At 72.1% G+C, this 57,671-nt stretch carries 48 protein-coding genes (2 of these 48 running past the window's edge); 26 read left to right on the plus strand and 22 right to left on the minus strand.

Annotated elements, in window-relative coordinates; genetic code table 11:
- From ACGFZS_RS08130 to ACGFZS_RS08145, 4 genes are all read left to right on the plus strand, one after another.
- A protein-coding gene (locus ACGFZS_RS08130; protein WP_393794400.1) for a GMC oxidoreductase crosses the window boundary here: on the plus strand, positions 1-339 show its 3' end. Its footprint begins 1,242 nt before the window's first position; 339 of the gene's 1,581 nt are visible here — the last part of the coding sequence; its start codon lies beyond the left edge, outside the window; it ends in the stop codon at positions 337-339.
- Between the two features lie 211 nt (positions 340-550).
- Entirely contained in the window at positions 551-1,345 is a 795-nt protein-coding gene (locus ACGFZS_RS08135; protein WP_393794867.1) for an SDR family oxidoreductase, read from the plus strand.
- Positions 1,346-1,405: 60 nt separating this feature from the next.
- Positions 1,406-2,800: a cytochrome ubiquinol oxidase subunit I gene (locus ACGFZS_RS08140; RefSeq protein ID WP_393794868.1), complete on the plus strand. Its 1,395-nt coding sequence runs from the start codon at positions 1,406-1,408 to the stop codon at positions 2,798-2,800.
- The gene (locus ACGFZS_RS08145) at positions 2,797-3,846 is read left to right on the plus strand and encodes a cytochrome d ubiquinol oxidase subunit II (RefSeq protein ID WP_393794401.1); all 1,050 of its coding nucleotides are present in this window, start codon (positions 2,797-2,799) and stop codon (positions 3,844-3,846) included. Before ACGFZS_RS08140 ends, ACGFZS_RS08145 begins: the two co-directional genes overlap by 4 nt.
- Before the next feature lie 11 nt (positions 3,847-3,857).
- On the opposite strand, the gene ACGFZS_RS08150 is transcribed toward ACGFZS_RS08145, so the two are convergent.
- From ACGFZS_RS08150 to ACGFZS_RS08180, 7 genes are all read right to left on the minus strand, one after another.
- The gene (locus tag ACGFZS_RS08150; protein WP_393794402.1) at positions 3,858-5,696 is read right to left on the minus strand and encodes a glycoside hydrolase family 15 protein; all 1,839 of its coding nucleotides are present in this window, start codon (positions 5,694-5,696) and stop codon (positions 3,858-3,860) included.
- A 93-nt stretch (positions 5,697-5,789) separates the two neighbouring features.
- Complete coding sequence (locus ACGFZS_RS08155) at positions 5,790-6,278, minus strand: gluconokinase (RefSeq protein WP_393794403.1); 489 nt, start codon at positions 6,276-6,278, stop codon at positions 5,790-5,792.
- Between the two features lie 120 nt (positions 6,279-6,398).
- A complete protein-coding gene (locus ACGFZS_RS08160; protein ID WP_393794404.1) occupies positions 6,399-7,190 on the minus strand; it encodes a DUF4239 domain-containing protein in 792 nt (263 codons plus the stop codon).
- Between the two features lie 153 nt (positions 7,191-7,343).
- The gene (locus tag ACGFZS_RS08165) at positions 7,344-8,975 is read right to left on the minus strand and encodes a hypothetical protein (RefSeq protein WP_393794405.1); all 1,632 of its coding nucleotides are present in this window, start codon (positions 8,973-8,975) and stop codon (positions 7,344-7,346) included.
- Positions 8,976-9,192: 217 nt separating this feature from the next.
- Positions 9,193-10,044, minus strand: a complete 852-nt coding sequence (locus ACGFZS_RS08170; RefSeq protein WP_393794406.1) for a sugar phosphate isomerase/epimerase family protein — start codon at positions 10,042-10,044, stop codon at positions 9,193-9,195.
- 58 nt (positions 10,045-10,102) lie between these two features.
- Complete coding sequence (locus ACGFZS_RS08175; RefSeq protein WP_393794407.1) at positions 10,103-11,116, minus strand: sugar phosphate isomerase/epimerase family protein; 1,014 nt, start codon at positions 11,114-11,116, stop codon at positions 10,103-10,105.
- Between the two features lie 46 nt (positions 11,117-11,162).
- Positions 11,163-12,344 (minus strand): Gfo/Idh/MocA family protein, encoded by a 1,182-nt coding sequence (locus ACGFZS_RS08180; protein WP_393794408.1) that lies wholly within the window; start codon positions 12,342-12,344, stop codon positions 11,163-11,165.
- Positions 12,345-12,463: 119 nt separating this feature from the next.
- Here ACGFZS_RS08180 and ACGFZS_RS08185 point away from each other — a divergent pair, with 119 nt between their 5' ends.
- The 4 genes from ACGFZS_RS08185 to ACGFZS_RS08200 all read left to right on the plus strand — a co-directional run bounded on the left by ACGFZS_RS08185 (position 12,464) and on the right by ACGFZS_RS08200 (position 16,941).
- Positions 12,464-13,501: a LacI family DNA-binding transcriptional regulator gene (locus ACGFZS_RS08185; protein ID WP_393794409.1), complete on the plus strand. Its 1,038-nt coding sequence runs from the start codon at positions 12,464-12,466 to the stop codon at positions 13,499-13,501.
- 402 nt (positions 13,502-13,903) lie between these two features.
- The gene (locus tag ACGFZS_RS08190; protein WP_393794410.1) at positions 13,904-14,989 is read left to right on the plus strand and encodes a sugar ABC transporter substrate-binding protein; all 1,086 of its coding nucleotides are present in this window, start codon (positions 13,904-13,906) and stop codon (positions 14,987-14,989) included.
- Positions 14,990-15,084: 95 nt separating this feature from the next.
- The gene (locus ACGFZS_RS08195; protein WP_393794411.1) at positions 15,085-16,146 is read left to right on the plus strand and encodes an ABC transporter permease; all 1,062 of its coding nucleotides are present in this window, start codon (positions 15,085-15,087) and stop codon (positions 16,144-16,146) included.
- Positions 16,147-16,149: 3 nt separating this feature from the next.
- Positions 16,150-16,941 (plus strand): ATP-binding cassette domain-containing protein, encoded by a 792-nt coding sequence (locus tag ACGFZS_RS08200; protein ID WP_393794412.1) that lies wholly within the window; start codon positions 16,150-16,152, stop codon positions 16,939-16,941.
- 62 nt (positions 16,942-17,003) lie between these two features.
- On the opposite strand, the gene ACGFZS_RS08205 is transcribed toward ACGFZS_RS08200, so the two are convergent.
- Complete coding sequence (locus ACGFZS_RS08205) at positions 17,004-18,020, minus strand: Gfo/Idh/MocA family protein (RefSeq protein WP_393794413.1); 1,017 nt, start codon at positions 18,018-18,020, stop codon at positions 17,004-17,006.
- A 204-nt stretch (positions 18,021-18,224) separates the two neighbouring features.
- On the opposite strand from ACGFZS_RS08205, the gene ACGFZS_RS08210 reads away from it, so the two are divergent.
- Positions 18,225-19,319, plus strand: a complete 1,095-nt coding sequence (locus tag ACGFZS_RS08210; protein WP_393794414.1) for a zinc-dependent alcohol dehydrogenase family protein — start codon at positions 18,225-18,227, stop codon at positions 19,317-19,319.
- Positions 19,320-19,336: 17 nt separating this feature from the next.
- On the opposite strand, the gene ACGFZS_RS08215 is transcribed toward ACGFZS_RS08210, so the two are convergent.
- The 6 genes from ACGFZS_RS08215 to ACGFZS_RS08240 all read right to left on the minus strand — a co-directional run bounded on the left by ACGFZS_RS08215 (position 19,337) and on the right by ACGFZS_RS08240 (position 28,215).
- The gene (locus tag ACGFZS_RS08215) at positions 19,337-20,620 is read right to left on the minus strand and encodes an MFS transporter (protein ID WP_393794415.1); all 1,284 of its coding nucleotides are present in this window, start codon (positions 20,618-20,620) and stop codon (positions 19,337-19,339) included.
- Between the two features lie 165 nt (positions 20,621-20,785).
- On the minus strand, positions 20,786-21,769 hold the full coding sequence (locus ACGFZS_RS08220) for a GlxA family transcriptional regulator (protein WP_393794416.1): 984 nt from the start codon (positions 21,767-21,769) through the stop codon (positions 20,786-20,788).
- 646 nt (positions 21,770-22,415) lie between these two features.
- Complete coding sequence (locus ACGFZS_RS08225) at positions 22,416-22,778, minus strand: carboxymuconolactone decarboxylase (RefSeq protein ID WP_393794417.1); 363 nt, start codon at positions 22,776-22,778, stop codon at positions 22,416-22,418.
- Between the two features lie 172 nt (positions 22,779-22,950).
- Complete coding sequence (locus ACGFZS_RS08230; RefSeq protein ID WP_355710347.1) at positions 22,951-23,175, minus strand: cold shock domain-containing protein; 225 nt, start codon at positions 23,173-23,175, stop codon at positions 22,951-22,953.
- Between the two features lie 9 nt (positions 23,176-23,184).
- The gene (locus tag ACGFZS_RS08235) at positions 23,185-25,860 is read right to left on the minus strand and encodes a SpoIIE family protein phosphatase (protein ID WP_393794418.1); all 2,676 of its coding nucleotides are present in this window, start codon (positions 25,858-25,860) and stop codon (positions 23,185-23,187) included.
- Positions 25,861-26,043: 183 nt separating this feature from the next.
- On the minus strand, positions 26,044-28,215 hold the full coding sequence (locus tag ACGFZS_RS08240) for a PQQ-binding-like beta-propeller repeat protein (RefSeq protein WP_393794419.1): 2,172 nt from the start codon (positions 28,213-28,215) through the stop codon (positions 26,044-26,046).
- A 337-nt stretch (positions 28,216-28,552) separates the two neighbouring features.
- Here ACGFZS_RS08240 and ACGFZS_RS08245 point away from each other — a divergent pair, with 337 nt between their 5' ends.
- Entirely contained in the window at positions 28,553-29,101 is a 549-nt protein-coding gene (locus ACGFZS_RS08245; protein ID WP_393794420.1) for a DUF4232 domain-containing protein, read from the plus strand.
- A 223-nt stretch (positions 29,102-29,324) separates the two neighbouring features.
- On the plus strand, positions 29,325-32,006 hold the full coding sequence (locus ACGFZS_RS08250; protein WP_393794421.1) for an Ig-like domain-containing protein: 2,682 nt from the start codon (positions 29,325-29,327) through the stop codon (positions 32,004-32,006).
- Between the two features lie 73 nt (positions 32,007-32,079).
- Here the strand turns inward: ACGFZS_RS08250 and ACGFZS_RS08255 are convergent, their stop codons facing one another.
- From ACGFZS_RS08255 to ACGFZS_RS08265, 3 genes are all read right to left on the minus strand, one after another.
- Positions 32,080-35,187, minus strand: coding sequence for an FG-GAP-like repeat-containing protein (locus tag ACGFZS_RS08255; RefSeq protein WP_393794422.1), 3,108 nt, complete (start codon positions 35,185-35,187; stop codon positions 32,080-32,082).
- A 76-nt stretch (positions 35,188-35,263) separates the two neighbouring features.
- Complete coding sequence (locus ACGFZS_RS08260) at positions 35,264-36,022, minus strand: class II aldolase/adducin family protein (RefSeq protein ID WP_393794423.1); 759 nt, start codon at positions 36,020-36,022, stop codon at positions 35,264-35,266.
- Between the two features lie 56 nt (positions 36,023-36,078).
- On the minus strand, positions 36,079-37,536 hold the full coding sequence (locus ACGFZS_RS08265) for a sodium:solute symporter (protein ID WP_393794424.1): 1,458 nt from the start codon (positions 37,534-37,536) through the stop codon (positions 36,079-36,081).
- 111 nt (positions 37,537-37,647) lie between these two features.
- Between ACGFZS_RS08265 and ACGFZS_RS08270 the strand changes: the two genes are divergently transcribed.
- The 7 genes from ACGFZS_RS08270 (at position 37,648) to ACGFZS_RS08300 (ending at position 44,550) form a co-directional block, all read left to right on the plus strand.
- Positions 37,648-39,234: a PucR family transcriptional regulator ligand-binding domain-containing protein gene (locus tag ACGFZS_RS08270; protein ID WP_393794425.1), complete on the plus strand. Its 1,587-nt coding sequence runs from the start codon at positions 37,648-37,650 to the stop codon at positions 39,232-39,234.
- Positions 39,235-39,652: 418 nt separating this feature from the next.
- Positions 39,653-40,462: a snapalysin gene (gene snpA, locus ACGFZS_RS08275; protein WP_393794426.1), complete on the plus strand. Its 810-nt coding sequence runs from the start codon at positions 39,653-39,655 to the stop codon at positions 40,460-40,462.
- Between the two features lie 84 nt (positions 40,463-40,546).
- Entirely contained in the window at positions 40,547-41,293 is a 747-nt protein-coding gene (locus tag ACGFZS_RS08280) for a ferritin-like domain-containing protein (RefSeq protein WP_393794427.1), read from the plus strand.
- A gap of 68 nt (positions 41,294-41,361) precedes the next feature.
- Positions 41,362-42,087, plus strand: coding sequence for an RNA polymerase sigma factor (locus ACGFZS_RS08285; protein ID WP_393794428.1), 726 nt, complete (start codon positions 41,362-41,364; stop codon positions 42,085-42,087).
- The gene (locus tag ACGFZS_RS08290) at positions 42,084-43,037 is read left to right on the plus strand and encodes a CU044_5270 family protein (protein WP_393794429.1); all 954 of its coding nucleotides are present in this window, start codon (positions 42,084-42,086) and stop codon (positions 43,035-43,037) included. Before ACGFZS_RS08285 ends, ACGFZS_RS08290 begins: the two co-directional genes overlap by 4 nt.
- Before the next feature lie 119 nt (positions 43,038-43,156).
- A complete protein-coding gene (locus tag ACGFZS_RS08295; protein ID WP_393794430.1) occupies positions 43,157-43,936 on the plus strand; it encodes an inositol monophosphatase family protein in 780 nt (259 codons plus the stop codon).
- The gene (locus ACGFZS_RS08300) at positions 43,933-44,550 is read left to right on the plus strand and encodes an NAD(P)-dependent oxidoreductase (RefSeq protein WP_393794431.1); all 618 of its coding nucleotides are present in this window, start codon (positions 43,933-43,935) and stop codon (positions 44,548-44,550) included. Before ACGFZS_RS08295 ends, ACGFZS_RS08300 begins: the two co-directional genes overlap by 4 nt.
- Positions 44,551-44,569: 19 nt before the next feature.
- On the opposite strand, the gene ACGFZS_RS08305 is transcribed toward ACGFZS_RS08300, so the two are convergent.
- Complete coding sequence (locus ACGFZS_RS08305; protein ID WP_393794432.1) at positions 44,570-45,463, minus strand: LysR family transcriptional regulator; 894 nt, start codon at positions 45,461-45,463, stop codon at positions 44,570-44,572.
- Positions 45,464-45,601: 138 nt separating this feature from the next.
- Between ACGFZS_RS08305 and ACGFZS_RS08310 the strand changes: the two genes are divergently transcribed.
- Positions 45,602-46,879, plus strand: coding sequence for a glycosyltransferase family 4 protein (locus tag ACGFZS_RS08310; protein WP_393794433.1), 1,278 nt, complete (start codon positions 45,602-45,604; stop codon positions 46,877-46,879).
- Positions 46,876-47,703: a hypothetical protein gene (locus ACGFZS_RS08315; RefSeq protein ID WP_393794434.1), complete on the plus strand. Its 828-nt coding sequence runs from the start codon at positions 46,876-46,878 to the stop codon at positions 47,701-47,703. The genes ACGFZS_RS08310 and ACGFZS_RS08315 overlap by 4 nt, the downstream gene beginning before the upstream one ends.
- A gap of 192 nt (positions 47,704-47,895) precedes the next feature.
- On the opposite strand, the gene ACGFZS_RS08320 is transcribed toward ACGFZS_RS08315, so the two are convergent.
- The gene (locus tag ACGFZS_RS08320; protein ID WP_393794435.1) at positions 47,896-49,479 is read right to left on the minus strand and encodes a hypothetical protein; all 1,584 of its coding nucleotides are present in this window, start codon (positions 49,477-49,479) and stop codon (positions 47,896-47,898) included.
- 534 nt (positions 49,480-50,013) lie between these two features.
- Here ACGFZS_RS08320 and ACGFZS_RS08325 point away from each other — a divergent pair.
- The 4 genes from ACGFZS_RS08325 to ACGFZS_RS08340 all read left to right on the plus strand — a co-directional run bounded on the left by ACGFZS_RS08325 (position 50,014) and on the right by ACGFZS_RS08340 (position 52,796).
- On the plus strand, positions 50,014-50,598 hold the full coding sequence (locus ACGFZS_RS08325) for a TerD family protein (protein ID WP_393794436.1): 585 nt from the start codon (positions 50,014-50,016) through the stop codon (positions 50,596-50,598).
- Positions 50,599-50,786: 188 nt separating this feature from the next.
- Complete coding sequence (locus ACGFZS_RS08330; protein ID WP_393794437.1) at positions 50,787-51,509, plus strand: dienelactone hydrolase family protein; 723 nt, start codon at positions 50,787-50,789, stop codon at positions 51,507-51,509.
- A 54-nt stretch (positions 51,510-51,563) separates the two neighbouring features.
- A complete protein-coding gene (locus tag ACGFZS_RS08335) occupies positions 51,564-51,869 on the plus strand; it encodes a 3,4-dihydroxy-2-butanone-4-phosphate synthase (protein ID WP_393794438.1) in 306 nt (101 codons plus the stop codon).
- Between the two features lie 276 nt (positions 51,870-52,145).
- Positions 52,146-52,796 (plus strand): DUF3566 domain-containing protein, encoded by a 651-nt coding sequence (locus ACGFZS_RS08340; protein WP_393794439.1) that lies wholly within the window; start codon positions 52,146-52,148, stop codon positions 52,794-52,796.
- 29 nt (positions 52,797-52,825) lie between these two features.
- Here ACGFZS_RS08340 and ACGFZS_RS08345 read toward each other — a convergent pair whose 3' ends face one another.
- Positions 52,826-53,395 (minus strand): TetR/AcrR family transcriptional regulator, encoded by a 570-nt coding sequence (locus ACGFZS_RS08345; protein WP_393794440.1) that lies wholly within the window; start codon positions 53,393-53,395, stop codon positions 52,826-52,828.
- Positions 53,396-53,520: 125 nt separating this feature from the next.
- Between ACGFZS_RS08345 and ACGFZS_RS08350 the strand changes: the two genes are divergently transcribed.
- Positions 53,521-54,228 carry an alpha/beta fold hydrolase gene (locus ACGFZS_RS08350; RefSeq protein ID WP_393794441.1) on the plus strand — a complete coding sequence of 236 codons (708 nt, stop codon included), beginning with the start codon at positions 53,521-53,523 and terminating at the stop codon, positions 54,226-54,228.
- A gap of 30 nt (positions 54,229-54,258) precedes the next feature.
- Here ACGFZS_RS08350 and ACGFZS_RS08355 read toward each other — a convergent pair whose 3' ends face one another.
- A complete protein-coding gene (locus ACGFZS_RS08355) occupies positions 54,259-55,572 on the minus strand; it encodes an NAD(P)/FAD-dependent oxidoreductase (RefSeq protein WP_393794442.1) in 1,314 nt (437 codons plus the stop codon).
- A gap of 1,004 nt (positions 55,573-56,576) precedes the next feature.
- On the minus strand, positions 56,577-57,341 hold the full coding sequence (locus ACGFZS_RS08360; RefSeq protein ID WP_365679306.1) for an IclR family transcriptional regulator: 765 nt from the start codon (positions 57,339-57,341) through the stop codon (positions 56,577-56,579).
- Between the two features lie 217 nt (positions 57,342-57,558).
- On the opposite strand from ACGFZS_RS08360, the gene ACGFZS_RS08365 reads away from it, so the two are divergent.
- Positions 57,559-57,671, plus strand: the 5' portion of a protein-coding gene (locus ACGFZS_RS08365) for a hypothetical protein (RefSeq protein ID WP_393794443.1). The gene runs 349 nt beyond the window's last position; the window shows 113 of its 462 coding nt (coding positions 1-113); it begins with the start codon at positions 57,559-57,561; the stop codon falls past the right edge of the window.

Genomic DNA, 57,671 nt, shown 5'->3' on the forward strand with positions numbered 1-57,671 from the left:
GACGAGGGCAACAACATCGAGGGCCTGAACCGCCTGCGGCACAAGCTGCAGCACCTGCTCGGCCATCTGGGCATGCGCGAGCACCATCTGCTGTCCCACAGCATCTACCTGCACAAGGGCATGCCGATCGGCGCCACCGCGCACCAGGCCGGCACGGTGCGGTTCGGCACCGACCCGGCGGCCTCGGCCCTGGACGTGCACTGCAAGGCGCACGACCTGGACAACCTCTACGTCGTCGACACCAGCTTCTTCCCGAGCATCGGCGCGGTGAACCCGTCCCTGACGGCCATCGCGAACGCCCTGCGGGTCGGCGACCACCTGCTGGAGCGGCTCGGCTGAGCCGCCGTCACCGCCGGGACCCCGACCGGGCGAAGATCCTGCGCCGGGCAGCGCAACGCGGTCCGCCGCGGCGTGCCGACACCCCTCCCCGGTGTTTGTCTGACGACCGGACCTCCGGGCGTCGCGCCCGGCGGAGGCGGGCACGGCAGTGGAGGAGCGGGACAGCGTGAGTTCCACCGAGGGGACATCCCGGGGCGTCGTCCCGGCGCATCTGCTGAAGGGCCAGAAGGCCCTGGTCACCGGCGCGAACTCCGGGATCGGCAAGGCGACCGCCATCGCCCTGGGCCGGGCCGGGGCCGATGTCGTCGTCAACTACGTGGCCGGCGGCGAGGAGGCCGAGAAGGTGGTCGAGGAGATCACCGCCCTCGGCGTCCGGGCGGCCGCCTACGAGGCGGACGTCTCCGACGAGCAGCAGGTCGTCGCCATGACGGAGCGGATGGTCGAGGAGTTCGGCACCATCGACATCCTGGTCGCCAACGCCGGACTCCAGCGGGACGCCCCGTTCACCGACATGACCCTCGCCCAGTGGCAGAAGGTCCTGGACGTCAACCTCACCGGGCAGTTCCTGTGCGCCCGGGAGGCGACGAAGGAGTTCCTGCGCCGCGGTGTCGTGCCCGAGGTGTCCCGCGCGGCCGGGAAGATCATCTGCATGAGCTCGGTGCACCAGATCATCCCCTGGGCCGGGCACGTCAACTACGCCTCCTCCAAGGGCGGGGTGCAGATGATGATGGAGACGCTGGCCCAGGAACTCGCCCCGAAGAAGATCCGCGTCAACGCGATCGCCCCCGGCGCCATCAGGACCCCCATCAACCGCAGCGCCTGGGACACCCCCCAGGCCGAGCGGGACCTGCTGAAGCTGATCCCCTACGACCGGGTCGGCGACCCCGAGGACATCGGCTACGCGGCCGTCGGCCTCGCCTCCGACCTCATGGACTACGTCGTCGGCGCCACCCTCTACGTCGACGGCGGGATGACCCTCTTCCCGGGCTTCGCCACCGGCGGCTGACCCGTGCACACCGTTCTGTCGCTGACCGGCGTACCACCGCAGACGCTGCCGGCCCGGTCGATGATGGCCTTCACCCTGGCCTCCCACATCATCCTGGTGCCGCTGGGGGTGGCGCTGCCGCTGATCACGCTCGTCATGCACGGCTACGGCCTGCGCCGCGGCGACGCCACCGCCCTGCTCCTTGCCCGGCGGTGGTCGGCCGTCATGGCGGTGCAGTTCGCGATCGGCGTGGTCACCGGCACCGTGCTGTCCTTCGAGTTCGGGCTGCTGTGGCCGGGCATGATGGGCCGCTGGGGCGATGTCTTCGGCATCGGCTTCGGCGTCGAGGCGTGGGCGTTCTTCCTGGAGGCCGTCCTCATCGCCATCTACCTCTACGGCTGGCGCCGGCTCCCCTCCCGCACCCACTTCCTGCTGGGGCTGCCCCTGCCGCTGGTGGCGCTGCTCGGCGCCTTCGGCATCCTCGCCGCCAACTCGTGGATGAACACCCCGCGCGGCTTCACCCTCGACTCCGCCGGCAACCCGGTCGACGTGAAGATCTGGAAGGCGGTCTTCACCCCCATGTTCGGCCCGGAGTACTGGCACTTCGTCTTCGCCATGTTCCTGACGGCGGGCTATGTCGTCGCCGGTGTCTACGCCGTGGGGTGGCTGCGCGGCCGCCGGGACCGCTACCACCGGCTCGGCTTCACCATCCCCTTCACACTCGCCGCCGTCTGCACGCCCGTGCAGTTCGTGCTCGGCGACTCCATCGCCCGGCAGGTCTTCCAGAAGCAGCCGGTGAAGTTCGCCGCCATGGAGATCGTCTGGAAGACCGCCACCCACCAGCCGGAGTACCTGTACGGCCGGATCCACCCGGACGGCACCGTCTCCGGCGGCATCAGGATCCCCCAACTCGACTCCATTCTGGCCGGCTTCCGCCCGGACACCAAGGTCACCGGACTCACCTCGGTCCCCGCGGCCGACCGGCCCACGACCGCCCAGGCCACCATCGCCCACTTCGCCTTCGACACCATGGTCGGGATCGGCTCCCTGCTGCTCCTGCTCGCCCTCTGGTACGGCGTGCTGTGGCTGTGGCGCCGCCGGCTGCCCGCCTCCCCGTGGTTCTTCCGGGGCGCGGCCTGCGCGGGCGTGGCCTCCGTCGCCGCCGTCGAGTGCGGCTGGATCACCACCGAGGTGGGCCGCCAGCCCTGGATCGTGTACCAGAACATGCGGGTCGCCGAGGCGGTGACGGCGACCCGCTCCGCCGGCCTGTGGACCATGTTCGCGCTGGTCGTCGTCGTGTACGTGTTCGTCTTCGGGTCGTTCCTCGCGGTGCTGCTGAGGATGCGCACCCGCTGGCGGCTCACCGACGAGCAGGGCGGCCCGGACGGACCCCGGCCGCCCCGGGAGACACCGGAGCCCGACACCCCCGAGACGGACACCCCGTACGGCCCGCGCTCCGCCGGGAGCCGGCTGTGATCGCCGGGGTCATCGCCGTCGTCCTGCTGCTCGCGATCGCCGCCTACGCCTGCGGCGGGGGCACCGACTACGGCGCCGGGTTCTGGGACCTGACCGCGGGCGGCGCCGAGCGCGGCAAGCGCCCCCGATGGCTGATCGACCACGCGATGGAGCCGGTCTGGGAGGTCAACAACGTCTGGCTGATCTTCGTGCTGGTGATCATGTGGACGGGTTTCCCGGTCCTCTTCCAGCAGGTGTTCACCACGATGTGGCTGCCCCTGGCGCTGGCCGCCGTCGGCATCGTGCTGCGCGGCGCCGGCTTCGCCCTGCGCAAGCCCGCCCGGCGGCTGGCCGGGCGGCGCCTGTACGGGGCGGTCTTCGCCGTCTCCTCCCTGCTGACGCCGTTCTTCCTCGGCGCCGCGGCCGGCGGGGTGGCCTCCGGCCGGGTCACCGCCACGACGACGGCGTCCACGGACGCCTGGGCCAACCCCACCTCCCTGCTGTTCGGCCTGCTCGCCGTCGCGGCCACCGCCACCCTCGGCGCCGTCTTCCTCGCCGCCGACGCCCGCCGCTTCGACGCGCCCGACCTCGACCGCTACTTCCGGCGCCGGGCCCTCGCCGCCCTCGCCGCCGTCGCCGTACTCGCCGTCATCACCCTCTTCGTCACCCACGGCGACGCCCCCCACGTCTGGCACGGGCTCACCCACGGCGTCGGCCTCGTCTTCGTCGTCGTCGCGGTACTGGCCACCGCCGCCACCGCCTGGCTGCTGACCCGGCCCTCCGCGGCCTGGTCCCGGGTCACCGCCGTCGGCGTGGTCGCCTCGGCCGTCATCGCCTGGGGCATGGCCCAGCGCCCCTACCTCGTCCCCACCTCCCTGACCGTCGCCGACGGCGCGGGCGCCCCCACCTCGCTGCGCTGGCTGGGCCTCGTCACCCTGGTCGCCCTGGTCTTCGTCGTCCCCGCCGTCGCCTTCCTCTACTGGCTGGACACCCACGGCGAACTGGAGGGCCTCACGGACACCGACCTGCGGCGCCCCGAAGGAGGCGGCCCGACAGCGCCCGGTTAGGGGCAAAGCGCTCAGCGCTTGTCGAGAGCGTCGTTCAAGGTGATCGCCGAATCGATGAGCGCAAGATGCGTGAACGCCTGCGGGAAGTTCCCGAGTTGACGCCCCGTCGGGTCGATCTCCTCGGAGTACAGGCCCAGGTGGTTGGCGTACCCCATCATCTTCTCGAACACCAGCCGAGCCCGGTCGGTCCGGCCGGCGCGGGCCAGCGCGTCGACGTACATGAACGTGCACAGCGAGAACGTGCCCTCCGAGCCGCGCAGGCCGTCGGGCGAGGCGTCCGGGTTGTACCGGTAGACCAGGCTGTCGCTGACCAGCTCCTCCTCCATGGCGTCCAGGGTCGCCGACCACATCGGATCACCGGGGGTGATGAAGCCGACCGTCGCCATCCGCAGCAGCGAGGAGTCCAGGACCTCGCTGCCGTAGTGCTGGACGAAGGCCTGCCGCTTGTGGCTCCAGCCCTTCGCCATGACCTGCTCGTAGACGGCGTCCCGTTCGGCCTTCCAGCGCTCGGCCGCGGACGGCCACCCGTTCGCCTCGGCGAGCCGCAGCGCGCGGTCGAACGCCACCCACGACATGACCCGGCCGTAGGTGAAGTCCTGCCGGCCGCCCCGGGTCTCCCAGATGCCCTCCTCCGCCTGGTCCCAGTGGTCGGCCAGCCACTCCAGGTCCGTGCGCAGCGAGGTCCAGCCGCCGTGCCCGACGGAGAAGCCGTGCTGGTGCGCGAAGTAGATGCTGTCCAGCGCCTCGCCGTAGATGTCCAGCTGGAGCTGGGTGGCGGCGCCGTTGCCGATCCGGACCGGGGCGGAACCCGCGTAGCCCTCCCAGTGGTCGAGGATCTGCTCGTCCAGGTCGGCGGAGCCGTCGACCTTGTACATGATGTGCAACGGGCCCGAACCCCCGTCGTGGCCGGCCCGTTCCTTGACCCGCTCGCCCAGCCAGATGATGAACGCCCTGGCCTCCTCGGTGAAGCCCAGTCCCAGCAGGGCGTACACGGAGAAGGAGGCGTCCCGGATCCAGGTGAAGCGGTAGTCCCAGTTGCGTTCGCCGCCCAGCTGTTCCGGCAGGGCCGCCGTCGGGGCGGCCACCAGGGCGCCGCTGGGCGCGAAGGTCATCAGCTTCAGCGTGATCGCGGACCGCTCCACCACCTCCCGCCAGCGCCCGGTGTACGTGCACTGGGTGAGCCAGGAGCGCCAGAACCCCACGGTCTCCTCGAAGAGCTGTTCGTGCTCCGCGCGGCGGATCTCCCGGGGCGGGCCCTCGGCCCCCATCTCCAGGATCAGCCCGCGCTGCTGGCCGGCCTCCAGGGTGAGCGAGACCTGGAGGTCGGCGTCCCGGTGGGTCAGGACGTCCGAGAGGCGTTCGTCGTCCGGCTCCCGGATGGGATGCACGGTGAGTTCCGTGCCGTCCTCCGCGACGAAGACCGCGCCGTGCGGGGTGACGTGCACCTCGTGCTTCATCAGCCCGTAGTCGAACCGCGGGGCGACCTCCACGTCGAAGGTCATGGTGCCGCGGACACAGCGGACCAGCCGGACCAGCCGGTGCCGGCGGGTGACCGTCGTACCGGTCACCGGCATGAAGTCGATCACCTCGCCGGCGCCCGCCTCGGTCATGAACCGGGTCACCAGGATCGCCGTGTCGGGCAGGTACAACTGCTTGGTCGAATGCGTCGGGTGGGCCGGACGGACCGTGCAGTGGCCGCCGTTCTCCTTGTCCAGCAGCGCCCCGAACACACTCGGCGAGTCGAACCTCGGGGAGCAGAACCAGTCGATGGCCCCCTCGGTGGTCACCAGTGCCGCGGTCTGCAGGTCGCCGACCAGTCCGTGGTTCTCGATCAGCGGGTATTCGTCCATCGGGGCGTCCCTTCCGGTGTGCGATTCACCCGAATGACCCCCTCGATCAGCGTATGCCGGGGCCTCTGCTCCGGCTCGTCGGGCGAGGCCCGGTCACCGGTCCGGCACCGCCCGCACCGCGTCCGCGAGCACCTGCGCCGGGCTCTCCGCCTCGTTGACGTCGAGGGTGACGCCCGGTTCGTCGGGGTGCAGCGGGTCCAGGGTGGCGTACTGGGAGTCGAGCAGCGCCGGCGGCAGGAAGTGGCCGGTGCGCCGGGCCAGGCGCCGCGCGGCCACGTCGTGGTCGAGGGCCAGGTACAGAAACCACACGTCCGCGCCCGTGCCGCGGAACCGGTCGCGGTAGGCGTGCTTGAGCGCGGAACACGCGACGACGCCTCCGGAGCCACCCGCCGCGGTGGCCCGGATCCACTCCGTGACCGCCTCCAGCCAGGGCCGCCGGTCGGCGTCGTCCAGCGGGTGCCCCGACGCCATCTTGGCGCGGTTCGCCGCGGAGTGGAGGCTGTCACCCTCCAGGAACGGCACCCCGAGCAGCCGCGCGAGCCCGGCGCCCACGGTGGACTTGCCGGACCCGGACACCCCCATCACAATCACCACGCGCGGACCGGGGGCGGGCCGACCGGAGGCGGGTCGGCCGGGAGCGGGCTGGCCGGGAGCGGATCGCATGTCTCCACTATCACCCGGCACCCCGCTCCCGCCCGGGGCTCACCGCGGCCAGAACTGGGCGAGGGCCCCTTCCCGGTACGGGGCCGGGCTGACGCTGAGGTCGCCGGCGAAGGGGCGGTCCAGGACGAAGACCAGGAGCAGGCTGAAGCCGACCAGCCCGGCGACCGAGGCGACGAACAGCATCTGGACCCGCAGTTTGCGCATGCCGTAGAGGAACGTGAGCGGGACCAGCACGAGGGCGCCGCCGATGGCCAGCACCTGGAGCAGCACGGGAAGTTCCTGGCGCGCCATGGTGATGCGGGCGCGGCGCTGGGAGGCGACGTCGTCGAGATGGCCGACGGCCTGCTCGTAGAAGACCTGCTCCCGCTCGGTCTTCGGGTCGTACGTCTGGAGCACGTGGAAGGCGTCCTGGAGGTGGGACTCGGTGGTCCCGTAGCTGGGGTGGCCCGAGCGCATCCGGGGCCACTGGTCCTCGACGACGGCGTGGACGTAGCCGCTGAGGGTGGAGTCGAGCCGGGCCCGCACCGCCGCCGGGAACGCGGCGGCGTCCCGGGCGATGAGCGCCGTGTCGGTGGCCTCGGAGGAGACGATGGTCTGGGTGTCCTCCAGCTGCGTCCACAGGGTGACGATCACGAAGGCGAGGATGATGCCGTAGATCGCGCCGAACATCCCGAGCGTCACCCCGACCATGTCGTTGTGCTCGCCCCGGGCCAGCGACGGGTACCTGCGGCGCATCAGCACACTGCCGCCCACGGCCAGGACGACGGTCCCGCCGACGGTGAGGACGGCCAGTGTGAAGGTGCTGAAGTGGTTGAGCAGCCAGAGCGACATGTGCGCGGAGTCTAGGCCGGACGCACCCGGCCAAAACCCCCGCTCCACGGGCAACTGCGGTGCGGCCGAAAGCCGTTCACACCATCGAGTGAGCGCCCGACGGTGACGGCGGCTCGGCGGCGGACGCGGATACGGATACGGATACGGATACGGTCAGCGGACGTCGACGTAGTCGCCGGCCGAGGTCGAGTCGAGGTACGCGGCGGTCGCGGTGTAGGCGGCGCTCCAGGTGCCGTCCTTCTTGGCGGTGAAGGTGAGGGTGAACCTGCCGTCCTTGCCGGTGGTCACGGTCGCCATGCGGGTGACGGCCGTGGCGCCGGCGGCACGGAAGCGGATGGTCACCTTCTGCCCGGAGACGCCGGTCCAGGCGGTGCCCTTCTGGCGCTGCAGGGTCCCGGTCACGGTGAGGGTGCGGCCCTTGCGCACCGGCTCGGGCGAGGCGTTGAGGCCGGTGACGCGGGTGACCGCCCGGGTCAGGTGCAGGACGCCGTTGGTGGCCGTGGTGGCGTCCGCGCTGCCCGGGTAGTACAGGCGCAGGTAGCCGGTGGGCTTGCGCAGGGTGTGCCAGGTGTCGAAGGCGCCCGTGGCGTCGGTGGCCACCGTCGCGACCGTCGTCCAGCCGGTGCGGCCGTCGGACGACTGCTGGAGCTTGACGCTCCCGGTGGGCTGCGAGCCCGCCGAGGCGCTGAGGCGGCCCTTGACCCGGACGGCCCCGGCGCCGGTGAAGGTGTGGTCGCTCCAGGAGAGGACGGAGCGCGAGAGGGCGTGCAGGCTCGCCTGCGCGCTGCCCGCCTGGAGGAAGCCGAAGCCCCCGACGCTCCCCGTCCAGGCGGTGTCCCCGGTGACCGTGGCCAGCGTCTCGCCGAACCGGCCGCCGTCGGTGAGTTCGTAGGCGTGGTTGCCGTTCGGGCCCGACAGCAGCACCTCGGTGTCCGGGTCCCCGGCCGTCAGCGGTGTCCAGGTGTTCGTCGTGGGGCTCAGGTACTGGGCGGTGCCGGCGACCTTGTAGGAGGCGCCGTACGCGGCGGTGCCGGCGGCCTTGTCGAAGACGACCCGGGTCGGGCTGATCGTCCGGTCCACCGTCATATGGTCCGTACTGACCGTCTGGTAGTCCTGCTGCACCGCGTACACGTACACGGAGTTACGGACGGGGGCGGTGACCTGGTAGCTGCCGTCGGCCTGGACGGCGGCGCCGACCTCCCAGGTTCCCGATCCCGAGGACCGGGTCCCGGTGAGGAAGACCTCGCTGCCGGTCCAGCCGGGGGTGGTGGCCCCGGTGGCCGGGTCGAACGTCGACACCTTGCCCGTGGCGGTGACCGTCGGGTGCTCGAAGTCCACCGTGGTCCGGTCCAGGGCGGTGTCGCTGAAGACGGGCAGGTCCTCGTAGCGGACCTCGCCCTGGCCGAGGTAGGCCGGGTGGTCGCCGTCGGCGTCGGTGAGGTCGACGGTCGTGTCGTAGACGCCGTGGGTGCCCAGGGCCAGCCGGTCGGAGCTGCGCCAGGTGCCGTCCTCCGCCGTGCCGGAGACGAGGGTGAACCCGGTGACGGTCGTCACCGGCCGGTCCCCGGAGACGCGCAGGGTGAGCTGCGCGGTGACCGAGGACGCGTCGATCGCGGTGTCGGAGGTGGCGTGGAACTCCAGGTAGCCGGCGTCGTCCGGGTCGCCGCCGACCGCCGACACGACGGGCAGCACGGTGTCCGCGGTGTCGGCGAGCGCCGGGCTGACGGTCGCGACGCTCATCAGGCCGGCGATGAGCGTGAGCGGTGCGATGAGAGGCCGGCGCACGGGGGCTCCAGGGGAATCGGTGAGGCACGCGGGGGCGGGATGCGAACAGGTGCACGATCATCGCACGGGCCCCGCCCGCTCCCCCGGCGGGCCCCGGAGCCAACCCCGGAGTCAGCCCCGGAGCCAACCCCGGAGTCAGCCCCGGAGCCAACCCCGGAGTCAGCCCCGGAGCCAACCCCGGAGTCAGCCCCGGAGTCAGCCCCGGAGTCAGCCCCGGTCAGCGGGCCAGGTACTCGCCGATCTTCTCCCGCATGAACCGGGAGGACTCCTCCGCCTTCTCCTCCCACGCGAACACGCACGCGGTGAGGGTGCCGTCGAAGCCGTTCGCCCGCAGCGCCCGGAACAGCTCGTCGAAGTCGACCTCGCCCTCCCCCATGTTCAGGTGCTGGTGGATGCGGGCGGGGGTGCCGGGCGGGTTGAGGATGTAGCGGTTGCCGGAGGACGCGGTGTGGTCGTAGGCGTCGGCCAGGTGGACGTGGGTGAGGAGGTCGCCCGCGTACTCGATGATGCCGGGGGCGTCGTCGCCGATGTGGAAGGTGTGCGGGGCGCAGTAGAGGAAGGTGACGTTGGGGTGGTTGATGCCCCGGATGAGGTTGACCGCGTCGTAGCCCTTCTCGACGAAGTCGTCCGGGTGTGGTTCCAGGGCCAGTTGGATGCCCTCCCGTTCGAACAACGGCAGCAGTTCGTCCATCGACCTCCAGAACTGGGCCTCGCTGCGGTCGGCTTCCTCCGGCCGCCCGTTGAACTCGGAGATCATGCTGGTGACCCCGAGATCCGCGGCGATCCGGATCGACCGCTTCCAGTACCGCACGGCGGCCTGCCGGGCATCCTCGTCCGGCCCGGACCAGCGGAACAGCGGAAGGATCGACGAGACGCCCACCCCCGCCGCGTCCAGCGCCTTGCGGAACTTCGCCACGGTCGCGTCGTCGACGCGCGGATGCCGGAAGAAGGGGATGAAGTCCTCACGCGGCGACAACTCGATCCACTCATAGCCCAGTTCGGCCACCACACCGGGCAGTTCCAGCAGCGGGACATGGCGGATCATGTACGGGTCGAGGGCGATCTTCATGCTGGGTGCTCCTTGGTGTCACGGGGGGGGCGGGGTGTGCCGTCAAAGGCGCCCGGGCTCACGGCCGCAGGGACTCCCGCAGCGCCGCGTCGGCGGCCTTGAGGACCCCGGCGGCCGCCGCGACGCCCTCGACGCGGCCGAGTTCGGTGTCCTCGTGCTCGATGTTGACGAGCATGTCGGGGTCGACCTCGTGCAGGGCGCGCAGGAACTCGGTCCAGTAGGCGGTGTCGTGGCCCTTGCCGAGGGCGACGAAGTCCCAGGCGGAGTTCTTCGGCCACTCGTTGGCCCACTCGTCGCCGCCGAGGTTGGTGCGCGGCTCGTCGGGGGACAGGCGGCGGAAGCTGTTGTCGAGGACGCCGTTGAGGGCGGCGTGCTCGGGGTTGATCCGGACGTCCTTGGCGGCGGCGTGGAAGACCAGTTCACCGAGGTGGCGGACGACGGCGACCGGGTCCATCTGCTGCCAGAACAGGTGGGAGGCGTCCAGTTCGACGCCGACGTGGGTGGCGCCGGTGAGGTCGAGGAGCCTGTGGACGTCGGCGGAGTTGAAGACGAGGTTCTGCGGGTGGAGTTCGAGGGCGACCTTGACGTCGTGGTCGCGGGCGAGGCGGTCGGTCTCGCGCCAGAAGTCGGCGGCGATCCGCCACTGGTGGTCGAGGACGTCGAGGGCGGCGGAGTTCCAGGCGTTGACGACCCAGTTGGGGCGGGTGGCGCCGGGTTCGCCGCCGGGCAGGCCGGACATGGTGACCAGGCGGTGCTGGCCGAGGCGTGCGGCGAGGCGGATGGAGCGGCGGACGTCCTCGGCGTGCTTCTCGCCGATGACCGGGTTGGGGTGCAGCGGGTTGCCGTTGGCGTTGAGGCCGGCGATGGCCACGCCGGTGCCCTCGAAGAGGCCGAGGAAGTCGTCGCGAGCGGTGTCGCTGACGAGGATGTCGTCGAGGGTCGGCACGTGCACCGGCGGGAGGAAGCCGCCGGTGTTGATCTCCAGGCCGGTCAGGCCCAGGTCGGCGACGACCTTGATCGCCTCGGGCAGCGGCCGGTCGTGCAGGATGGCGTTGTAGAGGCCCAGCTTCATGGTGTGTGTCCTCGGTCCTTCTCAGGGGTGCGGGTGCGGGCGCGGGTCACTGGACTACGACGGCCGTGCCGCCGTCGGCGGCCGAGGCGACGACCGCGTCGATGACGCGCAGGTTGTGCAGGCCGTCGGCGAGCGTGGGACACGGCGGCAGCCGGTCCAGGCCCGCGATCTGCTCCAGGAAGGCGCGGGCCTGCCAGACGAAGAACTCGTGCTGGCCGTGCCCGACGCTCGGGAAGTCCATCGGCAGGCCGCCCGCGATGTAGGGGTGGCCGGGGCCGACCACCACGCGCCGGTAGCCGTCCACCGGGTCGGCGGCCGCCGAGTCGGCGAGGGTGAACTCCGCGGCGCGCGACAGCTCGAAGGTCGCCGCGCCGCCCCGCGTGAACACCTCGAAGCCCAGCGAGTTGGCGAGGCCCCGGGCGATCCGCGAGACGGAGAAGGTGCCGACCGCGCCGGAGGCGAAGGTCGCGGTGAAGGTGGCGATGTCGTCGTTCTCGACCCGCTCGCGCTCCTGGCCCACCGCCACGTCCGCCGAGTGCCCGACCGCGGTGCCCAGCGGGACGGGCCGCTCGTGCACCTGCGTGGAGAGCACCGCGCCCTGCACGGTCCGCACCGGCCCGCAGAAGTACTCGCCCAGGTCGATGAGGTGGCTGCCGATGTCGGACAGCGCGCCGGAGCCGGGGCCGCCCCGGTAGCGCCAGCTCATGGGGGCGTCCGGGTTGTGGCCGTAGTCGCACCAGTAGTGGCCGTTGAAGTGCTGGACCGGGCCGAGCGAGCCCTCCAGCACCTGCTGCCGTACGGCGTTGATCGCGGGCGCCCGGCGGAAGGTGAACCCGGTCGCGGCCACCAGGCCGGTGCCCTCGGCCGCCTTCACCATGGCCTCGGCGTCGGCCGCGGACGGGGCGAGCGGCTTCTCGCAGAGCACGTGCTTGCCGGCCGCGAGCAGCGCCTCGACGATCTCCCGGTGCAGGTGGTTGGCGACCACGACGCTGACCGCGTGGATGTCGTCGGCCTCGACGATCGCCCGCCAGTCGGTCTCGGCCCGCTCGTAGCCGTAGCGGCGGGCGGCGTCCCGGGCGAACGGCTCGTGCGCGTCCGCCACGGCGACCAGGCGCACCTCGGGCAGCCCGGCGCCGTACAGGGACATGGCCTGCCGGTAGCCGTTGAGGTGGGCGCGGCCCGCCATTCCGGCGCCGATGACCGCCACCCCGATCGGGCGTGTGCTCATGAGGTTCCTCTCCGGCGCGGCTCTGCGCCAGGGTCATTTAAAGCGCTTTAAGTGCTGGTACTATCAGCGTCGTCACAGGTAGATGTCAAGGGTGTCGCCGCACATCCACGGGAGGCCGTGTGGACGAGCTCGGCTCCGCCGCCCCGACGGGCGGCAACGGAGCGTCGGCGCGCCCGCGCCTGGAGGACGTCGCGGCACGGGTCGGACTGTCCACGGCGTCGGTGTCCCTGGTGCTGCGCGGAGTGCCCGGCCCCAGCGAGCGCACCCGGCAGCGGGTCCTGAAGGCGGCGGCCGACCTCGGCTACCGCCCGGACCGCACGGCTAGCGCCCTGGCCAGCAAGCGCAGCCGGCTGCTCGGCGTCATGATCGACGTGCACAGCCCGTTCCAGGCCGAGCTGGTCGAGCATCTGCACACGGCGGCCGAGGAGGTCGGCTACGACCTCGTCCTGAGCACCCAGACCCGCACCCGCGACGAGAACACGGCCATCGAGACCCTCCTCGCGTTCCGCTGCGAGGCCCTGATCCTGATCGGCCCGGTGGCCCCGGCCGCCACCCTCGCCGCGCTCGACCAGCAGGCACCGGTCATCTCGGTGGGCCGCCGGCTCACCGGAACCCGTCTCGACGCCGTGCGCAGCGCCGACGACGACGGCGTCGGCCAGGTCGTCGACCACCTGGTGGGCCTCGGCCACCACGACATCGTCTACGTCGACGGCGGCAAGGGCGTCATCGCCACCGACCGGCGCCGCGGCTACCGCACCGCCATGCGCAGGCACGGCCTCGACACGCACATCAGGATCCGGCCCGGGGACCTCACCGAGGAGGCCGGCGCCCGGGTCGGCCGGCAGCTCATCGACGCCGACGAGCTGCCGACCGCCGTGGTGACCTTCAACGACCGCAGCGCGATCGGCATGCTCACGACCCTGCGCGGGGCCGGGGTCGACGTCCCGGGCGAGGTCTCCGTCGCCGGCTACGACGACGACACCCTGTCCCGGCTGGCCTGCTTCGACCTGACCACGGTCAGCCAGGAGGCCGAGGAACAGGCCCGCCAGGCCGTCCTGGCCGCCGTCGAACGCCTCGACCAGGGCCGCACCGAACCCCGCGAGATCGTCCTCGCCCCCTCCCTCGTGGTCAGAGGAACAACGGGCCCACCGCGCTGAAACCGGGCACGGCGGCGGGAAATACGTGGCCGTTGCAACATTTCCCGGACGAACAACCGGGCGGACAACGGGACCGCGCACATTCGCGAACAGAGCCTTGACACATATCCGAAACACCAGCATGCTCTGGCCACCCCTTAAAGCGATTTAAAAGATCGCGGAACCCTCACTCACCACGCAGTCCGGCATCGCCGCGACCGGTGCCGGGACACCCCCGCGACGAGCCGTTCGACCGATCACCGACGCACCTCCTCGCCCGCCCCGCGACACACCGGCACCGCGCACCCGCCGGTTCTCCCCCGGGCCTTCGAGCGACCCGGTTCGACACCCCAGCACTCACCCCGCGCCCTGCCCGGCCCCGCGCACGCACCGCCCGGCACCACACGAAGGAGCACCCCGCACATGGAACGCACGCAGCCCCGGCGGACCAGCGACCGCCGTCTCTCCAGAAGGGGCCTGACCGCGGTGAGCCTGCTCGCCCTGACGGCCACCGCGCTCACCGGGTGCGCCAGCGGCAAGGCCACGGGCGACGACGCGGGCCGGGCGACGGCCACCTCCGGCGGCACGACCGCCACCGCGAAGTCCGGCAAGGCGTCCCTCGTCGTCATCGGCGGCAAGTCCGACGACCCGTTCTGGTCCACGGTCAAGCGCGGTGTCGACGACGCGGCGAAGCTGGTCAAGGCCGGTGGCGGCACCGTCACCTACCTCGGCCCGGCCAACTACGACAACCTCGGCCCGGACGTCGCCAAGCTCACCCGGACCGCGATCTCGCAGAACCCGACGGCGATCCTGGTGCCGGACTGGGTGCCCGAGAACCAGGACTCCGCGATCGAGGAGGCCGTCGCCAAGGGCATCACGGTCCTCATCTACAACTCGGGCGGCATCGCCGCGGCGAACAAGGTCGGCGCCGTGAAGTACGTCGGCTCGGACGACTACGAGGCCGGCAAGGCGGGCGGTGTGAAGTTCGCCGAGGAGGGCGCCAAGAACATCCTCTGCGTCAACACCGTGCCCGGCTCCGCCAACCAGGAGGCCCGCTGCAAGGGCATCAAGGACGGCGCGGCCGGCAAGGGCTCCTCCTCCAAGCAACTCCCGCTGCCCTCCTCCAACTTCGGCAACCCGTCCGCCGTCACCCAGGCCGTCAAGGCAGCGCTGCTGAAGGACAGCGGCATCGACGCCGTCGTGACGATCGGCGTCGGGGACGCCGACAGCGCCGCCGCCGCGATCAAGCAGGCGGGCGTCGGCAGCAAGGTCGCCCTCGGCACCTTCGACCTCTCGCAGAGCCAGCTCGACCGCATCAAGGCCGGCACCGAACTCTTCGCCATCGACCAGCAGCCCTACCTCCAGGGCTTCTACGTCGTCTCGATGGCCAACCAGTACCTCTCCTACGGCGTGCTGCCGCCCCAGAACCCGATCCTGACCGGCCCGCTGCTGGTCACCAAGGACAACGTCGACAAGGCGATCGCGGGCGCGAAGGCCGGCGTCCGCTGACCCACCCACCGGCGCCGGGCCCCTCCCCGGGCCCGGCGCCCCTCCCCCCGACCGGCCCCGCGCACCACCAGATTCACGAAGGTGACTCCACTCCGATGACAACCTCACTCCCCGACACCACGGCCGAGAAAGAAACGGCCACCACCCCGCCGAAGCAGTCCGAGAGCGTGCTGGGACAGCTGCGGCACCGCCCCGAGGCAGGCGCCCTCATCGGAACCCTCAGCGTCTTCGTCTTCTTCGCGATCTTCGGCGGCACCAAGTTCCTCGCCCCCGCCGGTGCGGCGAGCTGGCTGAACATCGCCGCGGAGCTGGGCATCATCGCGATACCGGTCGGCCTGCTGATGATCGCCGGTGAGCTGGACGTGTCGGTGGGTTCGGTCCTCGCGGCCAGCTCGATGACGCTGGCCATCGTCTCCGGCCACTGGGGCGCCCCGATGATCGTCGGCATCCTGCTCGCCCTCGCCCTGGGCCTGCTGGTCGGGCTCCTCAACGGCATCCTCGTCACCCGGACGAACGTGCCGTCACTGGTGATCACCCTGGCCACGCTGTCCGGCATGGCGGGCCTGACCCTGGGCCTGTCCCGGGTGACGACCGGCACCACCAGCGTCCCCGTCAACCCCGACCCCGTGTCCAAGGCCCTGTTCGGGCAGCTGATCGGCGGCCAGTTCGAAGTCGCGATCTTCTGGTGGCTGGGCATCGCCGCCGTCGTCACCGTGCTCCTGCAGATGATGAAGTACGGCAACTGGATCTTCGCGATCGGCGGCGACAAGGAGAGCGCCCGCGCCACCGGCATCCCCGTCGACCGCGTCAAGATCGCCCTCTACATGTCCAGCGGCTTCGGGGCGGCCCTCGTCGGAGTCATCCAGACGATCCTCTACAACGGGGCACAGGTCGCCAACGGCCAGTCCTTCGTCTTCAACTCCATCATCGCGGTGGTGGTCGGAGGTGTGCTGCTGACCGGCGGCTACGGCTCGGTCTTCGGCGTCGTCCTCGGCACGCTGACCTTCGCGATCGTCAACCAGGGCATCTACTACACCGGCTGGAACTCCGACTGGGCCAGCCTCATCCTCGGCATCCTCATCCTCGCCGCCGTGCTGATGAACAACACGTTCCGCCGCCTCGCCCTGTCCTACAAGCCCCGCACGAAGAAGGCCTGACCCATGAGCACTCCCCTGCTGCGCCTGACCGGCGTCAACAAGTCGTTCCTGGGTACCCACGCGCTCCAGGACATCTCCCTCGAAGTCGACGCCGGGAAGGTGCTGTGCCTCCTCGGCGACAACGGCGCCGGCAAGTCCACCCTCATCAAAATCCTCTCCGGATTCCACAAGCCGACCTCCGGCACCATCGAGGTCGACGGGGAGAAGGTCGAGCTCGACAGCCCGCGCGACGCGTCCGCGCGAGGCATCGCCACGGTCCACCAGTTCGGCGGCACGTTCCCCCTGATGGGGGTGGGCCGGTGCTTCTTCGTCGGCGCCGAACCCACCAAGGGCTTCGGCCCGTTCAAGCTCTTCGACAAGAAGCTCGCCGGGGAGATCGCGGTCCGCGAGATGCAGTCCCTGGGCATCACCCGCGTCACCGACGGCAACCGCCTCGTCGGCAGCCTCTCCGGCGGTGAACGCCAGGCCCTCGCCATCGCCCGCGCCGTCTACTTCGGCGCCAACGTCCTCATCCTCGACGAACCCACCGCCGCCCTCGGGGTGAAGGAGGCCGCACACGTCCTGCGGATCGTCATGCAGGCCCGCGCCAAGGGCGTCGCCGTCATCCTCGTCACCCACAACGTGCGTCACGCGATGATGGTCGGCGATCACTTCGCCGTCCTGATCCGCGGTCAGAAGGCCGACGACTTCCGCAAGGGCGAACGCACCCGCGAGGAGATCACCGACCTCATGGCGGGTGGCGAGGCCATGGCCGACCTGGAGGCGGAACTGGCGCAGTTGCAGGCGGAGGCCTGAGCGCGCGGGAAGCCGACGACAACGACTTGGGGCAGGGACAGCGGCGCTGTCCCTGCCCCTTGTCAGGCCTGTCCGCCGTAGAAGGCCGGGCGGGGCTTCATGTCCACGGTGGTGACGGCGGCCGACCTGCGGGCCTCGACGGTGGCGTTGGAGATGACGGTGGCGGCGTAGCCGTCCCAGGCGGAGGGGCCGGTGGGCTCGTTGCCGGCCGCGATACCCGCGATCCATTCGCGGAACTCGGTGTCGAAGGCGTCGCGGAAGCGGCCGACCCAGTCGGTGAGGACCTCGGTGCTGTGCCGGCCGGCGGTGCGGACGCCGACCGCGGCCGGGTCGGGGAGCCGGACCAGGCCTTCCTCGCCGACGGTCTCGCACTGGATGTCGTAGCCGTACTGGCAGTTGACGAAGACCTCCAGGTCGATGCGGACGCCCTTTGCGGTCTCGAAGAGCATGATCTGCGGGTCCCTGAGGTGCTCGGACCGGTTGCTCGTGGGGCGGGGCAGGACCACCTGGGCGGAGACGATCTCGTCGTCGAGGAGCCAGCGCAGTACGTCGATCTCGTGGACCGCGGAGTCGAGTGCGGCCATGTCGGTGCCGTAGGACTCGGGGACGGTGGGGTTGCGGTGGGCGCAGTGCACGATCAGCGGTTCGCCGATCGTCCCCGCCTCGATGACCTGCTTCATCTGGCGGTAGCCGGCGTCGTAGCGGCGCATGAAGCCGACCTGGACCAGGCGGCGGCCGTGGGCGCGTTCGGCCTCGACGATGCGCAGGCAGTCCTCGGCGGTGGTGGCGAGGGGCTTCTCGCAGAAGACCGGTTTGCCGGCGGCGATCGCGTTGAGGACGTGCTCGGCGTGGGTGGGGCCCCAGGAGGTGACGAGGACGGCGTCGACGTCGTCGGCGGCAACCACGGCGGCGCCGTCGGACAGGGCGCGGGCGCCGACCGGCTCGGCGGCCTCGGCGGCACGGCCCGGGTCGATGTCGGTGACGGCCGTGATCCGGGCGCCGGTCACGGTCTCGGTGAGTCTGCGGATGTGCTCCTGACCGATCCAGCCGGCCCCGATCACTCCTACACGTACGGTCATGGGGATTCCTCTGGCGACGGATGCGTTGATAAATTTAGAGCGCTTTAAAAGCGTCTCTGAATCGAGAACCATGCCGCCCGGAAAATGGCGTGTCAATAGGTTCGCCGACGCGGGATCCGGCCGCTCACGACAGGACAGTGCTCGCGAAGGAGCGCACGCTGGGAGGGGTGCGGGGGAGACGAGAGGTCACTCATGCCGCGATCGATGCGCGCGCTCGTAGCCGGCGAGGTCGGCGAGCCGAACGATGTCCTGCGGCTGGAGTCCCGGCCCGTTCCCGCGCCGGAAGCCGGGCAGGCGCTGATCCGGGTGCGGGCGACCCCGGTTCACGCCAGCGATCTGCATGTACTGCGTGGCCGCTACGGTTTCGCCCCCGAGTTTCCGGCCGTCGGCGGGCACATGGAGTGCGTGGGCCGTATCGAGGCCCTGGGTCCGGACACCGGGGGGCTGCGGATCGGCGAGCGGGTGGTGGCCGTCGCCGTGCCGGCCGTGCCCGGGCCGCGGGTGTCCGGCACCTGGCAGGAGTACCTGGTCGCCGACGCGCACCGGCTGCTGCCGGTCCCGGACCGGCTGAGCGACTCCAGCGCCTGCCAGCTCGCCGTCAACCCGTTGACCGCGCTGCTCCTGGTGGCCCGGGAACTCGACGTACAGCCGGGGGAATGGCTGTTGCAGACGGCAGCGGGCTCCACCGTCGGCCGGCTCGTCATCCAGCTGGCCAGGCATCTGGGCGTTCCCACGATCAACGTGGTGCGGCGGCGCGCCGCCGTCGAGGAGATCAAGGCGCTCGGCGGCGACGAGGTCGTCTGCACCGAGGACGAGGACCTGGTGCGGCGGGTGAGCGAGATCGCCGGACTGGCCGGGGTGCGCAAGGCCGTCGACTGCGTCGCGGGCGAGACCGGTGCCCAGGTGTCCCGGGCCCTGGCTCCGGGAGGAGAGGTCGTGGTCTACGGCGCGCTCTCCACCCATCGGCAGACCGACCCGGCGGCGCTGGCGATTCCGCTGTCGGCGCGCTCGCTCATCTACGAGACCAAGGTGGTCCGCGGCTTCTGGCTGAACCGCTGGTTCGGCACCGCCGCACCCGCGGACGCGCTGAACGCGCTGGCCGAGGTGCGCACCCTCGTCGCCGACGGCGTGCTGACCATCCCCGAGGGCCGGCCGTTCCCGCTCGAACGCTTCGCGGAGGCCCTCGCGTTCGCCGAGGCGCCCGCCCATGGCGCCAAGCCGCTCTTCGTCTTCGACGAGGGCCGGGGCGACGGCCGCGACGACGGCCGGGGCGACGGCCGGGGCGAGGACAACGGGTAGTCGCGGAAGGCTAGTGGTCACTGAACGGTCGTGGCTTCGGGCCGGGTCGCCGCGGTGTCGCGCTCGCCCTCGATGCCGATGGTGCCGTCGGGGAGGCGCCGGACCGAGCGCACGCCGGGCAGCAGGTTCAGCAGCAGGCAGGGGGTGCCGATGAGGGCCGCGGCAGCCAGCAGGGTCGTACGCGTCCCGAGTAACTGGGCGACCGGAGCGGCGGCGGCGTACCCGGCGGGCATGGCGATCAACGAGATCATCCAGTCCAGCGAGCTGACGCGGGCGAGTAGCTCCTCGGGGAACAGCTGCTGTTGGGTGGTCGCCAGCACCTCGCCGACCAGCGAGGTCATGATGAAGGTCACGGCCACGCCGAGGGCGATGACGGGAAGCGGGGCGGGCGGAGCGAGCAGCGCCGGCGGGAGGACGCCGAGCATCGCGGCGGCGTTGGTGACGACCAGGGGACGGCGCGGCCGGTAGCGCAGCGCGGCCAGGCCGCCGACGAGGGAGCCCACCGAACCGGTGATCATGACGACGCTCCAGGCGGTGGCGCCGCCGTGCCCGTCCTCCATCACGACCGGGCCCAGGACGAAGAAGAACGCGATCGCGAAGTTCCACACGCCCCAGGCGAGCAGGTTGGCCAGGTACCAGCGGCGTCGGGCCACCGCCTGCCAGCCGTCGCGCAGGTCGGCGAAGAAGTGCTGTCTCCCGGACGGCCGGACCTGTCTGTGCAGGTGCATGCGGGAGACGAGGACGAAGCTCAGCAGGAAGCTGACGGCGTTGACGAGCATCGCGGTGCCCGGCCCGGAGACCGCCAGCAGCAGCGCGGCGAGGGCCGGGCCGAGCACCTTGGTGGTGCTGTCGGTCAGACCCAGCAGGGCGTTCGCCGGCTGCAGCCGCTCGGCGGCGACGAGTTCGGGCAGGACGGCCCTGGACGCCGGGGTGAAGAAGGCCATGGCCATACCGGCGATCGTGTAGGTGACGGCGAACTGCCAGACCGCCGCCCGGTGCAGGAAGATCATGACGGCCAGCAGGCCGTAGCAGAACGCCTGGACGGCATCGGTGGCCATCAGCACCAGTTTGCGGGGCAGCCGGTCCGCCCAGACCCCGCCCACCGGCAGCATCGCCACCTGGCCGACCGCGTGGCAGGTCAGCACCGTGCCGACGTCCAGGGCTCCGCCGCCCGAACGCAGGACGGCGAAGACCACGGTCACCGGTATCAGGGCGTTGCCCAGGGCGGAGATGCCGCGCGCGGTCCACAGGAGTCGGTAGGGGCGCTCCCGCAGGATGCTCAACGAGGTCGGCGAGGGCATGGGCGGCCCACCCTTCTGAGTGAGGCTGAGTGAGGCTGAGTACGGCGGAGTACGGGGGTTCGCGGAACTGCCATGGGTTCGCGCGGTGTGCGGCGGCCCCGGGGCAGGGGGCATCGCCGTCCCGCGCGTGCGGCTCGGGAGCGGAGGGAAGGGGCGGTGCGGGGGTCAGGCGGTCGTGCGGAACCGGCGCCGGTAGGCCGCGGGGGTCGTGCCGGTCTGTTTGCGCAGCGCCCGGTGGAGGGTCTCCACCGAGCCGAGCCCGCACGCGGCGGCAATCCGGTCCAGGGGCTGGTCGGTCCCCTCCAGAAGGCGGCGGGCCGCCTCCACCCGCGCGGCCTCGACATAGGCGCCCGGAGTGGTCCCGGTCTCCTGGCGGAAGACGCGTGCGAAGTGGCGCTCGCTCAGGCACATCCGGGCCGCGAGGGCGGCGGCGGACAGGTCGCCGTCCAGGTGGTCGACGATGAACATCCGCAGCTCGTCGATGGCGCGGCGGGCCGCGGGCGGGCGGCTCAGCGGAACCGAGAACTGGCTCTGGCCGCCCGGGCGTCTGAGGTACATGACCAGTTGCCGGGCGACCGCCAGGGCGACCTCCTCGCCCAGGTCCTCGGCGACCAGCGCCAGGGCCAGGTCCATGCAGGAGCTGATCCCGGCGCCGGTCCACACGCTGCCGCAGCGCACGAAGATCGGGTCGGGGTCGACGGTGACCTCGGGATGGTCGGCCGCGAGCTGGGCCGCGGCCGACCAGTGTGTCGTCGCCGTCCTGCCGTCGAGCAGCCCGGCGGCGGCCAGCAGGTGCGCGCCCGCGCACACCGACACGACCCGCCGGGCCTGCGGCTCGACCCGGGCGAGCCACGCCACCACGTCGGCGTCCACGCGGGCGCTCTCGCCGCCGGGGCCGGTCTCGACCGCGCCGGGGACCAGCAATGTGTCCAGTACGCCGTCGACCTCGTCGAAGGACAAATCCGCGACCAGCCGCGGCCCCGCCGACGTGGCCACCTCGCCGCGGGTCCGTCCGGCGAGTTCGACCCGGTAGCCCGCGGCGCCCCCGGTCTCCCGGTCGGCCACGGCGAACACCTCGGCCGGGCCGGTGACATCGAGGAGGTCGACGCCTGGGAAGACCGCGATGACGACACGGCGGGTGCGGGACATGCGTCCATCCTGACCCGGGTGACTCCGCGGCGGCAATGACGGTCCACTGTCACATCCGGACACGCCGCTCCGACCTGCGCACCGGCACCGGGAAGTGCCCCGGTCGGCCTCAACGCCGTCCGGTGCGCGGCCACTTGACCATGATGCCGACCGGAGTTCCGGACCGCTGGGGCAGCGGGTGGCCATGGCGTTCCGGACCGCCGGTGGCGGCGCACGGACGCACCCTTCCCGACCGCCGATGGCAGCGGGCGGCCTTGCCGTTCCCGACCGCCGATGGCGGCACACGAACCCACCCTTCCCGACCGCCGATGGCAGCGGGCGGCCTTGCCGTTCCCGACCGCCGATGGCGGCACACGGACGCACCCTTCCCGACCGCCGATGGCAGCGGGCGGCCTTGCCGTTCCCGACCGCCGATGGCGGCACACGAACCCACCCTTCCCGACCGCCGATGGCAGCGGGCGGCCTTGCCGTTCCCGACCGCCGATGGCGGCACACGAACCCACCCTTCCCGACCGCCGATGGCAGCGGGCGGCCTTGCCGTTCCCGACCGCCGGCGGCGGCACGCGGACGCGCCCTTCCCGACCGCCGATGGCGGCGCGCGGCCCGCCGCCTCCGGGCCTCTGGGTCGGCGGGCCGCCTCGCTGTGTCAGATGCCGGTGCGGCTGTCGGCCTCGGCGCGGGCGATGGCCTCGGCCTGGCTGGTGGCGAGGTCGAGGGCGACGCCGAAGGCCTGGGCGATGTGGCCGGCCGCGGACATGACGCGTGCCGTGCCCACGACGGGCGCGATGGCGACGAGGAGGTCCTGCAGCTGCTCGACGGTGAACTGGGCCTTGATCGCGGGGTTGACGTGGGCCAGGTAGGAGATCGCGGGGGCGTCCATGGCCACGAGCGCGGCGATCCTGCTGAGGATGAGCGTGCGCTCGTCCATGTGGCAATGCTCGACGGAGTCGATCGTCATCGCGGCGATCGTGTCGAGGACGGGGGTGTCGAACTCAGGTGCAGTAGCCATGACGAGACTGCCTTCCGGTTCCGGTGCCGCAGGGAGCCGGACCGCCACCCGCCTCACGCGGGGCCCCCGTCATGCCCGGCGCGGTGATGAGTCAAGCGTAGGCACCGGCACGCGGTGACGCGCGGCGAGCCGGACGGCGGGGCCGGCCCGCGCGCGAGGACGCGAGGACGCGTCAGGCCGGCCGGGGCACGACGTCCACCGCCCGGTAGGCGTAACCGTCCTGCCCGGAGCGGGGCTTCTCCCACCGGAGGTCCACCTGCTGTCCCGGCGACAGCGGGTCGAACACGCCTCTCGGGAGGTGGGAGAAGTGGGCCCAGCAGCCGCCGGGTGTCTCGGGAGAGTCGAGTACCCCCCACCCTTCCTCGTCGTGCCATTCACGGACCGTCGCGATCACCATGCGGCGACTCTACGGGGCCGCGTGGCCGAGCCGTTGCTCGGTCCAGATGACCTTGCCCGCGGAGGTGTAGCGGGTCCCCCAGCTGTCGGCGAACTGGGCCACCAGGAAGAGGCCGCGGCCGCCCTCCTCCATGGTGGTGGCCCGGCGCAGGTGCGGGGAGACGCTGCTGCCGTCGGAGACCTCGCAGATCAGGCTGCGGTCGTGGATCAGCCGTACCCCGATGGGGCCGGTGGCGTGCCGGATGGCGTTGGTGACCAGCTCGCTGAGGGTCAGCTCCAGGGTGAACGCCTCCTCCTCCAGGCCCCAGTCCCGCAGCTGCTCGGCGGCGGCGGCCCGTACCCCGGCCACGGCCGCGGGGTCGGACGGCACCTCCCAGGACGCGGTGTGCTTGTCGTCGAGCAGCCGGGTCCGGGCGACGACCAGGGCCACGTCGTCGCGGGGCGGCCCGGGCACCATGGCGTCCATCGCCGCCTGGCACATCTGGTCCGGGGTGCGCCCGGCCGGCTCGACGGCCCGGCGCAGCCTCTCGATGCGCTCGTCGATGTCGTGGTGCCGGTCCTCGACCAGACCGTCGGTGTAGACCACGATGCTGCTGCCCTCGGGCAGGAGCACCTCGGTCTTCTCGTACGGCAGCCCGCCCAGCCCCAGCGGCGGTCCGGCCGGTACCCCGGGCAGCCGGGCACGGCCGTCGGGGTGCACCAGGATGGGTTCCAGATGGCCCCCGCTGGCCATCGTGCACCGGCCGGAGACCGGGTCGTAGATCGCGTACAGGCAGGTGGCGCCCGTGAGCGTGGGGGTCTCCGGGTCGCCGTCCCGGTCCTGGTCGATGCGGGTGACCAGCTCGTCCAGGTGCCAGAGGAGTTCGTCGGGCGGCAGGTCGAGCGTGGAGAGGTTGTGGACGGCGGTGCGCAGCTGCCCCATGGTGGCGGCGGCGTGCAGCCCGTGCCCCACGACGTCGCCGACGACGATCGCGACCCGCGCCCCGGGCAGCGGGATGACGTCGAACCAGTCGCCGCCGACACCGACCCCGCCGAGCCCGGCCTCGGCCGGCAGGTAGCGGTGCGCCACGTCGACCGCGTTCTGCTCCGGCAGGGCGTGCGGCAGCAGGCTGCGCTGCAGCGTGACGGCCATGGTGTGCTCCCGCGTGAAGCGGCGCGCGTTGTCGATGCTCACCGCGGCGCGGGCGACCAGCTCCTCCGCGAGGGAGAGGTCCTCCTCGGTGAAGGGGGTCGGCTCCTTCGAACGCCAGAAGGTGACCACGCCGAGGATCGCCCCGCGGGCCCGCAGCGGAGCGGTGATCATCGAGTGGACGCCGTGGGCCAGGAGCCGGCGCGCCCGGTCCGGGTCCTGTGCCTGCCAGCCGGAGAACGCCGCCAGGTCGGCCTCCAGCACCATCTGCCCGGAACCGAAACCCGACGCCTGCGGGGTCGCGGGGTCGAAGTGGATGAGCGCGCCGGGCGGGTAGAGCGGGACGTCAAGGCGGACGCCGCGCAGGGCGACCCGGCGCAGTTCGGCGACGGGCATGTGGTTCGGTTCCTCGCCGCGCAGCACGGCGTCGGCCAGGTCGACGGTGGTGTAGTCGGCGAACCCGGGCACGGAGAACTCCGCCAGTTCCTCGGCGGTGCGGGTCACGTCGAGGGTGGTGCCGATGCGTATTCCGGCGTCGTACAGCAGCCTGAGCCGTTCCTGGACCACTTCCACACGGCCCATCAGCGCGCTGAGTTCGGTCGTGTCCCGGAGCGTGGCGACCCAGCCTCCGGGGCCGGCCGGCCGGGCCATGGTGCGCTGGCTGATGGCCAGCAGCCGCTCGCCGACCTCGATCACCTCGTCCGTGGTCGCCCGGCCGGACAGGAGGAGCTGTTCGGCCCCCGGGTCGAGTCCCAGCTCCGCGACGGGCCGGCCCTCCAGGTCGGCGGCGAACCCCAGCAGGCGTCTGGCCTCGTCGTTGGCCAGGAGCAGCCGGCCCCGCGGATCGACGATCAGGACACCTTCGCGCACCGAGTGCAGCACGGCGTCGTGATGCTCGTACATGCGCGTCATCTGCACCGGTCCGAGGCCGTGCGTCTGGTGGCTCAGCCGCCGGCCGATGAGGGCGCTTCCGCCGGTGGCCGCCGCGAGCACCAGCCCCGCGGCCCCCAGGACGAGCGGCACCTGGCGGCCCGCCGCCGAACTCACCTGGCGGATGGTGATCCCCGCCGACACCAGCCCGACGACCTTGCCCTTCGCGTCGGTCACGGGGACCACGGTCCGGACGGAGGGGCCCAGCGTGCCGACGGTCGTCTCGGTGACGATGCCGCCGTGCTGGGCCGCCGTGATGCTGCCGATGTAGTGCTGCCCGATCTGGGCGGGGTTCGGGTGGGTGTAGCGGATGCCCGTGGGGCTCATCACGACGACGAAGTCCACGTGGGAGCGTTTGCGGGTCTCCTCCGCCTGCTGCTGGAGCGCGGCGCTCGGACGGCCGTCGGCCAGCGCCTGCCGCACCGTGGGGGACGAGGCGACGGAGGTCGCCACGGCGAGCGTGCGGTTCTGCGCCTCACGCTCGGCGTCGCCGCGCGACTGCAGCAGCAGGGCGAGGACTGCCGCCGCCACGAGAACCAGAACGACCGCGACCTGCAGAACGAACATCTGGCCCGCAACGCTGCGTATCCCGCGCCGGGACCACATCCGCAGGAGCAGTTGGTGCATACGGCTCATATAACACCAAAGGGGTAAGGAGACATCACCCCCGGGACGGCACACCTTCACCGGCGAACGCGTGACGTACACACGCGGACACTTTCGGTCACCGGCACCGCGCGTGCCCCGGTCACGACGTGTGCGCCTTTCACGCCGCGCCTCTGAGGGGTCGTCAGGCGCGCTGCCCGCCGGTCAGTCGGGGCCGTCCGGGCTCCGGGAGAAGGCCGTGTCGCCGGCCGTCGCCACGATCGCGTCCTTGACGAGCAGCACGCGCGGCGGATAGGCCTGCGTCTTGTCCCCCGGGTCGGCCAGTGCCGAGGTGCGCCAGACCTCCGCCCCGGTGCGGCTGTCCAGTGCCAGCAGCCGGCCGAAGCGGTTGGCGAAGTAGACCCGCCGGTACGACGCCGACACCGCGGGCGCGGACAGGCTCTCCACGTCCGTCACCTTCCGCCACAGCCGCTTGCCGCTGTCCGCCGACACCGCGGTGACCGACCCGTCGGACCGGACGAAGTAGACGACGCCGTCCACCAGGGTGGCCGCGCCGGTCAGCGGCTGTGCCAGCGGTATCCGGCTGACCTGCCCGGTCTCCGTGGCCACCCGCAGCAGCGCGTTGTACGGCCGCTCGTACCCGGATTCGTACACGTCCTTCGCGGTCTGCGGGGCGAGGAACAGTGGCTGCCCGCCGACGGCGCCGAGCGCCTGCGCCTTCCTGGGCAGCGTGGCGATCTCGCTCAGGCTGCCGGGTCCGAGCTTCATCAGCTCGACGGGGGCCTGGCCGGCCTCGGTGCCCTTGGAGCACAGGGCGTAGGGGGCGCCGCCCAGCACCGACGGGGTGCAGTACTCGTCCAGCGAGGGCGCCCGCCACAGTTCCCTGCCGGTCGGCCCGTAGGCCACGAACTCCGCGCGGTCGGGGGACAGGGTCAGCAGTCCGTCGTCGTACAGGACCGTGTCGTCGGACGCGTTGACGTCGCGCTGCCACCGCCGGTGCCCGGTCGCGATGTCGAGGGCCACCACGCGCCGGTTGGTGTCGTCCGGCTCCTCGTAGATGTAGACCAGCCCGTCGCGCACGCCGATCGGCCGCACCCCCTGGGGGCGGGTGCCGGCCCGCCACAGGGTGCGGCCGGAGGCCGGGTCGATCCTGGCGGCGGTGAAGCCGGTACCGCCGCAGAAGAGGCCGCCGTCCTCCGTCACGCATCCGGAGGTGTTGTAGTCGACGGGGATGCCCTGCACGGCGTACCGCAGCTGCTTCTGCCACGGCCGCCAGCCCGCGGGCAGTGACGCGGCACGGGCGGCGGCCGTGGCGGTCGCGGTCCCGGAGGCGGCCGTGGTGTCCGGGGCGGCCACGAGGGCCGCCGCCCCGACGCCCAGCCCCGAGAGGGCCAGCACCGCGGCGAGACCGGTGAGCAGCATCCGGGTCCGGCGGCGTTTCCCGGCACCGGTACCGGTACCGGTGGTGGCGTCCGTGGCGTCCGTGGGGGTGGTCGCCGTGTCGCGGGACGTGGGGCGGCCGTGCGGCTGGGCGGACCGGCCGGTCCGCGGGGGCGCGGTGGCGTCGGATTCCGGCAGCTCCTGAAGCATGCGGTGGATGTCCGCCAGTCCCGGCCGGGCCTCCGGCTCCTTGTCCAGGCAGCGCTCGACGATCTCCAGGAGCGCCCCGGGCACGCCGCCGAGGTCCGGACTCCCGTACACCACCTGGTAGCCGGTGATGTACGGGCTGTCCGCGTCGAACGGCCCCGTGCCGACGGCCGCGAACACCAGCAGCGAGCCCAGCGAGAACACGTCCGAGGCCGGGGTGACGTCCCGGGGAGAGGCCAGTTGTTCCGGCGACATGAAGGGCGGGGTGCCGATCATCCGCCCGGTCGTGGTGAGGAGCTGGTTGTCGGCGGCGCGCGATATCCCGAAGTCGATGACGCGCGGGCCGTCCTCGGTCATCAGGACGTTGCCCGGCTTGAGGTCCCGGTGCACCAGGCCGGCCCGGTGGATGTCGCGCAGCGCCTCGGCAAGCCCCAGCCCCAGCGCGCGCAGCCGGCGCAGGCTCAACGGGCCGTCCTTCGCGACGACTTCGGCGAGGTTGAGCCCCGGCACGTAGAGCGTCGCCATCCACGGCCGCTCGGCGTCCGGGTCGGCGTCCACGACCGGCGCGGTGAAGGCGCCGCTCACTCTGCGCGCCGCCGCGATCTCCTGCCGGAAGCGGGTGCGGAACTCCTCCTCCTGGGCATACGGCCCGTGCACGAGCTTGACCGCGACCTGCCGTCCGGAGGCGGAGACGCCCAGATAGACGACTCCCATGCCACCCGCCCCGAGCCGGCCGAGAAGGGTGTACCCGCCTATGGACTCCGGGTCCCCGGTGCTCAGGGGCGTCATCGCCGAACATCCTTCCCAACGCCTGCCTGCCTCACGGGGATCACAGTAGGCCCTGCCGTCCCGGAAGCGGAGCCGTACCCGCCGCACCGCGGCCGCCGGTCCCGTTCCGTCCGGCGTTCCAGGCAGGCCGCATTTCCGCAGCTCAAGGCCGGTTCGATCATTCCAGCGTCCCGAAACCCCCGGGAGGAATGGCGGACGGGACGGAGCAGGCCACAGTCTTCGGTCATCCGAACACGGCACCTCGCCGGACACGGCCGGTGCCCGCACCTGCGCACTTCCGCGCTTCCGCGCTTCCGCACTTCCGCGCTTCCGCGCTTCCAGAGAAAGCAGTCACCTCATGCGTATCGCCACCCGCTTCGCCTCCCGCACGGCCGCCTCCTCCATGGTCGTCGCCGCCGCCCTCGCGCTCGTCGGCCTCCAGGCCACCGCGCAGACCGCCTCCGCCGCCACCGCGAAGGCCTCCTCGGTCGTCACCTGCACCACGGCGAACACCAAGCTGACCGTCACCCGGGTGTCCCGCCCGATCAACCACCTGCTGCTGAAGGCCACCAACACCGGCACCAAGCCCTGCTACGCCTACATCGCCCCCTTCCTCCGCGCCGGCGCCGACGCGCAGGCCCCGCTGGCGTGGGACGAGGAGTCCACGCCGCAGGCCGTGGTGACCCTCAAGCCCGGCAAGTCCGCGTACGCGGGCATCACCACGTCCACCCCCGAGGGCGAGGGCGGCGCCAAGGAGAAGACCCTGGGCGTCTTCTTCACCGACCGCAAGGGCAACGCGATCAACAAGGAGAAGACCCTGAAGCTCCCCGGGACCGGCATCTTCTTCAACAGCGCCGCCACCGTCACCTACTGGCAGGACAACGCCCAGGACGCCCTCGCCTGGTAACCGGCCGCGCAGGTTCTCGTCGGAGCCTTCTTGCCCGGCTGCTCCGTACGGCTGGTTCCGGTGGGGGTCTTGGTGAATTGGGCGTGTCCCGGTCGGAGGCTCTCGGGGTGAGCGGTAACGCGGTGTAACAGTCGTCTGGCCTGATCAGCGGGTTTTCAGGCTGCCCGCACGCCGACCGGACCAGAAGGAGTGGGATGAGCGAAACCCGAGAGGGGGACCCCTGTTGAACAGCCACGTTCAACGGCGGGTCCTCACCGTCGTCGGCAGCATGCTGCTCATGCTGCAGTCGCTCTTGATCGTCGGACCCGCCGCCCCCGCCTGGGCGGGTACCGACCGGAGTCTTGCCACCAACGGCAACGAGCCGCACAACGCCACCGTCAATCCCCGCAGGCCGAGCCAGGTCGCCGTGATGCAGGGATGCACCGTCCGCATCGACAACCACTTCGGCAAGGACGGCTTCCCGATCACGCGGACGTCGACCCTCCCCTGCTCGGGCGACCCCTCCCTCGCCTTCGACTCGCAGGGGCGGCTGTTCGTCGCCCATCTCTCCACGAGTTTCAACACCGCCCCCAGCTTCGGGGTGGGCGTCGCCCGGATCAACGACCTGACGACCCCGGGGACGCAGACGTACACGGCGACCCAGGTGAGCGCGAACAGCGCCGTCAACGACGACAAGCCCTGGCTGGTGGCCGACACCAACCCCGCCAGCCCGTACCGGGACAACCTCTACGTCGTCTGGTCGCACCTCGGCACCCCGTGGCAGATCCAGTTCTCCCGTCTCGTCAGCGGGACCACGGCGTGGTCGGCGCCGAGGGTCGTCTCCGCCGCCGGTGAGGGGAACGTATGGCCCTCCCACGCGGCCGTCGGCCCGAACGGCGACCTCTACGTCGCCTACCACGCCAACGGGTGCGTCGAGGGGACCGACGGACTGCCCGGCCAGGGCACCACACAGCTCCTGCGGGACGGCTCCGGCGGCGCCGGCTTCGCCGCCGGCACGGTCGAGCAGCGCACGACGGCGTTCGGCGCGGGGCAGGCCACCATCACCTGCAACGTGGTCAGCTCCCCCGGCGGGGACATCCCGGGGACCGACTTCTGGCTCCAGGGCAGCATGCAGCCGTGGGTCCTGGCCGACCCGGCCCGGCCGGGCAACGTGTACGTCGTCGCCAACGACGACCCGAACAACGTCTTCGCGAACGGCGACGACGCCGACGTCGTCATCGCCCGCTCCACGGACAACGGGCAGACCTTCACCCGGGGCCGGGTGGACCACGGACCGGGCCAGACCTTCGCCGTGATGCCCACCGCCCACATCGACCAGGACGGCAACGCCGTAGTCACCTGGTACGACAACCGCAGCGGCCGGCGCAATTTCGGCACCGGGCCGAACGGCACCAACAACTTCCTGCTGGAGCTCTACGGCACCACGAGCCGCGACGGCGGCCGGACCTGGACGCGGGACTTCCGGGTCAGCGACGCCCTCTTCGACCCCGACCGCAACGCCCCCTGCCGCTTCGCCTGCGGCGCCGGCTCCACCCAGCAGACCCTGCGCATCGGGGAGTACAACGGGCTGTGGGCGACCGACGGAATCGGCTACGCGAGCTGGACGGGCAACAGCACCCCGCCGACGGCCACCACCCCGGCCCAGGGCAACCAGACCACCTACTTCGACGTCTTCTCGCTGCTCGGGACCTTCCCCGACCGCTTCGAACCGAACGACTCGATCGACACCGCCGTAGCCACCGCGCTCGACACGCGCAACAGGGTCACCAGGCCGCGCCTGACCCTGCACAACGCGACCGACGTCGACTTCTTCCGGATCGAACCCCGCCGCACCGGGCACCTGCGGGCCGCGATCGCCGTCAACGAGGTGATCTCCGGGCTGCAGATCCGCGCATACGACAAGTTCGGCACCAAGGTGGCCACCGGAACCGTCGCCACCACCAGGCCGGGCAGTTCGACCAGCGGGCTCAGCATCCCAGTCGTCAAGGACCAGCCGTACTTCCTCGCGGTCAGCGACGCCGGAGTCGCCGACCCGACCAGTCCGGGTGACGCCTCGCCGACCGACCCGCCGCAGGCCACCTACGACCTCACCGTCGTCGACCACGCGGCCCCCGTGCCCTTCGGCCTCGACCTCGCCCGCAGGTCCGACTCGGGCCGCTACGACAACGACGACGTCACCAGGTTCGCCGGACCGGAGATCTTCCTCCGGGTCGACGACTCGGAGCTGCGGGCCGCGGGCATCCCGCTGTCGCCGCAGAACGCCACGGCCACCCTCGCCGACGACACCCCCGGCTACAAGGTGGCCGTGGAACGCGACGGACGGCTCGTCGGCTTCGCCCGGCCGGTGGACCCGGTCACCAGACCGGGGCTGTACCGGATCCGCCTGCGCCCCGTCCTGGCGAAGGGCGAGAACCAGATCACCGCGGAGGTGGTGATCGTCGACCGCTCCGACGACCCGGCCGTCCCCGGGGTCGCCCACGCCGTCGGTTCCGGGGCGGAGAGCACCCACCCCCTGCTGATCACCCTCGACACCACCGCGCCTAGGCGCCCGCACGCCCCTGACCTGCTGGCGTCCAGCGACACCGGCGACCACCGGGACAACATCACGTCGATGGGCAAGCCCGCCTTCCAGGGCCGGCGGGCCGAGCCCAACACCCTGGTCCGGCTGATCGCCGATCCGGCGGGCCGCGACCGCCCGGCGGTGGTCGGAACGGACACCGTCACCTCACGCGGTGCGTACGAGGTCGTCAGCGCCCCGCTCGATCTGGGCAGGTACGGCTTCTCCGTGCGGCTCGAAGACCTCGCGGGCAATGTCGGCCCGGCCTCCCCGCCCCTCAGGGTGACCATCACCAAGCGACCGCCCCCGGGCGGTGCGCACCACCCGAAACCCGGCCACCACAGCTGAGCGAAAGGCGCCCGGGGACATCAAGTCCCCGGGCGCCTTCGGCGGAACCGACTCACAGGCTGCAAAAGGGCCTTCACGAAAGCGCCTTGTAGCCGCTCCAGCCGCTCGCGATCCGTACCCGCGCCCCGAACGAGCCCTTTCCGTCGCCGTTGTTGCGCCACACCTTGCCGCCGGTGTCGCGGGAGACCAGGTCCGGGCGGCCGTCGCCGGTGATGTCGCCGACGCCGACGACCGCGTTGTACGAGCCGCCCCAGTTCGAGAACACCTTGACGCGGGCGGCGAAGGTGCCGTCGCCCTTGCCGTCGTAGCGGTAGAGGTTGTCGGACCTGTCCTGCGCCAGGAGGTCGGCCCTGCCGTCGCCGGTGAGGTCACCGGTGCCGACGATCCTCCGGTAGCCCTTCCAGTTGTCGTAGAGCTTGACGCGGGCGGCGAGCTTGCCGGTGCTCGTCCCCTTGTAGAGGTGGACCGCGCCGGTGGACGCGTTCCGCGCGATCAGGTCCGGGCGGCCGTCGCCACTCACGTCGCCGGGCGAGGTGAGCACGTCGTACTGGGTCCAGCCGCTGGTCCCGAGGGTGGTGTACGACGTCGACGGCTTGACCGCCTTCCCGCAGCCCGGCTTGTACAACCGGAGCGCGCCGCTGCCGTAGCGGACGAGGACGTCGTTGCAGCGGTCGCCGCTGAGGTCGCCGAAGGGGACCGCCATGACGGTCGTGGGCCAGCCGGTGCCCGGGTACGTGTCGCCGAACTTCCCCGTCCCCGTGCCGCTGTGGAAGGTCAGTGCGCCCGAGGAGTTCAAGGTGAGCAGGTCGCCGCGGCCGTCCGGGCCGTCGGGGCTGACGAAGTCGCGGCGCACCGGGGCGCCGCGCTGCAGGAAGCCCTCGCCGCTGGTCACGGTGTTCGCGGTGGCGGTGCCGAGGCCGGTCGCCCTCAGGGTCCAGGTGAAGTGGCCGTTGGGGAAGTAACTCCCGCTCGCCGTTGTGCCGTTCCAGGTCGCCGCCACCCGGGCCGGGGTCGCGCCGCCGGTGAGGGTGCGGGTGGCCCTGCCGTTCGCGCCGCTCTGGAGCGAGGTGAGGGTGAGCGACCAGGAGGTGACCGGGCGGGACAGCACCCAGCTGCCCTCGAACGGCGTTCCCGGGTCCGCGTAGCTGCCCGCCGACGTCCTGAAGGCCGTCACGGCGGAGGGGGCGATGCCCGTGGTGGTGACGTGGGTGCGCTCGTAGTCGTCGAACCAGCCGACCAGACCGGTGTACTCGTCGACCGTCCAGCGGTAACGGCGGTCCACGGTCAGGCCCTTGTCGGCCAGGCCGGAGGCGATCGTGCGGGTGGTGCCGGTGGCCGCCTCGGTGAGCACGAGCGTGTCGGCGGTGTGGTCGTGGCGGACGGTGAAGCCGTCGCCGAGCAGCACGTCGCCGGGGGTGACCGCCCTCGCCGTACCGGCCTTGGAGTCGTACACGCCCGCCGAGTCCGTCCCGCAGGCCCAGTACACCCAGCGGCCCGCCGCCTGCAGTTCGCTCGGCACGCAGGCCAGGCCCGGCACGGTCACCGTGGTGAGCGTCTTCTCCAGCGGGATGCTGTACGAGGTGAGCTTGCCGACGGTGGTGGTGGCGCTCCACAGGGTGGGGCCGTTCAGGGCGGCGGCGCGCACGGACCGCTTCAGCTTCTGGCCCTGGCCGAACTCGCCGACGTACTGGGCCGGGGCGGTGCCGCCGGAGTCGAAGACGGCGTAGCGGTCGGAGACGTCGACGATGTGGCCGCCCTGGCCGCCGAAGTCCAGGTCGTTGCCGCCGACTTCCGCCAGCCGGTCGTCGCCGAGGCTCTCGCCCTCGTCGGTGCCGCCGTTCGCGTCGAGGTAGACGTCCCGGGCGTCGAGGTTCCCCCACAGCGCCGAGCAGGTGGTGCCCTCGTACGGGCAGAGGGCCTGGTGGATCGAGCGGCTCGCGGTGGCCTCGGACGCCGTCAGCGTGGCGGAGCCGTCGGTGGTGAGGGTGCGCACGGAGGTGGTGTCCGCGGTGGCGGCCGGGTCGTCCTCGGCGACCCGCAGGCTGCCTCGGCCGAGCGCGATGCCCGTCTTGGCGTTCTCCACCGCCGGGGACTGCTGGACCTTCGTCAGCAGCGGTGTGCCGTCCGCGGCCTGGCTCACCCGCCGCACCCACCAGTCGGTGGCGTCGGTGCCGCCGGTGACCAGGGCGGTGCCGTCGCCGGCCGCCAGCGTGTAGGCGCCGGCGCTCTCCAGCAGGGTCCGCTGCACCGAGGGGTCGTCGACGCTGACGGCGAGCAGCCGGGAGCCGAGCGAGTCGGAGGACAGCGGGAGCAGCAGCCAGTCGCCGGCCAGGACCGGGTCGCCGTCGAGGATGCCCGGGTGCGCGGGCAGGGTGACGACCCGCTCGGCGGCGGTGAGGTCGGAGCGGGACTTCAGGTGCAGGGTGAAGGTGCTGGTGTCGTACCAGCCGACCCGGTCACCGCTCATCACGTAGTGGTCGGCGTCGCCGGCGCCGGTGAAGGCGACGGCGTTCACGGCCGCATCGACGTCGATGTAGTCGACGGACCCGCCCCGCGCCCACAGCACACCGTCGGAGTCCGCGGCGACGACCTCGTCGTCCTGGATGTTCGTCCACTCACCGGTCACCTTGCGGGTGCGCCACGCGCCGTCGGCCTTGTCGATCAGGGAGTAGCCGGTGACGATCGTGTCCCCGGCCAGGCCCCGGTAGTAGCCGTGGCTGGAACTCGCCCAGCTCACGCTCCCGGACGTGGCCGTGGCCGGGTCCCAGAGGGTGACGGACGAGGTGGTCAGGGCCGTCGGCAGGGCGACCAGGTCGCTGTCCGACCCGTACCAGGCCGTACGGCACTCGGAACCGAGGCCGGTGCAGCCGGTGTGCGGGGTGTAGACGCCCCCGGCGTTCTCGACGGTCACCGTCCGGCCGGTCGTGTAGTCGGTCCACAGCAGTCCGGCCCTGCCGGTCTGCCGGTGCAGGAAGCCGGTCCCGCCCGCGACGTACGGGCGGTCGGTGCGTGGTGTGGCGGAGCTCGGGTCGACCAGGGTGATCGCGGTGGTGTCGGCCTCGGTCGCTTCGGCCGAGCCCCCGCCCTCCGACAGGACGACGACGGACGCGGCCACGACGGCGAGCGCAAGCGAGGAGACGACGGCGGCCGGCCCGCCCCGTCTCAGGGCGTGTCTGCCCACGTGATGATCCCTCCCCCTCCGCGAGGGTCCACCGCCCTCGCACAAGTGGCCGGATCTTACCCGACTCTTACCTTCGTCAGTTCGCGTAGCCGGGGGCGACGCGGTCGACGAGCCGGAGCAGTGCCGACCAGGCGAGACCGGCGGCCTGCTCGTCCTGGAGATCGGATCCGTGGTCCTCGCCGGCCAGCTGACGGGCGGTGAGCTCGCAGACCTCGGGGGCGGGGAGGACGAGCTTCGCGCCGCCGGCCATGGCGGTGGTCTGCAGCTCGCAGGCCTTGTCCAGGTAGTACATGCGCAGGAACGCCTGGGCGGGGGTCTCGCCGACGGTCAGCAGTCCGTGGTTGCGCAGGATCATCGCCGGGTGGCCGCCGAGGTCGGCGACCAGTCGCCGCTGCTCGGCGAGGTTGAGGGCGACGCCCTCGTAGGAGTGGTAGCCGAGCCTGCCGTAGAACTCCATGGAGATCTGGTTGAGCGGGAGCAGGCCCTCCTCCTGGGCGGCGACCGCGCAGCCGGCCCGGGTGTGGGTGTGCAGGACGCAGTGGGCGTCCTCGCGGGCGGAGTGGATCGCGCTGTGGATGACGAAACCGGCCGGGTTGACGGGGTGCGGGCTCTCCTCGACGGGGTTGCCGTCGAGGTCGATCTTCACCAGGTTCGAGGCGGTGATCTCCTCGAAGAGCAGCCCGTAGGGGTTGATCAGGAAGTGGTGTTCGGGGCCGGGGAGCCGTACCGAGATGTGCGTGAAGATCAGGTCGGTCATCCGGAAGTGGGCCACCAGGCGGTAGACGGCGGCGAGTTCACGGCGCAGTCGGAGCTCGTCCGCGGAGGGGGTGGGCATGGGGGGCCTTTCAGCGAGGTACGGGCACGTGCGGGTGCTGTCGAATGCGGGGGTGGTCAGGCCGCGTTGAGTTCCGGAGCCACGGCCGGTGCCGGGGCCGGCTCGCCCGCCAGGCGGCGGCGCCAGGTCTCCAGGACCGACTCCTCGGTCGGCCGGGTCGCCACGCTGACGGCGACGTAGGCGACCAGGCTGGCGAGGAGGCCGTAGTAGATCGGCTCGTTGGCGAGCAGACCGTCGGTCACCATGAAGGTGATCACCGTCGTCCCGCCCGCGATCATCGCGGTCAGCGCGCCCGGCAGGTTGCCGCGCCGCCAGACCAGGCCGCCGAGGATCGGCACCAGCAGACCGCCGACGAGCAGGTTGTAGGCGACGGTGAGCGCCTCGATGACGTCCCCGAGGACACAGGCGATCGCCATGGCGACCACGCCGAGGACCGCGATGGCGAGCCGGTTGGAGCCGATCTCGTCATGGTCGGCCGACGGGGTACGGCGGCGCAGCCGGGCCCAGATGTCCTGGTTGGCCACGGTCGCGGAGGCGATCAGGGCGCCGCTGGCGGTGGACATCATCGCGGACAGGGCGGCGGCCAGGACCAGACCGCGGACGCCGGTCGGCAGGGCGTGCCGCACGATGGTGGCGAACGCCTGGTCGGCCTCGGCCAGGTTCGGGTAGAGGGCCTTCGTCGCCATCCCGATGAACGCGCCGGCCAGGGCGTACACCAGGCAGTAGACACCGGCGACCGTGCCGCCCCAGGCGGCGACCCGGTCGTTGCGGGCGGTGAAGACGCGCTGCCAAATGTCCTGCCCGATCAGCATGCCGAAGGTGTAGATCAGCACGAAGGTGACGATGGTCTGCCCGCCGATGGAGGTGAGCGAGAAGTAGCCGCCCGGCAGCCGGTCCGCCATGGCGCCGAAGCCGCCCGCCTTCACCACCGCGATCGGCAGCAGCAGCACGAGCACGCCGACGCTCTTCACGACGAACTGCACCATGTCGGTGAGCGTGATGGACCACATGCCGCCGAGCGCCGAGTAGCCGACGACGATCGTGCCGCCGACGACCACCGCGACCCAGCGCGGCACGTCGAACAGGACGTCGAAGACACTGGCGTACGCGATCGTCGAGGTCACCGCCAGCATCAGCGTGTAGACCCACATGACGACGCCCGAGATCACGCTCGCGGCGTCGCCGTAGCGCAGCGACAGCATCTCGGCGACCGTGTAGACGCGCAGCCGGGAGATGCGGGCCGAGAAGAAGACGCTCAGCGCGAGCAGTCCGAGGCCGATGGCGCCGACCATGGCGGCACCCGAGACACCGTAGGTGTAGCCGAGGCGCACCCCGCCGATGGTGGAGGCGCCGCCGAGGACGACGGCGGCCATGGTGCCGGTGTACATGAGCGGGCCGAGCCGGCGGCCGGCGACCAGGAAGTCGCTCTTGGAGGCGGCACGGCGTCTGCCCCACCAGCCGACAGCGATGATGCCGAGCAGGTAGGCGGCCATGACGAGATAGTCGACGGTCACGGGGACCTCCGGGGGAAGGGGAGGGAGCGGGGAGGTGGGGGGGTGACATGACCGTAGCGACGAGGTGTACTGGCCCTGAAGTGCCGCTTCTGTCCAATGTGGAGGCGTTCATTGGATGAAACCGCCCATGCCGAGCAGCCGTCCGTGCGCCTCGGCGTGCTCCTCGCCGACCCGGGCCTCGGTCTCACCCAGGTCGCCGGGCCGCCGGCCGAGGACCGTACGGTCGGCACGGTCGGCACCACGGAGCTGGAGGACCCCACGCCCTACCTGGTCGGCGGCGAGTTCCTCCTCACCTCGGGCGTGCGGCTGCCGGACGACGCGGACGGCATCGACACCTACGTACGACGGGTGGTCGCCGCCGGGGTCGCCGCGCTCGGCTTCGGCGTGGCCCCCGTGCACGCCGAGGTGCCGCCCGCGCTCGTCCGCTCCTGCGACCGGCACGGTCTCCCGCTCCTGCGGCTCCCGCCCGCCACCCCGTTCGTCGCCGTCGGGCAGGCCGCCTACGCGGCGATCGCCGCGTCCCGCAACCGGGAGCTGCGGGAGATCTCCCGGGCCCAGTCGGCGCTGGCCTCGGCCGCCGCCCGCCCGGACGCCCTCCGGTCCGTCCTCGGCCAGCTCGCCGCCCACACCGGAGCGTGGTCGGTCCTGTACGACGCGCAGGGCACCGAACTCCTCTCGGCGGGCCACCGGCCCGCCTCCGCCCACCTGCTGCGCGACCTCGCCGTCCGCACGCTGCGGCGGGACGCCGGCCCCACGGCGGCGGCGGTCCACGACGCCGACCTGGGCGTCCACCTCACCGTCCACACCCTGCCGGCCGGCGACGGGCGTACGACCGCCGCGACGCTGGCGCTGGGCCAGGCCGCCGCCACTCCCCCGACCGTCGTGCACCGCCAGGTGACCGGCACGGCGACGGTCCTGCTGGCCCTGCTGACCAGCCCGCGGCACGCCCTGAGCACCGACACCCACAGCATCGGGGCACTGGTCCTGCTCATGCTCGGCGCCACCCCCGTCGAGGTCGCCCCGGCCCTGATTCCCGGCGACGGGTGGGTGGCGGGCGGGTCGGTGGCGGGCGGTCACTGGGTAGTGGTTCACGGCCGCCGCCGCGACGGCGCCCCCGCCACCGCCGGTCCGGCTCAGCTGGCGACCCTCTCCGGCCTGTTGGGCACCCCGTACGTGCACATCGACGGCCCCGCGCTCAAGGCGCTGGTCCCCTGCGCCGCCGACGCCGGGCCCAGGGTCGCCGACCGGGCGGCCGACCTCGGCTGGACCCTCGGCTACAGCGCACCGGCGACCGCGGGCGACCTGCCGCACGCCGACATCCAGGCCGGACGCGCCCTGCAACGCGCCCTCGCGACCGGGACACCAGCCGTCGTCCACACCACCGACCCCCTCACCCTCCACGCGCTCGTCGCACCGGCCGACGCCCGCGACCTCGCCCGCACCCGCTTCGCCCCGCTGGACGAGGCCGGTCCGCCGGGCGCCCCGGTCCTCCTCGGCACCCTGCGCACCTGGCTCACCCTGCACGGCAGCTGGGACCGCACCGCGACGGTCCTGGGGGTCCACCGCAACACCGTCCGCCACCGCCTGACACGGGTGGCGGACCTCCTCGACCTCGACCTCCAGGACCCCGGCACCCGCATGGAACTCTGGTTCGCCCTGCAATGGCTGCCGGGCGAGGCACCGCACCAGCGCCCCTGAGGAACACCGTGTTCTATGACGTCGGTCACGGCTCTCCACCACCTCACCGGCGCGCTTAGTAGACACGACGAGGCGGACATTTGGTTATTTGTCCGTCTTGTTTGAGATGTGATCCTCGGCGCGCGTCCCGGAACTCCGCCCACCCGGCTCGTGCGCCCGATTCCCAGTGGGGCAAGACATCTGACGCCGCGACAGTTCCTCCCTTTCGCCGCCCCGCGCGGACCGGAGACCCGCGCACCGCCCCGGCCGGGTTCCGGGACCTACGAGGCGACGTAGTGGCAGGGACCCTTTGCGCTCCCTGTGGAGCCGTTCTAAGAATGTCGACCCACAGGACGTCGCCGCAGTTCGGAACCGGTGTTCACGCAGGGTCCACCCCGCACCGGCGCTCGGCGTCACCGAGTGAGGAGGAGCCCCCCACATGAACTCGTCCCGAACGTCCCCGAGACTCTTGGCTCTCGGCCTGGGCCTGGCCTCCAGCGTGCTGGGCGCGGCGGTGCCGGCGAGCGCCCAGACGGCCACCGCCGCCCCGTCCGCCGCCACCGTCCCGTCCGCCGCCGCCACCTCCGTGGCGCGGTACGACGGGTCGACCGAGGAGGCCGCGGACAACAAGGCGTTCTTCCAGGCCGTGCTCAAGTCGGTCGCCGAGCGGCGCGCGGCCCAGCCGGGCGCGCAGGCGGTGACCGTCTACTACAACACCTCCCACGCCCCGAGCTTCCGTTCGCAGATAGCGAGCGCGGCCGCCATCTGGAACAGCTCCGAGTCCAACGTCAAGCTGCAGGAGTCGTCGAGCGGCGGCGACTTCTCCTACTACGAGGGCAACGACTCCCGCGGCTCCTACGCCTCCACCGACGGCCACGGAAGCGGCTACGTCTTCATCGACTACACCCAGAGCCGGCAGTACGACTCGATCCGCGTCGCCAGCCACGAGACCGGGCACGTGCTGGGCCTGTCGGACGACTACGGCGGCCCGTGCAGTGAGCTGATGTCGGGCGGCAGCGCCGGCACGTCCTGCACCAACCGCTACCCGAACGCCGCCGAGCGCGCACGGGTCGACCAGCTGTGGGCCACCGGACTCGCACAGGGCACGGGCACGAGCGCAGGCACGGGAACGGGTGCCGGTACCGGCACGGGCACGGGCACGGGCCAGCCGGGCACCGCACCGCAGGTACCGACCCTGATACCGGGCGGCGTCGCGTGGGGGCTGCTGACCGGCTCGCCCTGGGGCTGACCGGGATCCGCGGAACGGTTCGGTGTCCGCCCGCGTCCCCCCTCTCCGGAGCACGGTGGCCGTGTTCCGGAGAGGGGGGACCGGGTGCGTACGAACGGCTTCGCCGGGTGGACCAGGCGCTTCGAGGCGGAGCGCGAGCGCAGACGTGCCCAGGGTGATCCGGACTGGAGCCGGAAGGCGACGCTGCATCCGGCGGTGTGGGCCGGCATCCAGCGGTTCCAGGTCGGCGAGGACGGCGACGGCGCCAACCTCGTCGGCAAGGCGGACCAGGCCGGGGACGCCGACTACGCACAGGCGGTCCGGCTCTTCGTCGCCGAGGAACAGAACCACGCCCGGCTGCTGGCCGGGCTGCTGGCCGCGGGAGGCGTGCCGACGCTGACCGGGCACTGGAGCGACACGGTCTTCGTCCGGCTGCGGCGTCTCCTGGGCCTGCGCATGGAGCTGCTGGTGCTGATGATCGCAGAAGTGGTGGCGCTGCGGTACTACCGGGCACTGCGCGACGGCACCGACGACCCGCTCACCACGGACGTGGCGGAGCGGATCCTCTCCGACGAGCAGCGCCACGTCCCGTTCCACTGCGAACGGCTGCACGCCTCGCTCGCCGAGCTGCCCCGCGCCGTTCGCCGCCCGGTGATGGCCCTGTGGCGCCTGCTGCTGCTCGCGGTCTGCCTCGTCGTCGCCATCGACCACGGCCCGGCACTGCGCCGGCTCGGCATCGGGCGCCCGCGCTTCGTGAACGACGTCATGGCCTCGTCCCGCACGGTGGTCTCCGCGGTACTGCTGCCCCGCCCGGCTGCGCACCCGGACGCGCACCCGGTTCGGTTCGGGTGAGCCGGCCCGCGGGTCGTCATGTGATCGGCGCCACAGAGACGGCGGCTGCCGGGCGGACAGGGCTGGTCGTGGAACTTTCCCTGCGTGAGCGGATACGCGCCGGCGATCCGGAGGCCTTCGCCGAACTGTTCGGCGCGCATGCCCGGGCCGTCTACGGTCATGCCGCCCGGCTGTCGGCGGACCGGAGCACCGCGGAGGACGTGGTGTCCCTGACCTTCCTGGAGGCCTGGCGGCTCAGGGAGAAGCTGAGACCCGAGGCCGCGCCCCCGGACGAGGACACCGGAACACCCAAGGACGAGGACACCGGAACACCCGGAGGCGACGGGCTGCGTCCCTGGCTGTACGGCATCGCCACCAACGTGCTGCGCAACACGCGCCGCGCCGCCCGCCGGCACAGTGCCGCACTCGCCCGGCTCCCCGGCCGCCCGGCGGACCACGACACCCTGCCGGACTTCGCCGACGGTCTGGTCGGCCGTCTGGAGGACGCCGAGCGACTCGCCGCCGCGCGCACCGCGCTCGGCCGGCTGCGCAGGGCCGAGCGGGAGGTGTTCGCGCTGTGCGTCTGGTCGGGGCTGAGCTACGCGGCCGCGGGCGAGGCCCTCGGTGTGCCGACGAGCACCGTACGGTCGCGGCTCGCCCGGGCGAGGCAGCGGCTAAGGGCCCTGTCGGAGGCGGAGTTGGCGCGGCGGAACCGTCCACCCCGGCAGGAGACACCGGGACGCGGTCGGCGCACCGGACAGGTACCGGGTGGCCGTCCCGAAACGGCCCGGTCGACACAGGAGAGGCACGGATGAACCCCGTAGAGCGCGCGGAGCGCGAGGAACTGGCCAGGCTGCTGCCGAGCCCGGGTGACCCGGTCCTGCCGAACGACCGCCACGACCTGCTGAAGGACCATCTGATGGCAGAGCTGACCGCGCAGGCCGCACCACTCCCCGAGACCGCGACGGCACCCGGCCGACGGGCGCGTGCCCCCCGCCGCCGGTTCGCCGTCGTCGCCGTACCCCTCGCCACGACGGCGGCGGTCGTCGCCGCGGTCCTCGCCGGCACCGCCGGGTCCGGGACCGCCACGCCCGACGCGGACGCGGCCGGCCTCCTCAACCGCATCGCCGAGGTCGCCGCCGCGCGGCGGACCGTGCCCGTCAGGGACGACCAGTACGTCTACGTCAGCACTCAGGGCGCCATGACGTTCTCGAAGGACGACGTCCGGATCATGCGCGTGACGGAGTGGACCGCCGTAGACGGCCGGCGCGCGGGACTGCGCCGGTTCGACGTGCTGGTGGGTCCCCCGTTCCGGCCCCGGGACCCGCTGTCCGCGTACTCCAAGGGCACGCACGACATGAAGCTGTACCCCGACCCGAACGTCACCGCCTTCCGCACGCTCCGGTCGCTGCCCACCGACCCCGACGCCCTGCTGGCGAAGATCTACGCCGACACGAAGGGAGAGGGGCAGACCAGGGAGAGCGCGGCACTGGAGAAGATCGGCGACCTGCTGCCCGACGCCGAGCTCCTGCCCGACCTGGACGCCGCGCTCTACCGCGCCGCCGCGAAGATCCCGGGCGTCTCGGTCGTGCCCCACGCCAAGGACTACACCGGCCGCACCGGCATCGGCCTGACCTTCAAGGAGCGCGACAGCCGCACGGTCTGGGTCTTCGACACCAAGTCCCTCGACTTCCTGGGCACGCCGGACGAGGCACTGCTGGCCGTCGGGGTCGCCGACAAGGCAGGCGGGACACCGACCGGATGAACCCCCTCCGGACCCCCACCACGAATGCGCCTGAGTAAATCTTCGATTGACAAGAGTGCATTTGATTCATGTGACCGCAGACCTTTGACTATGACTGTCGAGGCGAGGGGAGAAAGATCATGAATACGTACGACGGACTGCTGGACTCCGTGGTGGAGGCGGCGAACCGGGGAGCCGACTTCCTGAAGGCCAGGTTCGACCCGCGGGCGAGGCCCGCGGACCGGGCCGCCATGTACGACCTGGGCTCCGGTCTGGAGGCGGGCTCGGTGGCCGCCGTGCGCGAGGTGCTGGACGGGGTCCTGCCGGGCGCCGGGTGGTTCGACGACGAGGCGGAGCGGAACCTGCCGCCCGGGGAGTGGTGGATCGTCGACGGCGCGGAGGGCGGCGTCAACCACGTGCACGGCCTGCCGGAGTGGGCGGTGACGATCGCGCTGGTCAAGGACGGCGTCCCGCAGCTCAGCGTCGTACGGCAGCCGGTCGACGACCTGACCTACACGGCCGTCAGGGGCACGGGCGCGTGGCGCAACGGCGAGCCGCTGCGGGTGTCTTCCAAGACCGGCCTGGACGCGGCGATCGCCGGTGCCAGCCAGGCCGGCAACAGCCCCGGGACGCACGCCAGGTTCGGCCGGGCGGTCGCGGCGATGTCGGACCGCGCGCTGCTGGTGCGCAACACCGTCCCGACGACGTTCCCGCTGCTCAGGGTCGCCTCCGGGCAGTCCGACATCTTCTGGCAGTACGAGCCCGACCTGCCCGGCACGGCCGCGGGCACCCTGCTGGCCACCGAGGCCGGCGCCCTCGTCAGCGACCTGTCGGGGAAGCCGTGGGATCTGAACAGCCCGGACATCCTGGTCGCGGCCCCCGGCGTGCACGCCGCCGCGCTGGAGGTGCTGTCGTCATGACGCTGACCGTCCTGGGCGCCTCCGGCGGCGTCGGTACCGAACTCACCCGGCAGGCCCTCGACCGCGGCGAGGAGGTCGTGGCGATCTGCCGGCACCCCGACCGCATCGCGCTCCCGAACTCACCCCGGCTGACCCGCGTGGCCGCCGACGTCCTCGACACGGAGGCGATCGCCCGGGCGCTGGACGGCCGCGACACGGTGCTGTCCGCCCTCGGCACGGGCGACGGGGAGAAGCCCGGCGTGCTCACCGCCGGTGCCCGGGCGATCGTCGCGGCCGCACCGGCCCGGGTCGTGTCCGTCGGCGCCCTCGGCACCGGACGGTCGGCGAAGGCCGCCGGGTGGCTGACCCGCACGCTGGTCGGCGTGTTCCTCCGCGCCGAACTCGACGACAAGGTCGGCGCGGACGAGACGATCCTGGCCGCGGGCGGCACGGTCCTGCACGTCGGCCCGATGTCCGACGGACCGGTCAGCGCCACCTGGCGCAGCGTGTCCCTCGACGGGGTACCGCGGCGGATCTTCCCGGCCGGCGTCAGCAGGGCCACCGTCGCCGCCGCGATGCTCGACGCCGCGGACACGGGCCCGCACGGCCGGATCCTGGTCCCGCTCGCACGCTGACCGCCCCGCCCGCCCCGCCCTACTGCGCCAAGGCCTCCGCCAGCGCCGTACGGCAGTGCCCGCGCAGCCAGGTGTGCTCGGGGTCCGTGTCGTACCGGCTGTGCCAGGCGAGCACCACCGGCGCGGCGGGCAGGTCCAGGTCGAGGTCGTGGATGCGCAGCCCGAGATCGTCCCGGGTCCGCGCGCACAGATGACGGGCGACCACCACGACGGTGTCGCTGTGCGCGGCGGCCTGCAGCGCGAGCGCGGCCGTGGGCAGTGCCGCCACGACCCTGCGCTCCAGTCCGCGCTCGGCGAGCAGTTCGTCGAGCCCGTCGCGCAGCCGGCCGCGCCGCGAGACGATGACGTGCGACGCGGATGCGAACCGTTCCAGGGTGAAGTCCTCCTCCAACGGGTGGCCGGCCCGGAACACCGCGACGAGCCGGTCGTGTCCCACGATCTCGTGGCTGATCTCCGGTGCCGCGGGCACCGTCGCCCCCACCTCCAGGTCGACGTGCCCGCGCGCCAGGCCGGGCGTGTCCACCGCCGGCTCCGGCAGGAACCGCAGGTTCAGCCCCGGCGCCTCGACCGCGGCCCGGGTGAGCAGCGCCGGATACAGCGCCCCGATCAGCGCGTCGTGCCCCTGCACGGTGAACGTCCGCCGCAGCGCGGCCAGGTCCAACTCCTGCGCGGGCCCCAGCAGTTCGTTCGCCCGCTGCACCAGCGCCCGCACCTCGTCGCGCATCGCCACGGCCCGTGGCGTGGGCGTCATCGTGCGCCCCGTACGGACCAGGATGTCGTCCCCCGTCGACCGCCTGATCCTGGTCAGCGCCCGGCTCAGCGCGGGCGCGGACAGATGGAGACGGTCGGCCGCCGCCTGCACGCTGTTCTCTTCCAGCAGCGCGTCGAGCGCGGTCAGCAGGTTCAGGTCCACCCGCACCAGCGTAGAGCCATGGAGCCGACCGCCCTGCGGCGACGTACCCCTTCGCGAGAGGTACGGGAAAGTTACGAAGAGCCGTACGAAGTGGTAACAGGAGGCAACCGCGCGGGTGTTGGCGCAGTCCACACCATCATGAGGATCTCTTTCCTGCTGCACAACGGCTACGGGATCGGAGGCACCATCACCACCACCTTCAACCTGGCCCGGGCGCTGGCCGAACGGCACGAGGTGGAGATCGTCTCCGTACTGCGTCACCGGGAGCGCCCGAACCTCGACCTGGACCCGCGGGTGCGGCTGCGGCCGTTGGTCGACCTGCGGCACGAGAACGAGCACGCGTTGCATCTCAGGCCGGCCCGGGTGTTCCCGCGCGCCGAGTACCGGTACGGGCAGTACAGCGAGTTGACCGACCGGCGGATCGGCGCGTGCCTGGCCGGCATCGACGCCGACGTGGTGATCGGGACCCGGCCCGGGCTGAACGTGCACCTCGCGCTCCAGGCTCCGCGGCACGTCGCCCGCATCGGGCAGGAGCACCTCACCCTGGACAACCACTCGCCCCGGCTGCGGACGGCGCTGCGCCGTGCCTACCGCGGGCTCGACGTGGTCACCACGGTGACGGAGGCCGACGCCGCCGCCTACCGGCGCAAGATGCGGCTGCCCGGCATACGGGTACGGGCCCTCCCGAACAGCGTGCCGGATCCCGCGCTGCCCGCCGCGGACGGCACGTCGAAGGTGGTCGTCGCGGCGGGCCGGCTGGTCCCGGTCAAGCGCTACGACCTGCTCATCGAGGCGTTCGCCGCCGTCGCCGCCGAGCACCCCGACTGGCGGCTGCGCATCTACGGCAGGGGCGAGGAGCGCGACCGGCTACGGCGGCTCATCTCGGAACTCGGCCTGTGGGACAACGTGTTCCTGATGGGCGCGGCGACACCGATGGAGGCGGAGTGGGTCAAGGGGTCGATCGGTGCGGCATCGTCCGACTTCGAGCCGTTCGGCATGACGATCGTCGAGGCGATGCGCTGCGGGCTGCCGGTGGTGAGCACGGACTGCCCGTACGGCCCCGGCGAGATCATCGCGGACGGCGTCGACGGCCGGCTCGTGCCCGTCGGGGACCGGGAGGCGCTGGGTGCGGCCCTGCTGGAACTCGTCCGTGACGACGAGCGGCGCCGCCGCGCGGGCCGGGCGGCCCTGGAGAACGCGCGCCGGTTCGCTCCCGGGCCGGTTGTCGGGCAGGCCGAGCAACTGATCTCCGAGGCGGTCTCGGCGCGCAGGGCGGGCCGCCGGGTCGTACGAGAACGCACCCGCGTGCGCCGTGTCCTGTCCGGCCACGGCTTCGCCGCCCGCGACGCCGCGCACTCCGCGTACTCCGCGGCCGACGACATGCGGCGGCGCGCACTGCGCAGGAGGCAGCGGTGAGTACCGAACCGCACGTGGACTGCACGGTCGACGCCGAAGGCCGGATCACCTTCGCCCTGCCGCCCGGACCGGCCGAGGGCGAGGAGCGGTTGCTGTTGCGGCTGCGGCCGAAGAAGGGGCAGCCCGAGAAGGTCCTGCACGTCCTCGATCTGGAGCCGGCCGCGGACGGTCGCCGACGCGCCGTCCTGGGCCCGGAGCCCGTCCTCGCGGAAGGCCGCTGGGACGTCTATCTGCTCGGCGGACCAGGGGCGCCGCGACGCGAGCGGCTGCGCCCGGGGCTGCGCGATCTGCGGGCCCTCGTCGACGGACACCTGCGCGAGCGGCCCTCCCCGCTGGCCGTGCGCATCCCCTACGTCACCAAGGACGGCCATCTCACGGTCCGGGCCTGGCTGCGCCCCGCCCACGCGGAGGCCGACGGCATCGACGTCACGGACCGCTCAATGACGGTGACCGCACGCCTGCACGGCACGTCCCTCCGGAGCGGGGCCACCGTGCAACTGCGCCTGCGCGGAAGCGGCGGCACGGTACGAACCCTGCGGCCACGGCCACGGCCAGCACCCGAGGACCGCGCCTTCTCCTTCACCCTCACCCACCAGGAGTTGGCCGAGTTGGCCGAGGCCACGGGCTCCGCAGGCGGCGTCTGGAACGTCTTCGTCCGGCCCGCCCCCGAGACTCCCTTCATCCGCGTCGCCCGCCTCCTCGACGACGTGGCGGACCGCAAGGACGTCTTCGTCTACCCGTCGGTCGATGCCGCGGGCGCCCTGGTACGGCCCTACTACACGGTGGACAACGACCTCTCGGTCGAGGTGACGCGTACCGGCTGAGGTCGCACAGCGCGAAATACCGCCCACAGGGGGCGGGTTCGCGCCGCGCGCCTGCCTCTGCCGCTGATCTGTGACCGAGTCCGCAAGGGAGCGTCGCCGGGCGCGGCCCGGAGGTGGGACTCCTCCGGGCCGACGCGGGCCGTCGGACCGGCCGTCCGGCCATTGGGCCGTCAAGGGGCCGCGGCCTCAGCCTCAGCCGATGGCGTACGCCCGGTACACCGTCTCCACCGAGCGGTCCCCGGCGGAGTCCGTCACCTCCGAGCGCAGGGCGACGGCACCGGAGGCCGGGTTGTGGACGGTCGCCTGCCAGGCGGATCCGGAGTGCTTGACGGTCGCCGCCTTCCAGGTCTTGCCTCCGTCGGCGGACGACCAGACCCGGACGGACTTGGCGGTCACCTTGGTGAGCTTGATGTCGGAGCCCTGGGATGCGCGCCCGGCGCTCACCTGGACCGTCGTGGTGCTGTTCGGCGCGGCCTGGTTGTGGCTGTTGAGTCCGGTGGGCAGGAAGCGGGTGAGGAAGACGGGCGCGACCATCACCTTGGCCGGGTCGGCCACCTTGAAGTGCCAGTCGAGGGTGGCCCGCGGCGACAGCATGCCGGCCGGGAAGGTGATACCCGGACGGTAACGGTGGGCGTCGACGGTCAGGCGGTACCAACCGGCGGAGCGAATGCCGGCGTCGAACTCGGCGTCCCCGGTACCCCAGTTGGTGAGTGTCTTCTTCTTGACGGTGGTGCTTCCCTTGGACAGGACCACCGTCTCCTTCGTCGGGTCGGCCCAGAGACCGCCGACGTCGGGGTCGCCGATCAGGGCGTCCGGAAGGAAGGTGACGGACTTCTGCCCGAGCAGGGGCAGGTAGTGCAGTGGACTCCACGCGGCCCGCCCGAAGGACTGGGTGACGCTCTGCCCCTCCTTCAACGTCCTCACCTTCGGGAAACCACCCCCGACGTCGTCGCCGTTGCTCGCGATGATGTCGTCGCGCGGCTGCCAGGTCCCGGGAGTCACATGGACGGTGGCGCTGTACGGTGCGCTGTCGTCGCGGACCTCTGCCATCAGGTCGGTCGTGCAGTCGTCGACCTTCGGTGCCGCCTGGAGCGCGGTGTCGTTCTGCTGAGCCATCTGCGTACCGGCGCGTACCGAGAAACGCATCGTCGCCAGCTTCGACCGCGTGAACGACCCACCGGGCGCGCCGGGGATGCCCGTGGTGTTCTTCACGGCGACGTAGCTGTCGTCGCCCGACCACTGCGCCATGTACCCGAACTGCAGCAGCTTGGAGGAGTTCGGGATGGCGTAGAGGGCGCCCTCGTCGTTCCAGCCGCCCGCGCTGTAGGCGGAAGGCATGTTGCCGACGGTGGCGGCGCACACCTGCGCGCTGATCCGCGGCGGGTCGGTCACGTCGGCGGGCGTGTCGAGCGACACCTTGACGAGCTTGCCCTTGCGCGCGTCGAGCGTCACCGACTTGCTGCCCGACACCTGTACGACCTGAGCGCCGATGGTGTCCGTGCCCAGGCCTTCCGTGCCGTGCTCCCAGATGTCGGTCATCGCGAGGTAGCGCCCCGACGGCAGGCTGATCCGCTTGCCGGACTTGACGCTGTACGTCTGACCGGACGGCACGGCGACAACCGTGACCGTCGTCGAGACCTTGCCACCGTGCCGCCCCAGCGTGGTGACGGTCAGCGAGCCCGACGCCGCCTGCGCGGAGGCGCCGGAGGCGGCGGAAGCAACCAGCGGTACCAGCGCGGCCACACCGACGAACGCGAGCGATCTCCGTCGCGGCATCTACAACTCCCCCTCAAACCCCCGAAGTCGGCCAATCGTAGGCGCGTCACAGGCATGACAGTTCAAGCGAGGAAATACTCCTGATCAAGGTACGACAAAGAATGACCACGCGGCTCTCCCGCCGGGGAGAAGCACGGACTTGCCCGGCGAGGAGGTCCGCCCGGCCTCCGAGACCGCACGCCGACAGATACGGAGACCGGGAAGACGGGGCGACGGAGCCTCAGGCGGAACAGCGGCAATGTCGGTGGACGGTCACCAGCCACACTCGCGGGCCATGGTGACGAGCGTGTCGGCCTCGGAGGAGCGGCCGGCGGCCAGTTCGCCGGCGCTGCGGATCTACTCCTCGGTCATGCCGCGCTTCACCAGCCGGATCGCTTCGATCCAGGCAACGACAGCAGCCTGCCAGTACTCCCTGGCAGCGGCTCGCCGCAGGCTGTACACCCGGTTCCGGTCGGCCCCTCGCAGTGGACCGTGAAGGCGCCGGGCACACTTTGCGTGTTGTAGTCCCTTTGAGAGACAAGGACGAGCCACGGCATGATCACGCTCACCAAGGAAGACGGCCCGGCCGACCTGGACGGAGTGACCCATCTGTCCATCGGGGTGTCCTGGGATCCCACCGCCGGCAGCAGCGGCGGCGTGCTGGGCAAGCTGCGCCGCAAGTCCGGCACCGACCTGGACCTGATCGCCATCGCCCTGCAGGGCGGGGAACCGGTGCGTCTCGCGGGTCTCGACTCGCTCGACCCGATGGGCAATGGCTCGCTGGTCCACAGCGGCGACAACCAGTCCGGCCACGGGGACGGCGACGACGAGACGGTGACCGTCGAGTTCGCCCGGATCCCGCCGAACATCACGGCGATCGTGTTCGTCGCCGCCGCGTACAAGAAGGGCAGCTCGTTCCAGAAGGCGCGCAACATCAGCTTCAAGGTCTACGACGCGACCGGAGGCAGCTCGCAGCAGGTCGCCGACATCTGGCCCAGCCTGCTCACCCAGGACAACGGCTGCGCCGTGGCCAAGGCGATACGGGTCGGCGCCAGCTGGAAACTCGAAGTGATCAACACGACCGGCAAGATCAAGCAGGGGGACGAGCACGCCCTCATGCGCTTCGCTGTCAGCAACTAGTGCCGCGTCGGGCGACGTTCGTCCCGGCGGGGAGCGGGTGTGGATCTCCGTGATACGTTCGGCGCCGCCATGCACGACCGCGAGTCCGAGGAGGTGAGACCGATCAACGCTGTGACAGGTCGGGACTCCCTCCTCCGCGTGGTCTAGGGAGCGCCCGCACAAGGCATCCCGAAAGGCTTGAAACACTGATGCGCTTCGCCTCCTTGACGTCGTCGGACGGCGTCACCGAGCAGTTCTTCACCCTCGACGGGATCCCCGGTGTGCTGTGGACGCCGGAAGACGCCTCCGGTACCCGTCCGCTGATTCTGCTGGGCCATGGCGGCGGGCAGCACAAGACGGCCCCCGGCAACGTGGCCCGCGCTCGCCGCTACGCCGCCGAGGGCTTCGCGGTCGTCGCGATCGACGCGCCCCACCACGGCGACCGGCCCCAGGGCGAGGAGTTCGGCCGGATCGCGGCCGAGATGCGGGCCGGCATGGCCGCCGGTGAGAACCCGGGCGCGCTGGTCGCCGGCCTGCACGGCCATCTGGCCCCTCAGGCCGTCGCGGACTGGCGGACCGTGCTGACCGCGGTCCAGCGCCTCGACCAGGTCGGCGTCGGCCCGGTGGGCTACTGCGGTATGTCGATGGGCTGCGGGCTCGGCATCCCGCTCATCGTCGCGGAACCCCGGATCCGGGCCGCGGTGCTGGGCCTGCTCGGCGTGCACGGTCTGGCCGAGGACGCCGCACGGATCACCGCACCGGTGCAGTTCGTGGTCCAGTGGGACGACCAGTTGGTTCCGCGGGACCAGAGCCTGGCGTTGTTCGACGCACTGGCCTCACCCGAGAAGACGCTGCACGCCAACACCGGCCGGCACGGAGAGGTGCCGTCGTTCGAAATCGACAGTTCGCTGAGGTTCTTCGCCGGCATCTGAACTGACACCGCGTCACAGTGCCCGGTGCGCCGGAGCGGGCCGGGCGGAGGGGCGGTGGCCGTCGTGCTCGGCCGCCACCGTGTCGCGACCCGCGTGCGACCGTGGCACCGAAACCGACGCTTCTTCGTCCGCTTCACCAGCGGCCTGATCTGCGCGCCGCTGGCACCCGAGCTCGCCGACCGGCTGGAACTGCCGTTGATGGTCCCGCCCGCCCCCGGCACCGACCCGCTCGACACGACCGCGTACACCGTCTCCGTGGACACGGTAGGCACCGGCTCGGGAATCTCCACGGCGGACCGGGCCCTGACCCTGCGGACGCCGGCCGACCCCGGCACCCAGCCCGCGCCGATGGCACAGTGAGCGTCCGCCCGGCTTCCACGCCGACCAGGACCCCGGCGGGCGGTCGCGGGGACGGTGCCGACGAGAGCCGTACGGCCCGCCCACTGGGGGGGGGCAAGGCCGGCCGGCGTAGGCCGAATGGGTGATGCCTTGTCCGGCCGCGGCGCGTTCTGCGGTTCGCCGTCGACGCGTACCGCTGAGGCCGACGCGCTCCCGCTCACTCACCGTCATCACCGGGGGTGCGTGACCGCACACCTGCCCATAACGTCGGAGGTGTAGACCAACCGGGGAGTAGACATGACCGGAACCAAGCGCAGCAAGACCCGCAGCAGGGCCCGTAAGCGGCCGCCGAGGATCGCGCCCCGCATCGTGACGGCACCGACGGCGCTCACCCCCACGGCACCCGAGCCCGGGTCGCCGCACACCGCGCCGACCCGTGATCACACCCTCTCGCACGCTCCACCGCGCCGGCCCACCCGTATGCGCATATCCGAGACCAACCCCTGGTCGGTCACGGTGATGAGCTTCCTCTTCCTGGGCTGCCTGGGAGTAAGCGTCCTCGGTGCCCTGCTCGCCGCGTCGGTGATTCTGGACATCGCGGCCCCGGGCGAGTGGCCGACGCCGGCGGACACGCTGGTCATCGCCACCGGGGCGGTCGCGCTGGAGGTCCTGCTGGGCACCGCTCTGGCATGCCTGTGCAGCTTCATGTACAACTACACCGCCCAGTTCAGCGGCGGCGTCGAAGTGTCACTGACCGACGATCTCACCGATCCGACACCGACCGCCCAGGCCCTCCAGCTCATGACCCGGCTGCACGCCCGCGCCCGCCGGCGCCTGCGCACCGTCCTGCCGATCAACTCCGTGGCCGGCAAGCGCCCTTACCGGCAGCCTCCCGACGACTCCTCCCCACCCGCCGTCGAAGCAGGCCACGGCCCCCAGCAGCCGTAGCAGCCGTAGCCTCCGCGACGACGTGACGGTCAGGCCTGCTCGGCGGGGAACACCTCGTCGACAGCTCGGCGCAGGGTTTCGCGGACGACCGCCGGGTCGCCGAGTTCCGCAGCCTGGAACGCGCCGTCGTGCAGCAGGACGAGTACGCGAGCGGCGTGCCCGGGGTCCGGATGGCCGAGGTCGGTGGAGAGTTCCCGGAACACCTCGAACAGCCAGGTGCGTTGGTCGTCGATGACCGCGCGCACCGGATGGGTGCGGTCGGGGTACTCGGCGGCCGCGTTGAGGAACTGGCAGCCGCGGAAGCCGTCTTCGAGGGTCGCGTCGCCGAGGACGGCCATCACCGCACGGATCGCCTCGCGCGGCGACCTGCCGTCTCGCGCACGGCCGACAGCGTCGCGGATCCCCTCGGCGGTCGTCGTGAGGTAGGCGGAGACCAGGTCGTCCTTGCTGGGGTAGTGCCGGTAGAAGGTGGCGCGCGTGACCTGGGCCTCGGTGATGAGGCGCTCGACGCCGACGGCGTGGATGCCCTCGGCGTAGAACAGGCGGGACGCGGTGCGCAGCAGCCGGTCCTTGGGGTGGAGCTCCGAGGCGGTCGTCATCCATCCATCGTAAAGAAAGACCAGTCGTTCTGTACGGTCGCCCTCGTCACGTTGCCGCACCCAGGGAGAACGACTAGTCTTTCTCCCAGAAAGACCGATCATTCTCTCTGTGAGGTACGAACCCCATGAGCACCACCCCCACGATCGTTCTCGTCCACGGCGCCTTCGGTGACTCCGGCATGTGGAAGGGCGTCATCGCCAAGCTCCAGGCACAGGCCTACACCACCCTCGCCGTCCCGAACCCGCTCCGCGGCCTGGAGTCCGACGCCCGGTACGCGGCCACCGTCGCCGGGGCCGTGGACGGCCCGGTCGTCCTGGTCGGCCACTCCTACGCCGGTGCGATCATCACCCGCGCCGCCCGCGACGCGTCGAACGTCCAGGCCCTGGTCTACGTGGCCGCCTTCCAGCCCGACGAGGGCGAGAGCTGCCTGGAGAACGCCTCCCGCTTCCCAGGCGCCAAGATGGGCCCGGACACGACCGTCGCCACCGAGTACGAGGGCGAACCGGAGCTGCGCATCCTGCCCGAGCACTACCGGGACGTCATCGCCGGTGACCTGCCCGCCGAGGTCACCGACGTCCTCGCGGTCACCCAGCGCTCGGTACGCGTGCAGGCCCTGACGGCGGAGCTGTCCGGCCCGCCGGCCTGGCGCACGCTGCCGTCGTGGGCACTGATCGCGACGCAGGACAACGCCATCCCCGGCCAGGCGCAGGAGTTCATGGCCGAACGCGCCGGATCGCACGTCGTACGCGTCGAGGCGTCGCACGCGGTGGCCATCTCCCAGCCCGACGCCGTGGCCGACCTCATCATCGAGGCCGCCAAGACCACCGGCTGAGCCCCTCCGTGGGGCCCGCGACAGCCGTGGTCAGCAGAGCCCGAAGGGCGGTGTGAGATACGGCGGCCGGTCCGCCCCGGAAACCCGGGGCGCGGGAGCAGGGACCGGTGCGAAGACCTCCCGGGGCAGCGGAAAGTCCCATTGCCCGCCCAGGACGAGGGTCGCGGCGAGGCGTCCGATCTCGTCGGAGCCGCGGGCGCCGTGGCCGTTCCCGCCGACGGCGACGAAGAGCCCGTCGTCCTCACCGAGGGGGCCGATGTAGGGGTGCCGGGTCGGTGTCTTGTCGACGACGCAGCAGGACGGGCGTACGGAGACGGGCTCCAGGGCGGGAATCAGCGTGCGCGTCATGGCAGCGAGGAACCGCGCCTGCTCGGCGCCGATCGTCCCGCCGGCGCACCAGGCGAGCATCTCCTCGGCGGTCCGCAGTTCGCGGACGAGCGGCTGCATGCCGGGGCCGGTCCGGACATACCACTTGCCGTCGGGATACCGGACGGGCGGCAGGAGGTAGACCGACAGGTTGTCGTTGCCCCGGTCCTCCGGATCGACGACCACCACGGTGGGCAGGTCCCGAAACCGCTCCAACTGCCCGGCCGGGACCTCGAAGAGCAGGTTGGGCTCGGTGTAGGCGTGCAGATCGAGCCGGACGCCGGTGGGCAGGGCGCCGCTCTGGTTGGCCAGGGCTCCGGTGGCGACGACGACCTGCTCCGCCCGCGCATGGACGGCTGTGCCGTCTGCTGCCGTCCCCTGCGCCAGCCAACGCCCGGCCGGGGAAGGGTTCTTGTCCACGGTCGCCACCTGGCCGTTCACCAACCGCGCCCCCGCCGCCGCGGCCAGTCGCAACTGTGCCCGCACCAGGAGCCGCGGATTCAGGTACCCGGCGCTCTGCCGCTCCAGGAGGCCGTCGACCCCGCCGGCCACCGGAGGAAGGGCCAGGTCGGGAAAGTCCCGGCCCAGATCGGTGCCGGAGAGTTCCTCCACCGTGACGCCGGCCGCGCCGGCGAGCCGCAGCATCTCGGCGGTCCGGTCCCGTACGCCCTTGCCCATCAGGGCCAGGGCGCCGCACTCGGTGAGGAAGCCGATCCCGGACTCGGCCTCCAGCGCGCGCATGCGGTCGGCCGAGCGGGTGTCCAGCGTGCCCCAGACCCGGTCCCACCCCAGGCGTCGTACGATCCGCGCCTCGTCGTGATGGGCACCGAAAGGGGCGAGCGAGGCCGGGGCGCCGTGCGACGGTGACTGTCCTCCTGGACCGATCACCAGGACGTCGGCGCCACCCCGGGCCAGATACTTCGCCGCCGCCGCACCGAACATGCCGGCCCCGACGACCACCACTTCCGCGTTCAGCACCACGGCTCTCCCCAGGCAGGGCGCGACGCCGGGAACACCAGGTTCACGGGGAACACGGGGAACTCGGGGAACTCGGGGATCCAAGCGCAAACACGCGTGGACGGTGCGGCGGGAGGAGCGGGCACGGTGACTCCGGACTCGGAACCTGCACGGACACCGCGCCAACGACAGGTGGCGTACCCGAGATGCGGAAACCGCCGTATCACGTGGGACAGGGCAGGCAGGATCACCCTGTGGAACCACCGCACCCGGGCGGGCCGAACCGCACCCTCGCGGATCCGGCTCCGGGAGGTGTACCGGAGGGCGGTGCGGGCGGTGTCGCCGTGGCACACCGGCCGGTCACGGTCCGTTCGTGACGGACGGTCTCGGCGGCGGTTGGGCAGGCGGGGACGCCCGCTTCGGGTGAAGGTCACCGGCGCGGCCCCGGTCCGGCGCGACTTCGCCACCGCGGACGGCTTCGGCGAGGTGCTCACCCTCAACGGCTCGGGCGGACTGACGTACCTGTACGGCACCGGCACCGGCACCCTGACCGGCAGGAAGACCGGCTCCGGCTGGCCGACGAGCGCAAAGTTCGTGCCGTACGGCGACCTGGACGGCGACCGGTGCAACGACGTCCTCGTGCGCTACACCAGCGGCGCGCGGCGCGCCTACCGGCCCGCCTGCGGGTCGGCGGTGACCCCGTCGACGGCGTACACCTCGCTGGGCACCAGCGGCTGGACACAGTACGACGTGCTGACCTCGCCCGGGGACATCACCGGCGACGGCAGGGCCGACCTCGTCTCCCGCGGCACCTCCGGTGCCCTCTACCGCAACAACGGCAACGGCAAGGGCTCCTTCGGCGCCCGCACCAGGCTCGCCACCGGCTGGCAGAGCTACAAGGGACAAGGGCGTGTTCTGATCCACTCCCCTGACGGCACCGCCGAGCGTCACCGGAGCGGGCCCCGGCAGCCGTTCACCCGTGCGCGGACCGTGCCGATGAAGCAAAGGCCGCTTCCCGTATCCGTTCAGGCCCCGCGCAGGGCCGTCTCCAGGCGGCGGCCCCAGCGCAGGGCGGCGTCCACGCACGCCTGTGTCCGGGGTTCCAGACGCCGTCGCGGTCCGACGACCTGCACGGCGGCGACGACCTCGCCGGTGAAGTCGCGGACCGGTACGGCGACCGAGTACAGGCCGGGTTCGGCCTCCTCGTCGACGACGGAGTAGCCGCGCCGCCGGGTCAGCTCCAGCCGGCGCAGGAAGTCGGCGAGGCCGGTGGGGGTGTTGGGGCCGTGGCGGACGAACTCGGTGCGGGCGAAGACCGCGGCCACCTCGTCGTCGTCGGCGTCGCTCAGCAGCGCCTGACCGCAGTCGCTGCAGTAGGCCGGGTAGGGGCGGCCGATCCAGGAGCCGAGCTGGCGGCTGCCCGGCGGAACCCGTTCGGCGATGGTCACGGTGCTGTCGCCGACCAGGACGCCCAGGTAACAGCTCTCGCCGGTCTCGGCGGCCATGCCCTCCAACGCCGTGAGTCCGTCGGTGCGGAGCCGGTGCCCGGTGAGGTCGCGCGCCGCGGAGTAGAGCCGCCAGTGCGGGGTGACGCCGCCCGAGGCGTCGTCGCGGACGACGAACTCCTCCGCGGCCATGGCGGTGATCATGCGGGACACCTGGCTGCGGTCGCGGCCCATCTGCCGGGCCAGCTCCGAGACCGACACCCCGGACCCGTGCCCCCGGCCGCCGGCCGTGCCGCGGGCGAGCGCCGACAGCGCGTCCAGGCCCTTCGTCACGCTCGAGTCCACGCGCTCCTCCTCCGTGCCGACACCCGCGTCCGCCCCTGCGTCCGCCCCTGCGTGCGCCCGGGTCGCCAGGGGTCGCCGTCCCGCGACCTGCCGGTGCGGACTCTAACGTCACCCCGGAACGATCAGAAATTGTGCAGCATCTGCATCTTGCCGTGCATTTAATGCACGCCTAACATCCTCGTACCAGCCGCCGCCGAACGCCGAGGGATGAGGACGCATGGCCACGACGACGATCACGCCGGGGACCGCCGCACAGGACCGGAAGCCCGTACGGCGCCGCACGGTCCGCGCGATCAAGGTGCACTGGCCGGTCCCGGCGGCGACCCTGGC

Source organism: Streptomyces sp. NPDC048288, from assembly GCF_043201555.1.
Taxonomy (GTDB): domain Bacteria; phylum Actinomycetota; class Actinomycetes; order Streptomycetales; family Streptomycetaceae; genus Streptomyces.

Bases quoted from the DNA above. Each gene is read 5' to 3' on its own strand.
- ACGFZS_RS08140 (WP_393794868.1), top strand. From the start codon at position 1,406: ATGATGGCCTTCACCCTGGCCTCCCACATCATCCTGGTGCCGCTGGGG.
- ACGFZS_RS08150 (WP_393794402.1), bottom strand. From the start codon at position 5,696: ATGGACGAATACCCGCTGATCGAGAACCACGGACTGGTCGGCGACCTG.
- ACGFZS_RS08155 (WP_393794403.1), bottom strand. From the start codon at position 6,278: ATGGGGGTGTCCGGGTCCGGCAAGTCCACCGTGGGCGCCGGGCTCGCG.
- ACGFZS_RS08160 (WP_393794404.1), bottom strand. From the start codon at position 7,190: ATGTCGCTCTGGCTGCTCAACCACTTCAGCACCTTCACACTGGCCGTC.
- ACGFZS_RS08170 (WP_393794406.1), bottom strand. From the start codon at position 10,044: ATGAAGATCGCCCTCGACCCGTACATGATCCGCCATGTCCCGCTGCTG.
- ACGFZS_RS08175 (WP_393794407.1), bottom strand. From the start codon at position 11,116: ATGAAGCTGGGCCTCTACAACGCCATCCTGCACGACCGGCCGCTGCCC.
- ACGFZS_RS08180 (WP_393794408.1), bottom strand. From the start codon at position 12,344: ATGAGCACACGCCCGATCGGGGTGGCGGTCATCGGCGCCGGAATGGCG.
- ACGFZS_RS08190 (WP_393794410.1), top strand. From the start codon at position 13,904: ATGGAACGCACGCAGCCCCGGCGGACCAGCGACCGCCGTCTCTCCAGA.
- ACGFZS_RS08195 (WP_393794411.1), top strand. From the start codon at position 15,085: ATGACAACCTCACTCCCCGACACCACGGCCGAGAAAGAAACGGCCACC.
- ACGFZS_RS08200 (WP_393794412.1), top strand. From the start codon at position 16,150: ATGAGCACTCCCCTGCTGCGCCTGACCGGCGTCAACAAGTCGTTCCTG.
- ACGFZS_RS08205 (WP_393794413.1), bottom strand. From the start codon at position 18,020: ATGACCGTACGTGTAGGAGTGATCGGGGCCGGCTGGATCGGTCAGGAG.
- ACGFZS_RS08210 (WP_393794414.1), top strand. From the start codon at position 18,225: ATGCGCGCGCTCGTAGCCGGCGAGGTCGGCGAGCCGAACGATGTCCTG.
- ACGFZS_RS08215 (WP_393794415.1), bottom strand. From the start codon at position 20,620: ATGCCCTCGCCGACCTCGTTGAGCATCCTGCGGGAGCGCCCCTACCGA.
- ACGFZS_RS08220 (WP_393794416.1), bottom strand. From the start codon at position 21,769: ATGTCCCGCACCCGCCGTGTCGTCATCGCGGTCTTCCCAGGCGTCGAC.
- ACGFZS_RS08225 (WP_393794417.1), bottom strand. From the start codon at position 22,778: ATGGCTACTGCACCTGAGTTCGACACCCCCGTCCTCGACACGATCGCC.
- ACGFZS_RS08230 (WP_355710347.1), bottom strand. From the start codon at position 23,175: ATGGTGATCGCGACGGTCCGTGAATGGCACGACGAGGAAGGGTGGGGG.
- ACGFZS_RS08235 (WP_393794418.1), bottom strand. From the start codon at position 25,860: ATGCACCAACTGCTCCTGCGGATGTGGTCCCGGCGCGGGATACGCAGC.
- ACGFZS_RS08240 (WP_393794419.1), bottom strand. From the start codon at position 28,215: ATGACGCCCCTGAGCACCGGGGACCCGGAGTCCATAGGCGGGTACACC.
- ACGFZS_RS08245 (WP_393794420.1), top strand. From the start codon at position 28,553: ATGCGTATCGCCACCCGCTTCGCCTCCCGCACGGCCGCCTCCTCCATG.
- ACGFZS_RS08260 (WP_393794423.1), bottom strand. From the start codon at position 36,022: ATGCCCACCCCCTCCGCGGACGAGCTCCGACTGCGCCGTGAACTCGCC.
- snpA (WP_393794426.1), top strand. From the start codon at position 39,653: ATGAACTCGTCCCGAACGTCCCCGAGACTCTTGGCTCTCGGCCTGGGC.
- ACGFZS_RS08290 (WP_393794429.1), top strand. From the start codon at position 42,084: ATGAACCCCGTAGAGCGCGCGGAGCGCGAGGAACTGGCCAGGCTGCTG.
- ACGFZS_RS08295 (WP_393794430.1), top strand. From the start codon at position 43,157: ATGAATACGTACGACGGACTGCTGGACTCCGTGGTGGAGGCGGCGAAC.
- ACGFZS_RS08300 (WP_393794431.1), top strand. From the start codon at position 43,933: ATGACGCTGACCGTCCTGGGCGCCTCCGGCGGCGTCGGTACCGAACTC.
- ACGFZS_RS08310 (WP_393794433.1), top strand. From the start codon at position 45,602: ATGAGGATCTCTTTCCTGCTGCACAACGGCTACGGGATCGGAGGCACC.
- ACGFZS_RS08320 (WP_393794435.1), bottom strand. From the start codon at position 49,479: ATGCCGCGACGGAGATCGCTCGCGTTCGTCGGTGTGGCCGCGCTGGTA.
- ACGFZS_RS08325 (WP_393794436.1), top strand. From the start codon at position 50,014: ATGATCACGCTCACCAAGGAAGACGGCCCGGCCGACCTGGACGGAGTG.
- ACGFZS_RS08330 (WP_393794437.1), top strand. From the start codon at position 50,787: ATGCGCTTCGCCTCCTTGACGTCGTCGGACGGCGTCACCGAGCAGTTC.
- ACGFZS_RS08340 (WP_393794439.1), top strand. From the start codon at position 52,146: ATGACCGGAACCAAGCGCAGCAAGACCCGCAGCAGGGCCCGTAAGCGG.
- ACGFZS_RS08345 (WP_393794440.1), bottom strand. From the start codon at position 53,395: ATGACGACCGCCTCGGAGCTCCACCCCAAGGACCGGCTGCTGCGCACC.
- ACGFZS_RS08350 (WP_393794441.1), top strand. From the start codon at position 53,521: ATGAGCACCACCCCCACGATCGTTCTCGTCCACGGCGCCTTCGGTGAC.